Raw genomic sequence first — 57,671 nt, forward strand, 5'->3', positions numbered from 1 at the left:
CCAGGCCCCCGGACACAGCAGAGCGGCCCCGGTCCATGGACCGGGGCCGCTCTGCTGTGTCCGGGGGCCTGGAGGCCACGAGGGCGGCACGGTGGGGCTTGGCCGGCCCGGGTGGGGCTGCACGGCCGGCGGGGCCGCCAGGGGCCGGTGCGGCCGGTGCGGGGCCGTGCCGGTGCGGCTCCACCGCACCGGAGGCGCCTCTGCCTGCGCGGGCCCGCCCCTGCCGGGGCCGCCGCGCCCACCGGCGCCTGCGCGCCGGGCCGGACGGCCGGACCGCTCAGCGCCAACTGTGCGGCGGCCGGAAGCCCGACTCCCGCTCCAGGCGCCGCCAACCCGCCCGGGGACGGGCGTCGCGCACGGCCGGTGCGGGCTGGGCGGCCGCCCTGGCGAGCAGCACGGCGGTGATGGCGGCCAACTCCTCGGGTCCCGCCTGGCCGCGCTCCACGCGCAGGACGTCGCCGTAGGACGCGGCGGGGGCGGTGGGCTCGGAGTCGGGGTCGAAGGGACCGGGGGTCCGGTCGGTGGCGGTGATGGACATGTGGCGTCTCCGTGGGCGAGAGGGCCGCAGGGTCACTGCGGAGGGTTGCCGTGCTTGCGCGAGGGCAGGTCGGCGTGCTTGGTGCGCAGCATCGCGAGGGAGTGGACGAGCACCTCGCGGGTCCGGGCCGGGTCGATGACGTCGTCGACGAGGCCGCGCTCCGCCGCGTAGTACGGGTGCATCAGCTCGGCCTTGTACTCCTTGACCATGCGGGCGCGCATGGCGTCGGGGTCCGCCGCCTGGGCGATCTGGCGCCGGAAGATGACGTTGGCGGCGCCCTCCGCTCCCATGACCGCGATCTCGTTGGTCGGCCAGGCGTAGGTGAGGTCCGCGCCGATGGACTGGCTGTCCATGACGATGTAGGCGCCTCCGTACGCCTTGCGCAGGATCAGCGAGATCCGGGGCACGGTGGCGTTGCAGTACGCGTACAGCAGCTTCGCGCCGTGCCGGATGATCCCGCCGTGCTCCTGGTCCACACCCGGCAGGAAGCCGGGCACGTCGAGCAGGGTGATGATCGGAATATTGAAAGCGTCGCACATCTGGACAAAGCGCGCAGCTTTTTCCGAGGCTTCGATGTCCAGCACCCCGGCGAGCGTCTGGGGCTGGTTGGCGACGAGGCCCACCACCTGGCCGTCGAGCCGGGCCAGCGCGCAGATGATGTTGCGCGCCCAGCGCTCGTGGACCTCCAGGTACTCGCCGTCGTCGACCAGTTCCTCGATGACCTTGGTCATGTCGTAGGGCCGGTTGCCGTCCGCGGGCACCAGGTCGAGCAGGGCGTCACCGCGCCGGTCGGCCGGGTCCTCGCACTCGACGGCCGGCGGGTTCTCGCGGTTGTTCTGCGGCAGCAGCGAGAGCAGGTAGCGGACCTCGGCGAGGCAGGTCTCCTCGTCGTCGTAGGCGAAGTGCGCGACGCCGGAGGTCTCGGCGTGCACATCGGCGCCGCCGAGTCCGTTCTGCGTGATCTCCTCGCCCGTCACGGCCTTGACGACGTCCGGGCCCGTGATGAACATCTGGGAGGTGTCGCGGACCATGAAGACGAAGTCGGTCAGGGCCGGGCTGTAGGCCGCGCCGCCCGCGCAGGGGCCGAGCATCACGCTGATCTGCGGGATGACGCCGGACGCCCTGGTGTTCCGCTGGAAGATGCCGCCGTAGCCGGCCAGTGCGCTGACGCCCTCCTGGATCCGGGCGCCGGCGCCGTCGTTCAGGGACACCAGGGGCGCGCCGGCCGAGATGGCCATGTCCATGATCTTGTGGATCTTGGTGGCGTGCGCCTCGCCGAGTGCGCCGCCGAAGATCCTGAAGTCGTGCGCGTACACGAAGACCGTCCGGCCCTCGACCGTGCCCCAGCCGGTGATCACACCGTCCGTGTACGGCTTCTTCGCCTCCAGGCCGAAACCCGTCGCCCGGTGCCTGCGCAGTTGCTCGACCTCGTGGAACGAGTCCGGGTCGAGCAGCAGCTCGATCCGCTCGCGGGAGGTCAGCTTGCCCTTGGCGTGCTGCGCCTCGGTCGCCTTGTCGCCGGGGCCGCGGAGCGCCTCGGCACGGATCGCCTGCAGTTCCGCCACACGCCCGCGCGCGTCCGTGGGCTCGCCCCCCGAGGCGGCGGTCTCGTCCATAACGGTCATGTAGCGACCATACGAAGTGCGGACGGCAAAACGGGCCGTCGACTCTGTACAGTCTCCGGCCCGTTTTCCTGGTAGCCCCGAACAGAACCCTTTCGGGGGAGAGCCCTGTCGACTGCTCAGGGCGCCTCCGGCTTGTGGGGGTCGAACAACGGCCTCCCCACCCGGCCCGGCGCGGGACCTAGCAGCCGCAACTGTAGTAGGTGGCGTCCCAGTGGCTGCCCTCGTCCGCGTAGAGGTTGCCCGAGGCCGCTTCCCACTGCGGGTATCCGTCGCCCCGCAGCCCGATGTAGGTGAAGGCGCTCTTGATGTAGTTGGTGAGGCAGGTGCTCTTGCTGTAGTCGAGCTTGTAGCCGTTCCAGTGCGAGTAGGTGCCGCTCGCATGACCGGTTTCGGTGCCTCCGGTGATGTTGAGCGCGCAGCCTATCGCGCCCTTCAGGGTCACCGCGCCCTGTGCCGTTGCCTGGTTGAGCTGGTCGAAGGACGTGCAGGTGGGGTTGTTGCGGTCGGAACAGCCGCCGGAGGACGACCAGGTGATGCCGGCGGCCCGGAACATCGCGGTCGCCTGGGCGTGGGTGAGCTTGGTGACGGCGGTCGAGGCCGAGGCGTCCGCCGCCCCGGTGAGCACGCCGACACCGGGGGCGATGAGGGCACCGATGATCAGCGCCAGGGCGGTGAGCAGCGCACGGATCGATCTCTGCTTCATCTGAGGGGTTCCTCCCTGCATAGGGACCTGCCTCACGGTCGCGCCGCGGGCGGTCGTGGAAACGTCGTGCTGCCCCTCGGCATCCGGACGGCGTGGTGAGGGCCGTGGCGCGGCGGGCAGTTGGAACGGCGGTGCAGGTGGAGCAAGGAGATGGTGCCCGGTTCTACGCGCGTCCGCCAGAGGCCGGCGCAAGGCGTCGAAAAGTCGTCGGCACAACACACCCCGATGATGTTGAAGATTGAACGGAATACCCCTAGAGTGACACTTGTTTAAGATTCAACTGAAGCGGGTCCGCTCGGCGCCGACGCGCCGGACCCGGCCCGACCTGTCGGAAAAGGAGCATGGACATGGGCATTTTCGGACGTGGCAACAGCACGGAGGCGGCGGCTACCGCGCAGGCGGGCCTGGACACCGCGGCACTCTCCGGCGACTACACCATCGACGCCTCGCACACCACGATCGGCTTCGTGGCCCGGCACGCGATGGTGACGAACGTCAAGGGCAGCTTCCTGGACTTCGAGGGGAGCCTGCACCTGGACGCAGCGAACCCGGCGGCGTCCACCGCGTCCCTGGACATCAAGATGGACAGCATCAGCACCGGCTCGGACGACCGCGACGGGCACCTGCGCAGCTCGGACTTCTTCGACACCGAGACGTATCCGACGATGACGTTCCGCTCCACGTCGGCCGAGGCACTGGGTGACGGCTCCTACCGGATCACCGGTGACCTCTCGATCCTCGGCACCACCAAGCCGATCTCCATCGACCTGGAGTTCAACGGGCTCGCGAAGGACCCGTTCGGCAACGAGCGCGTCGGCTTCGAGGGCAGCTCCCAGTTGCTGCGCTCCGAGTACGGACTGACCTGGAACGCCGCACTGGAGACGGGCGGCGTGCTGGTCTCGGACCGGATCAAGCTGAACTTCGACATCTCCGCGATCAAGAACACCAAGGAGTGACGCCCGCGGCGGCCGGCCCACGGCCGGCGGCGGACCCGCGCCCTCCCCGTGCCCCTGCTGAACCCGGCAGGGCATGGGGAGCGGCGCCGACCGGGCCGGGGCCCGGTCAGAAGCCGCCCCCGCCGCCGAAGTCCCCGCCGCCCCCGAACCCCCCGCCGTCGCCGAACCCGCCGCCGCCGTCGCCGAACCCGCCACCGAAGTCGCCCTGGTCGAAGTCGCCGCCGGAGTAGTCGCCGCCGGAGCCGCCGTCGTAGCCCGGTCCGCCGAAGTCGCCGTACCCGCTGCCGTAGTCCGCGGCATAACCGGGCGTGGCCATCATGCTGCCCAGCAGGGTGCCGACGAGCAGCCCGGGGAGCAGCCCCCCGCCGAAGTAACCGCCGGCCCACGGTCCGTAGGCGGGTCCCGCCTCCCAGTAGGGACGCCTGCCCTGGGCCGTCTCGACCGTCCTGGCCGCCGGCTCCTCGTCCGCCAGCAGCCGCGTCTCGTCCGCCGCGCAGACCGGCACCTCCCGCTCCGTGCCACCCGGTGGCGACCAGCGGGCGTCCGTCACCGACGGGCCGTGCCGCGGGTCGAAGAAGCACGGCGGGCGGCGCTCGGGCAGCGGGCGCCGCGCCCTGCGGGCGTCCAGCCGGGTCAGCGAGAACCGGCCGTCCTCCAGTGCCTCGGTGACGCCCCGCACGTCCTGCGGGCGGCGTGCGGCGGCCATCCGCGTCTTGGCCCGGTCGTAGGCATCGAGCGCATGCTCGTAGTCGCCGCGCATGGCATCGTCCGCGCGGGGCTCCGCGGGGCTGAAGTCGAGCCGGTCCAGTTCCTCGCCGTATGCGGTGATGTCCTCGTCCACCACGACCCGCAGCTTCTCCAGGGCGGCGCGCTGCTCCTGGTCGTGCCTGCGGCGGTTGGCACGGACCACCGTGTACGCCGCGCCGCCGCCCACCACGATCAGGGCGCCCAGGCCGATCAGCGCCCCGGTGGGCGCCCCGCCCCCACCGCCGTCCCAGGAGGACGGGGCGGAGCCGTCGGCACCGCGGATGGCCTGGTCGGCGAACGAGTTGAGCTGGGTCGCCGCGCTCTGCCCCTGCACCGAACCGACCAGGTTGGCCACCGCACGGCCGGAGAGCACGCTGCCGTCGGCGCGCGCGTCGAAGGCGTTGCCGAGGCGGATGCCGTAGACGCCCGTGATGCCGGTCTCGGTGCGCAGGTCGCGGAAGAGGTTCTGGGTGGGGAACCCCGCGGGCAGCACCGCGAGGAAGACCGGCTTGTCGGCCTTCTTGATCTTGTCGGCGAGCGCCGCGGCATCGGAGCCGGAAAGCTGCGAGGCAGCCGCGGGATCGACGTACACCGGGCCCTTGCGCAGGGCGTCTGCGATACGGGAGACATCGGCGGCCGTGGGTGCCTGGCCGGTGGCGCGGGCGATGTCCCCGGCCGCCTGTGTGACGGAGGCGGTCGCGGTGGTGCCGCCGGCCTGGGAGCCGCCCTGGGAGCCCCCGGCCAGGCTCGGCAGGGCCAGCGCCAGCACCGACACCACGGCCACCACCAGCACGATCAGCAGTCGCAGTGCCCTACGGGGCGATGCGGGGCCGAGCACCGGCCGGATGGCGGGGCCCCAAGCGCCGAGAGCACCGGAGAGGCGTGCCTTCATACTGAGAAACTACCCGAAAACCATAGAATCAAGGCATCCACTGAGGATCTGGAAAAGTCCGGCGGCGCACCTCCGGTCGGAGGTGCGCCGCCGCCGTCAGGGGCCCTGCGCAGCAGCGCCCCGCCCGGTCAGGCCGCCTGGTAGGCCTGGGTGAGCTTGCCGATCGCGTCCCGGTAGTGGCCGGTCAGCAGCAGATGGTCGGCCTCGGCGAAGGGCTTGGCCACCGCGGCCGTGATGTGCTGCCCCACCTTCTGCTGGACCAGTTGCCGGGCCTGGCCGACCAGGGCGCCCCCCGCCTTCGCGGAGTGCAGGTGGTCGGCGGCCGCGGCCAGGGCCCGCAGCGCCTTGAGGGTGGCGGCGCCGCCGTGCACCGGGGCCGCGCCGGTGGTCAGGCCCCAGCCGAAGGGGTACTGCGGGTCGTAGCTGGCGTCGCCGACGTTGATGGGGAGCTGGTCCTGCGACTTCGGCCAGGTGAGCGGGAGCCGGCCGGTGAAGGGCCTGGTCCCGTAGAGCACGTCGGCGACCCCCTCGCCCTCGGTGCCCGGCAGCCAGGAGGCGACCAGGGCGTCGATCTCGCCGAGCTGGTCGCCGATGAGCTGCGGACGGCCCGCGACGATCAGCACCGCGCACTTCATCGCGCCGCAGACCCTGTCGACGGCGGCCTTGTCGGCCGGGCTGAGCGCGAGGTCGTTGCCGTTGCCGACGTCGCCCTTGCCCTCCGCGTACGGGGTCTCGCCGACGACGACCACACCGACGTCATAGCCGTCGGTCGGTGCCGAGGCGTCCTTGGAGTAGTCGATCTCGGCGTTCGGCGCGGCCTGCCGCATGCCCTGCAGGATCGTGGTGCCCTTGGTGATGTTGCCGGAGGAGCCCTGCCAGCTTATGGTCCAGCCGCCGACCTGGTTGCCGATGTCGTCGGCGTTGGAGCCCGCGACGTACACCTTCTGGCTCTTCTTCAGCGGCAGCACCGCGTGGCCGTCGGTGCCGTTCTTCAGCAGCACCTGCGATTCGGCCGCGGCCTGCCGGGCCACCGCGCGGTGCGCGGCCGAGCCGATGTCGCCCGCGCCGCTGGTGTCCGCGTACGGGTGCTCGAACAGGCCCAGCTTGAACTTCTCGGTGAGGATGCGCGTGACGGCGTCGTCGATGCGGTCCTCCGAGACGGTGCCGGCGTTCACCTGGCCGGTCAGCGCCGACTCGAACTCCTGGTACTTGTTCGGCACCATCACCATGTCGACGCCCGCGTTGACGGAGATGCGCACGTCCGCCGCGTAGTCCGGGGAGATCTGGTCGATGGCCGCGTAGTCGCTGATGACGAAGCCGTCGAAGCCCATGTCGTGCTTGAGGGTGCCGTTGATCAGGTCACCGTCGGCGTGCATCTTGACGGGCGTGTTGTCCTCGTCGGTGATCTGCATCGACGAGTAGGACGGCATCACCGTGCCGATACCGCGCCGCACGGCCTCCTGGTACGGCGGGAGGTGGATGTCCTCGAGCTGCTTCCTGGTCACCTTGGTGATGCCCTGGTCGAGGGTGTACGTGCCGTTGGTGGAGGAGCCGTACTCGGTGCCGCCGTCACCGACGTAGTGCTTGGCCGTCGCCAGCACCCGGTCGCGGCGGGCGAGTTGGGAGCCGTCCGCGGGGCCCTGCAGGCCCTGCACGATGGTCTCCATCGACACCACCAGCGCGGGGTCCTCGCCGAACGTCTCGTAGGTGCGGCCCCAGCGCTCGTCGCGGCCGACGCACACGCACGGCGCGAAGTCCCAGGGCACGCCGGTGGCCCGGGTCTCCGCCGCGGTCACCTCGCCGGTGCGCTCGACCAGGGCCGGGTCGCGAGTGGCGCCGAGGCCGATGTTGTGCGGCTGGACGGTGGCGCCGACCAGGTTGTTGTGTCCGTGCACCGCGTCCACGCCGTAGAGCATCGGGATCTGCAGCGGGGTCGCGAGGGCCTGGTCCTGGAAGCCGTTGATCATGTCGGCCCAGGCCTTGGGGGTGTTGGGCGTGGGCACGGAGCCGCCGCCGGACAGCAGCGAGCCGAGCCTGTAGGAGGTGATGTCGGCCGGGTTCTTGATCGCGGAACGCTCCGCCTGGGTCATCTGGCCGACCTTGTCGGCCAGCGACATCCGGGACAGCAGGTCGGAGACCCGGTCCTTGATCGGGAGGCGGGAGTCGAGGTAGGGCATGTTCTGGGCGCCGACGACGACCCTCGGCGACTGCTCCGGGGCCCGCGCCCCGGTGACGTCCAGCTTCAGCGGGACGGTCCGCGCCGTCCGCTCGCCGTGGGCGGCGCGGGTGGGCACCGCGACCGTGCGCGACGCGCCCGAGGCGGTGCCGGCCGGGAAGGTGACGGTGCCGGATACCGGCGTGTAGTCCTCCTTCGGGGCCGCGCTGCCGCCGCTCGTGGCGTACGCGACGGTGACGGGACGGGCGGTGGGGGCACCGCCTGCGGTGGTGAGCGAGACCGTGACCCGTGCGGTGTCCCCGCCCTTGACGGGGTACACCGCGGCGTCGGTGACCACGCTGGCGGAGTCATCGGCCCCGGCCGCCGTGGCGGCCGAGGCGAACGGGAGGAGGCCGGCGATCAGACCGGCCGAGACGAACAAGGCTCTCTTGCGCATCGCTGTCCCTTCGGGGGAACTTGCGGAGCTTGCGGGCATTCACCCGCCACCGCGCACTCACGACGGAGGCCCGTCCGGACGGTCTTCGCATCCCTCGAAGACCCACCGAACAGGCCTGGTTCACGGCGTGAGTTAAGTGCCTGGCCTGGCGGTCGTCAAGATGTCACACCGCTGCGGCAGCGTGACCCACACGTTTGGCGTCCGCACCGGGCGGTGCGTTCGCCTTCCGAACGCACCCGCCGGAGCGCGGCCTTCGCGGGCGGCGGTACGGGCCGAGGCGGGCCGGACGCGGGCAGATACGGCCCCGCCACCAGGGCCCGCGCCTTCGGAAGCCGAACGTCCACGGGGCCGCGCACGCCCCGGACCACCGCGCGGCCGCACTGCGTGGACGTGGACGCCGGTGGACGACACCGGTGGACGTCGGCGGTGGACGTCGGCGGTGGACGACACCGGTGGACGTCGCGGGTCACGTCAGTGCGGGGGTGTCACTCCGTGGGCTCGACTCCGGCGCGCAGCAGTCCGTAGGTGTAGGCGTCCTCGAGTGCCTGCCAGGACGCGGCGATCACGTTGTCGCCTACACCGACCGTGGACCACTCGCCGGTGCCGTCGGAGGTGGAGATCAGCACACGGGTGGTCGACTCGGTGCCGTGCCTGCCCTCCAGGATGCGGACCTTGTAGTCGACCAGCTCCAGCTTGGCGAGTTGGGGGTGCAGGCGCTCCAGGGCGACACGCAGGGTGCGGTCGAGCGCGTGCACCGGGCCGTTGCCCTCGGCGGTGGCGACGATCCGCTCGCCCTTGGCCCAGAGCTTGACCGTGGCCTCGTTGGCGTGGGTGCCGTCGGGGCGGTCCTCGACGATGGCGCGCCAGGACTCGGTGCGGAAGTAGCGCAGCGGGCGGCCTTCGGCCTCCTCGCGGAGCAGCAGCTCGAAGGACGCGTCGGCCGCCTCGTACGTGTAGCCCTTGAGTTCGCGCTCCTTGACCCGCTCGACGACCCGGCCGACCAGTTCGCGGTCGCCGCCGAGGTCGACTCCGAGTTCCTTGCCCTTGAGCTCGATGGAGGCCCGTCCAGCCATGTCGGACACCAGCATGCGCAGGCGGTTGCCGACGAGCTCCGGGTCGATGTGCTGGTAGAGGTCGGGGTCGACCTTGATGGCGGAGGCGTGCAGACCCGCCTTGTGCGCGAAGGCCGAGACGCCGACGTAGGGCTGGTGGGTGGAGGGCGCGAGGTTGACCACCTCGGCGATGGCGTGCGAGACCCGCGTCATCTCCTGGAGGCTCCCCTCCGGCAGCACCTGCCTGCCGTACTTGAGCTCCAGCGCCGCCACCACCGGGAAGAGGTTCGCGTTGCCCACCCGCTCCCCGTAGCCGTTGGCCGTGCACTGCACGTGGGTGGCGCCGGCGTCCACGGCGGCCAGGGTGTTGGCGACCGCGCAGCCGGTGTCGTCCTGGGCGTGGATGCCGATCCTGGCTCCGGTGTCGGCGAGCACGGTGGCGACGGTGGCCTGGATCTGGGCGGGCAGCATGCCGCCGTTGGTGTCGCACAGCACCACCACGTCCGCGCCCGCCTCGGCGGCGGCGCGCACCACCGAGGTGGCGTAGCCGGGGTTGGCACGGTAGCCGTCGAAGAAGTGCTCGCAGTCGACGAACACCCGGCGGCCCTGTTCACGCAGGTGGGAGACGGTGTCGCGGACCATCTCCAGGTTCTCCTCCAGCGTGGTGCGCAGGGCCAGCTCCACATGCCGGTCGTGCGCCTTGGCGACCAGCGTGATCACCTCGGCACCCGACTCCAGCAGCGCCCTGACCTGCGGATCCTCGGCGGCTTTCGAGCCGGCGCGGCGGGTGGCGCCGAAGGCGACCAGGCGGGCGTGCCGGAAGGCGATCTCCTCGCGGGCGCGGGCGAAGAACTCGGTGTCCCGGGGGTTGGCGCCGGGCCAGCCGCCCTCGATGAAGCCCACTCCGAAGTCGTCCAGATGCCGGGCGATGGCCAGCTTGTCGGCGACGGTCAGGTTGATGCCCTCACGCTGCGCGCCGTCCCGCAGCGTGGTGTCGAAGACATGGAACGCCTCGAACGCCTCGTACCTGTCGTCGGTGGCCTGACCGGTGCTGTTCATGCTCTCTGACTCCTGTCGGGTGAGTGGCCTAGGGAAGATCCTGGCTCCACCTGCCCCCATCGTCGCGTGCTCCCGTTCCCTTCCAGGGTGCGGTCCGGAAACGAAAAAACCCCTCGCGGGTGCGAGAGGTCTGCGCGCGGGTCTGGGGCACGGTGCCGCTGCCGCGAGGTCTACCACGGTGCAGCGGTCACTGCGGACCGGCGCGCCTGCTGCCGATAATCATGGCGAACGAGGGCACGGGGGCAGTCAACCACACGCCCGCCCCCGACGCCGGATCCGTCTCACCATGCGGTCCGGGGACCGCCCGGAAGGGGCACGGCCGGCCGAGGGGCGGCGGCCGGGCGGCGCGTCATAGTCCACACACGGACCGTCATCGTCCACGGCGTCCTCCCTAGCATCATTCGCACGCCGGGGACCGCGCGGCTCGGCGGACTTCCTTCCCGACCCCCATGAACCGGACGGAGATCCCCATGCGCAGGACGAGCGCACGGTCCCAGATGGGCAGGACCCTCGCGGTGGCCACGGCGGTGGCCGCCATCGCCGGGCTCACCGCGTGGCAGGGCGCGGCCGCCGAGCAGGCGCCCCCCGCACTCGCCGCCGGCAGCCCCGAGGGCTACGGCGCCGGCACCACGGGCGGCGCGGGCGGCCCCACGGTCACCGTGTCCGACGCCGACGCCTTCATCGACGCCGCCGCCAGCGACGGGCCGCTGCAGATCAGGGTGAGCGGCACCATCCAGCTCGACGACATGGAGAAGGTGACCTCCGACAAGACCATCGTCGGCACGGGCACCAGCGGCGCCATCACGGGCGGCGGCCTCAACGTCAGCAAGGCCGACAACGTGATCATCCAGAACCTGCGGTTCACCGGCGCGGACGACGACGCGATCAACGTCCAGTACTCCACCCACGTCTGGATCGACCACAACGACATATCCGACGCCTACGACGGCGCCTGCGACGTCAAACGGGCCTCCGACAGCGTCACGATCTCCTGGAACCACTTCCACGACCAGGACAAGAACGCGCTGCTGGGCCACAGCGACGACAACGGCTCGGAGGACCGCGGCAAGCTGCACGTCAGCTACCACCACAACTGGTTCGACGCCACCACCCAGCGCAACCCGCGGGTCCGCTTCGGCAACCCCGTGCACGTGTACAACAACTACTACAACGACAACAGCGGTTACGGCGTGGCGTCCACCGAGGACGCCGGCGTCCTGGTGGAGGGCAACTACTTCGAGAACGTCGAGGACCCCTACCACCTGGGCGAGGCCGACTCCGGGCCCGGCTCGCTGGTGGCCCGCAACAACCAGCTCGTCAACTCGGGCCCCGGCCAGACCGGCGGTTCGGTCAGCACCCCGTCCTACAGCTACAGGCTCGATTCGGCGGCGAACGTCAAGAGCATCGTGAGGGCCGGTGCGGGCGTGGGCCACATCTAGGCCACGACCGCTGTTCGACCCCTGGGACAAGGGCACCCGCGCCCTTGTCCCGTTCCGCCGCCGCCGCTATCGTCCTCGCACCGAACGCCAGGCGCTTGTCACGGACGAGGATGCTGCGATGGCGGAAGAGGAGCCTCCGCCCCGGCCCCGGCACCCGGGCGCCCCGCGCCGGCTTCGGGGACGCCCCACCATCGGCCTCGTCACGGCCAACATCCACCTCGGTGTGGCCGTCAGCCTCTTCTCGGGCGTGCTCCAGGCCGCGGAGCGCGGCGACGCCCACCTGATCTGCTTCCCCGGCGACGCCCTGAGCCCCGGGGACGCGCCCCGCAACGCGGCCTACGACCTGGTCGACGCCACAGTGCTGGACGGCGCGATCTGCTGGACGTCGACGCTGGGCCTGCCCGCCGCACCCGTCGCCCGGCACACCGCGGACACCGCCCGGCACCCCGCGCACCGGCTCGTCGAGCGCCTCACGGGACTGCCGGTGATCAGCCTCAACCGCGCCCTGGGCGACCACGAGACCCTGCTGCTCGACTCCTACGCCGGCATGCGCAAGGCGATCGGCCACCTGGTGCAGGAGCACGGCCGCAGCCGGCTGGCCTGCATCCGCGGGCCGCTCGCCCACCCGGTCTCCGTCAACCGGTTCCGTGCCTACACCGATGCGCTGACCCGGCACCGCCTGCCGTACGACCGCTCTCTGGTCGCCGCGTCCGTCGACTTCGCGGGCGGGGCGGGCGCGGCCGCGATGCGGGTGCTGCTGGACGTGCGCCAACTGAGACCGGGCCGGGACTTCGACGCGGTCGTGGCGTGCAGCGACGTGCTGGCCGCGGACGCGCTGCGGATCCTCGCGGAACGCGGTGTGCGGGTGCCGGAGGACGTCGCGCTGATCAGCTTCAACGACTCCACCGAGGCCCGGCTCAGCGATCCGCCGCTCACCTCGGTCGCGCTGCCGTTCGGCGAACTGGGCGCACTGGCCGTGGATACCCTGCTCGCCCGGCTGCGCGGAGTGCCGCCACCAAAGCGCCGGGTGGTCCCTGGCCAACTCGTCGTCCGCCGCTCCTGCGGCTGCCGTTCGCCGCTGGTCGCCCAGGGCGCACCGGATGCGGCCCAGGGGGCGGGAGCAGGGCAAGCGGGCGAGGCGGCGGGAGCGGGGGGCGGCGCCGGTGGGAGGCCCCCCGGCGCCGAGTGCCCCTCGCCCGTGCGCACCGGTGCGCTGGCCACCGCGTTGTCCGCCGACGCCCTCGGCGCCACGCCCGACGGCATGGACTTCCTGACGCTGGTGGAGCAGCGGCTGAGCGGGCGGATGCGCACCTTCCCCGCCGCCGCCTGGGACCGCGCCCTGCTGGAGCTGCGCGCGAAGGTCCTGCCCGCGCTGCCCGACGACACGGCACGCCGGCACGCCGAGCGCCTGATCGGCCAGGCCAGGCTGCTGGTCGCCGACAAGTCGCAGCGGCTGCTCGAGTACGAGCGCTGGTGCATCGAGCAGGAGTCCCGGCGGCTGCGTGCGCTGGGCACCACGCTCACCACGGCCGCGGACGCCGAGGAGATCTCCGCCGCGCTCGGCCGCCACCTGCCGGGCCTCGACGTGGCCGGCTGCACACTGCTCGCCCCGTCCTGCACGGCCGAGGCGATCCAGCCGCCCGCGGACCGGCGCAGCACCCTGGTCCTCGAACCGCTGTCGGTCGGCGGCGAGCACCTCGGCTTCGCCCTCTTCGACGCCGGACCGGCGGCGGTGGCCGCCCGGCAGGGCGCCCTCTTCCGGGCGCTCGGCGACCAGATCAGCGCGGCGCTGAAGGACGCCCGGCTCTTCGAGGAGGTGCGGCGGGCACGGGACCTGGCCGAGCAGGCCAACCGGTTCAAGACCAGCCTGCTGGACAACGCGGCGGACGAGCTGCGCACTCCGATCGAGGCGATCTGGCGGCTCACCCGGGACAGCGACGCGGTCACCGCCGGGCACGCCGACCGGCTGCTGCGCCTGGTCGACGACCTGCTGGTGCTCTCCAGGTCCGGCATCGAGACGCTCGACCTCGCCCGCCGGCTGCTCGATCCGCGCCCGGTACTCGCCGACGCCTTCGCCGCGGTGGCGGGCGCCGCGCCCGGGCGGGGCCGCTGGCGGCTCGCGCTGCCGCGCCGGCTGCCCGCGCTCCAGGCCGATGCCGCCCGCCTGCGGCAGATCGTCGTCAACCTGCTCACCGTGGCCGCGGGGCCGCGCACGGCCCTGACCGCGGAGGCGGGCCCCGCGACGCTGCGCGTCAGGGTCACCGTCGCCGACCAGGGGCTGCTGCTGGCCGCCGGGCCGCCGGAGAACGACGAGCACCTCTTCAGGCCGTTCGCGGCGCATATGCCGGGCAGCCGGCTCGATCTGGCCATGGCACGCAGGCTCGCGGCGCTGCACGGCGGCTCCGTGAGCCTGCTCCGTGCTCCCGAAGGGCCGGAGTTCCGGCTCGAACTGCCGTTGCCGACACCGGCCGGGCGTGCCGGGCCGCCGGGCCGGGCGCTGCTGGTCGCGGCCCCGTCCGGGCCGCCCGCGGAGGTGACCGCGCTGGCCCGGCGGCACGGCCTGCCGGTACGGCTGCTGCATTCCGACGACGAGATCGCCTCCCTGGTCGCGGAGCAGCCGCCGGCCGCGGTCGCCTGGGACGCCTGCCTGGTCAGGCCCCAGGAATGGGCCGTGGTCAACCGGCTCGGCGGCCATCCGGCGCTCAGGCACGTGCCGTTCCTGCTCTACGGCCCCGTCACCGGCGAGTCGCTGGGCGAGGCGCTGCGGGCGCTGCGCCCGTCGGGGCCGACCGAGCCCGCGATGGTGGCGGACGGCTCCGCGCCCTCCCGGGAGCGGCTGCGGCGGCTGGTCGGCGGTGTGCTCCCCGGCCGTACGGTGCGGGCCGCCGCCGACGGCACGACCGCCTGCGCGCTGTTCGCCGAGGAGGCCCCGGCGCTGCTCGTGGTCGACAAGTCGCTGCCCGACATGGACGGTTTCGAGCTGGTGGAACGGCTCCGGGAGACCACCGGGCAGGCGGCGGGCCAGGCGGGCGCGCCGGTGCTGATGCTCAGCTCGACCGGGTTCAGCCGGGCCGAGGCCCGGCGCGCGGTGCGCCATCCGGAGGTGGTGCTGCTGGGCCGCGGGGTGCTCAGCGACGAGGAGACGGCCCGGCTGCTGGCCCAGTTGCTTCAGCGCACGGACGCGGCCACGCAGCGCACCTACGCACCCGTGCGGTATGCGGTTGCCTATCTGGAGCAGCACTACCGGCACCGTTTCGCGCGCCGTCAGGTCGCCGAGGCGGCGGGCCTGAGCGAGGACCACCTGGGCCGGCTCTTCCACCGGGAGCTGGGGGTGACCCTGTGGGAGTACCTGACCCGGTTGCGCATCGAGCGGGCCAAGCAGCGCCTCGCGCTGAGCGAGGACAGCGTGGGCACGGTGGCCCGGTCGGTGGGCTTCCGCGACCGGGCGTACTTCAGCCGGGTCTTCCACCGGGTCGCGGGCATCGCCCCCCACGCGTACCGGGACTCCAGCAGGGCGCCCCTCCCGGTACGCCCCCTGCCACCGGCCGGTGGCAGCCGCACGGCGCAGGCGGCCGGCCCGGGCCGGTGACGGCACGGGGGACCGCCGTGCCCGGCGCGCGGTTCCCCGTGCCCGTCGACGTGCCCTGCGCAGTGCCGGGCCCGGGCCCGCGGCGCCGTGCGGCGCGGACCGCGCCCCGCGGCGGGGCGCGGCCTGCGGAGGTGGGCGGCCTGCGGGCGTGGGCAACCTGCGAGGGTGGGCGGCCAGCGGGGGTGGGCGGGTCAGCCCAGTTCGTGCATCCAGCCGTACGGGTCGGGCGCGGCACCGGTCTGGAGATCGAGGAGGGCCTTGCGGAGCCGGAGGGTCACCTCGCCGGGCTGCCCGTCGCCCTGCGTCCACTCCCCCGATCGGGACTTGACGGTGCCGACAGGGGTGATGACGGCGGCGGTGCCGCAGGCGAAGACCTCGGTGAGGGTGCCGTTGCCGGTGTCGCGGCGCCAGTCCTCGCTGGAGATCCGGCCCTCCTCGGCGGTGTAGCCGAGCTCACGGGCGAGGGTGAACAGCGAGTCGCGGGTCACTCCCGGCAGCAGCGAGCCGGTGAGTTCGGGGGTGACGATCCGGTCGCCGTAGACGAAGTACAGGTTCATCCCGCCCATCTCCTCGACCCAGCGGTGCTCGACGGCGTCCAGCCACACCACCTGGTCGCAGCCCTTGGCGTCGGCCTCCTTCTGGGCGACGAGCGAGGCCGCGTAGTTGCCGCCGGTCTTCACGGCGCCGATGCCGCCCTTGACGGCGCGGACGTAGTCCTCGGAGAGCCAGACCGAGACGGGCTTCACACCGCCCTTGAAATAGGCTCCGGCGGGCGAGGCGATCACCATGAACAGGTACTCGCCGGCCGGCCGCACACCGAGGCCGACCTCCGTCGCGAACATGAAGGGGCGCAGGTAGAGGGACTGCTCGCCGTGCTGCGGCACCCAGGCCATGTCCTGGGTGACGAGCGCGTCGCAGGCCTCGATGAACGTCTCGACGGGCAGCTCGGGCATGGCCAGCCGGCGGGCCGAGGCCTGGAACCGCTTGGCGTTGGCCTCCGGGCGGAAGGTGGCGACGCTCCCGTCGGGGCGGCGGTATGCCTTCAGGCCCTCGAAGATGCTCTGCGCGTAGTGCAGGGTCATGTTCGCCGGGTCGATCGACAGCGGGGCGTACGGGACGAGCTGCGCATCGTGCCAGCCGCGGCCCTCCGTCCAGCGCACCGTGACCATGTGGTCGGTGAAGTGCCTGCCGAACCCGGGGTCGGCCAGGATCGCCTCCCGCTCGGCGTCGGCCAGCGGGTGCGCGGAGGGCTTGAACTCGATGGTGGGCGTCGGCGTCGTCGACATGATGTGTTCGTCCTTCACTGTGATGATGACGGCCGCGCTCTCGTCCGTACGTCCGGCGGTCCGGCACTGCCGTACCCGCAGGGCGCCCGAGGGCGTCCGGGATACAGGGAGGTACCGGAGATAGTAGGACGTCCGAGTGTCCCTGCATACCGGGGCACCACGTTCGGTATCTCACGTGGTGCCCCTGATGCACGGAAATGACAGGTGCGGCCCGGGTCGATGGTGGCACCCCGGCCGCATGGAGAAGCCGCCGGGGGCCCTGGGCTCCGGCGGCTTCGGTGGTCCGCCGGTCAGGCGGATACTCGAGCGGCGAGCGCGTCACCGATCGCGTCGGTGCTGCGGGCTCCGTCGCGCTCCGCCAGGTCGGCGGAGACGGCGGCCTCGATGCGGGCGGCCTCGGCGGGGTGGCCGAGGTGGCGCAGCAGGAGGGCGACGGAGAGGACCGTCGCGGTGGGGTCGGCCTTGCCCTGGCCCGCGATGTCGGGCGCCGAGCCGTGCACCGGCTCGAACATCGAGGGGTGGGTCCCGGCCGGGTTGATGTTGCCGGAGGCGGCCAGACCGATGCCGCCGGCGATCGCCGCGGCGAGGTCGGTGATGATGTCGCCGAAGAGGTTGTCGGTGACGATGACGTCGAAGCGCTCCGGCTGGCTGACGAGGAAGATCGTCGCCGCGTCGACGTGCAGGTAGTCGGTGGTGACCTCGGGGTACTCCTCGGCGACCTTGTCGAAGGTGTTCTTCCACAGGTGGCCGGCGTACACGAGGACGTTGTTCTTGTGGACCAGGGTCAGCTTGCGGCGCGGGCGGGCCTGGGCACGCTCGAAGGCGTCGCGCACGACGCGCTCCACACCCAGGGCCGTGTTCACGCTGACCTCGGTGGCGACCTCGTCGGGGGTGCCGGTGCGCAGGCTGCCGCCGTTGCCCGTGTACGGGCCCTCGGTGCCCTCGCGGACCACGACGAAGTCGATGTCGGGGCGGCCCGCGAGCGGGGTCCGGGTGTTCGGGAAGAGCTTGGCGGGCCGGAGGTTGACGTAGTGCTCGAAGGCGAAGCGGAGCTTCAGCAGCAGGCCGCGCTCCAGGATCCCGGAGGGCACGGAGGGGTCGCCGACCGCGCCCAGCAGGATCGCGTCGTGCTGCCGCAGGGCTTCGAGCTCGGCGTCCGGCAGGGTCTCGCCGGTACGGTGCCACCGCTGGGCGCCGAGGTCGTACTCGGTGGTCTCCAGCTTCACGTCCTGAGGGAGGGCGGCGCGCAGCACCTTGAGGCCCTGGGCCACGACCTCCGGGCCGATACCGTCGCCGGGGATCACCGCGAGATTGATCGTGCGAGACATGGGGGCACCCTACTCTCCGTCCCATGGATTGACATTGCCGTCCACGATGTGGACTGCGGGACGCTCGTACATGTCGGGACGACGGCTACGGGTGCCCGCCCCGCGAGGTCGCTACCGCGGCGGGCGGCTCAGATGTCGTGGCCCCAGGCCCCGCCGTTGTCCCTGCGGTCCAGGGCGCGCTGGAGGGCGGCTGCGGCCTTCTCGCGCTCGGACTCGCTCGATCGGGTGCGGGCGCGGCGGACTCGGCGGACGGTCGTCTCGGCCATGCTGATCGACTCCTTGGCATCCGGGAGTGGCGGACGGAAGAGAACGGGAAAACGAGACCTGCCCACTGCACCGGGGCGGTGGGACCTTCCCCGGAAGGGCGGGGAGCCTGCGCCGCAGGGGTCACCTGCCTCGGCACCGCTCGCAACCGCATGCGCTGGATCCAGCGACACGTGGGGCTCTTCCAAACTAAGCGACGACCACTTGTGCTGTCTGCACAATTACTCGGACTTCCTACTATCTGAGACGGACTTCACCCGGAGGCCGGACCGCCGGGGCCTCCGCGGCCGTGCGGAGGCCCGCCCAGGGGTGCGCGGAGGGCGGGCGGGGGCCGCTGCCGGGAGGCGTGGGGCCGGCCCCTGACGCAGCCGGACCCCGGACGCGGCCCATCCGGCCGTCGACCGCCCGGCAGCACCCGGGCCGGCAGCCTGGAGACGGGACGACGGGGCGACGGGACGGGGGCGCGGAGATGCGGGGGCGCGGGGACCGCGCGCAGGGCGCCAGCACGACACGGCCGGCCGCCGGGTCGGACCGTGTGGTTCCGTACCCGGCGGCCGGCCGGTGGGGCTGGGCGCGCGGTCCCCCGCGCCCCTGCGGGCTGCCCGGGTGGGCCGGGGGCTCAGCCCATGTGGGGGTAGGTGTAGTCGGTGGGCGGGACCAGGGCCTCCTTGATGGCGCGGGTGAGGGTCCAGCGCATCAGGTTCTGCGGGGCGCCCGCCTTGTCGTCGGTGCCGGAGGCCCGGCCGCCGCCGAACGGCTGCTGGCCGACGACCGCACCGGTCGACTTGTCGTTGATGTAGAAGTTGCCCGCGGCGTAGCGGAGCGCCTCACGGGCGCGGGCCACCGCGGCGCGGTCGTTCGCGATCACCGACCCGGTCAGGGCGTAGTCGGTGACGGACTCCAACTGGGCAAGCACCGCGTCGAACGCGGCCTCGGGGTCGCCGGAGGTGTCGTCGTAGACGTGGACGGCGAGGATCGGGCCGAAGTACTCGGTGGTGAAGACCTCGTTCTCAGGGTCCGTGCAGGTGATGACGGTGGGCCGGACGAAGTAGCCGACCGAGTCGTCGTAGTCGCCGCCCGCGATCACGGTGCAGGCGGGATCGGCCTTGGCACGGTCGATGGCCGCCTTGCTCTTGGCGAAGGCTCGCTCGTCGATGAGGGCGCCGATGAAGTTCGACAGGTCGGTGACGTCGCCCATGGTGATGCCGTCGACCTCGGTCGCGAACTCCTCCTTGAAGCCGGTGTTCCACAGGGACGCCGGGAGGTACGCGCGGGAGGTCGCCGAGCACTTCTGGCCCTGGTACTCGAAGGCACCGCGGGTCAGCGCCGTCCTGAGCACCGCTCGGTCCGCGCTCGGGTGGGCCACCAGGAAGTCCTTGCCGCCGGTCTCCCCGACCAGCCGCGGGTACGTCCGGTACTTCTCGATGTTCTGGCCGACCGTCTTCCACAGGTGCTGGAAGGTCTTCGTCGAACCGGTGAAGTGGATGCCGGCGAGGTCGCGGTGTTCGAGGGCCACCTCGGAGACCGCGGTGCCGTCGCCGGTCAGCAGGTTGATCACACCCTTGGGCAGGCCCGCCTCCTCCAGCAGCCGCATCAGGAGCACGGCGGCCAGCGTCTGCGTGGGGGACGGCTTCCAGATCACCACGTTGCCCATCAGGGCGGGGGCCGTGGGGAGGTTGCCGGAGATCGCCGTGAAGTTGAACGGCGTGATCGCGTAGACGAAGCCCTCCAGCGGGCGGTGGTCGAGCTGGTTCCACACCCCGGGCGCGTTGGCCACGGGCTGCTCGGCGAGCAGGTCGCGGGCGTACTTCACGTTGAAGCGCCAGAAGTCGATCAGCTCGCACGGGGCGTCGATCTCGGCCTGCTGGACGGTCTTGGACTGACCGAGCATGGTCGCCGCGGCGATCGTCTCGCGCCACGGGCCGGCGAGCAGGTCGGCGGCGCGCAGGATGATCGCCGCCCGGTCGTCGAAGGACATGGCGCGCCAGCCGGGTGCGGCGGCCAGCGCGGCGTCGATGGCGTCCCTGGCGTCCTGCTGGGTGGCCTGGCGCCCGGTACCGAGCACCGCCTGGTGGTGGTGCGGCTGTACGACCCTGAACGGCTCGCCGCCACCGAGGCGACGGACGCCTCCGATGGTCATCGGCAGGTCGGTGGGGTTGTCCGCCAGCTCCTTGAGGGCCTTCTCCAGGCGGGTGCGCTCGGGGGAGCCGGGTGCGTAGCCCTGCGGCGGCTCGTTGACCGGCGCGGGGACCTGTGTCACAGCGTCCATGGGTGCCGAATCTCCTTACGGTGTGTGGTTGAACGACCGGTACGGGACCCGGGGGTCAGCCGCGGGTGGCCAGCGAGCGCAGGAAGAAGCCGAGGTTCGCCGGGCGCTCCGCGAGCCGGCGCATGAAGTACCCGTACCAGTCCGTGCCGAAGGCCAGGTAGACGCGCATCCGGTGGCCCTGGGCGGCGAGCCGGGCGTGTTCCGCGGACCGGATGCCGTAGAGCATCTGGAACTCGTAGCCGTCGCGGCCCCGGCCGGTGCGCCGTACGAGGTCCTGGGCGATGGCGACGATCCGCGGGTCGTGGGTCGCCACCATCGGGTAGCAGTCACCCGCCATCAGGATCTTCAGGCAGCGCACGTACGCCCTGTCGACCTCGGCCTTGTCCTGGTGCGCCACGGACGCGGGCTCCTTGTAGGCGCCCTTGACCAGTCTCACTCGTGAGCCTGCCCGCGCCAGCTCGCGGCAGTCGTCCTCGGTGCGGAACAGGTACGACTGGAGGACGGCACCGGTGCGCGGGAAGCGGCTGCGCAGCTCGGAGTGGACGGCGAGGGTGGAATCGGCCGTCGTGTGGTCCTCCATGTCCAAGGTCACGGTGGTGCCGATGCCCTCGGCGGCCTCGACGACCTCGGTGGCGTGCCGCAGCGCGAGGTCGTGGCCGCCGGGCAGCGCCTGTCCGAACGCGGACAGCTTCACCGACATCTCGGCGCGGTCCCCGAGCCCCAGGGGCCCGAGGGCGTCGACGAGCCGCAGGTAGGCGTCCCTGGCGCGCACCGCGTCGGCCGGGTCGGTGACGCCCTCGCCGAGCACGTCCAGGCTGACGTCAAGGCCGCGGTCGGCCATGTCCTTGACGACCGGCAGCGTCGCCCCGACCGTCTCGCCCGCGACGAACCGGCCCACGACGGGCCTGGTCATCGGGGTGGCGGTGAGGAAACGGCGGGTGCGGTCGCTGCGCGACGCGGCGAGTATCACGGGACCGAGCACGAGGCACCTCCACGGGAGTCGAACCAGCACCGTGTGTGACGGCACCACCGGAGGCGACCGGACGGTACCGGGCGTTATCCGGTGTTTCTGAATGGATCCGGAGCGTCGGGACGCAGTACGGACAACCACCGTGAAACCTAAGGATCTCTCCGTTCCTCCGCCATCGACAGCTGTCACGCATCCGTGGCCCGGATCTCAGACAAATGTCTGAGAGGGCCCTTGTCCCACCGGTCCCTGAGCCACCGGCACGGCACGACGGGGCGGCACGGCGGGGCCACGACGGGGGCGCCACGGCGGGGTGGTGCGCCCCGGTGCGCGGCGGCGGACACGGGCCCGGGCATGCCGGGGCCGGGGCCGTGCCCGGGCCCCCGGGACGGCTTCCCGCGGGGCCCGGGCACGGCTTGGAGCCCACTGGGGTACGGCTCCGACGCCGCTCGGGCGCGGCCCGGGCAGGCCGTCGACCCGGCGCCCTGGCGCGTGAGGGCACGGCGAGTGGTGAAGGGGGTGTAATTGGGGGCGTGAAAGGCGACTACCAGGATCTCGTCGATGAGATCTCCGCACTGCTCGGTACCCCCGCGACCCTGGAGGACCGTGGTTTCGGGCTGATCGCCTACGGGGCACAGGGCAGCGGCAGTGACTTCGACGCCTCGTCGCTCGACCCGGTGCGCACCCGGTCGATCCTGACCCGGCGCTCCACGGCGGCGGTGCGCGCCTGGTTCGAGGGCTTCGGCATCGCCCGCGCCACCGGCCCGGTGCGCATTCCCGCCGCTCCCGAGGCCGGCGTCAATCTGGGCCGCGTCTGCCTGCCGGTGCGCCACCGCGGCATCGTCCTCGGCTATGTCTGGCTGCTCGACGCGGGGGGTGCCGTCAGCCCCTCCGCCCAGCAGTTGTCCGCCGCGATGGAGGTGACGGCCAGGATCGGCGCGCTGCTCGCCGACGAGGCGCAGGCCGGTGCCGACCTGACCAGGGAGTTCCGTGCCGTGCTGAGCGCCGGCGGCGGGTCGCACGGTACCGCTGCCGGTGCCGTGGACCCCGCCGCCGTCGCCGCCGCGCTCACGGCGCTCCGCACCGAGCTGGGCGCCAACGCGGAGGGCCTGCACACCGTCGTCTGCGTGGCGCCCTGGCCCGCCGCAGGCGCGGACGACGCGCCCTCGCCGCACACGGTGCCCGGCGCGGCCGCGGTGTGCACGATGCCGTGGGGCGGCCCCGGGCAGAGCCTCGCGGTCCTGATGCGGCTGCGGGCGACGGACGTCCTCACTCCCGCCCTGGCGGCGGCCGACCGGTTGCGCGGGACGGCCGGAGACGGGCACGGGGAGGAGCGGGGGCGGGAAGCACGGGGGGCCGGGGCCGGCGCGGCGGCCGGGATCGCGGCACCGCGCAGGGGCCTGGAGCAGCTCGCCGACTCCTGGCAGGAGGCGTCGGCGGCGGCCCGCGCCGCACTCGCCGAGCGCCGCCTGGGGCCGGTCGCCCAGTGGTCCGCCATCGGACCGTACCGACTGCTCACCGCGCTGCCTCCGCGCGCCTCCAGGGACCCGGTGACGCAGGAGCTGCTGGCGCCACCGCACCGCGAACTGGCCCGCACCGCGGAGGCGTTCCTGGACTGCGCGGGCCAGGCGAGCCGCACCGCGGCACAGCTTGGCATCCACCGCCAGACCCTGTACTACCGCCTCTCCCGCGTCGAGCAACTCACCGGCCTCGACCTGGACGACGGGGAGGACCGGCTGCTGCTGCACATGACGCTGAAGGGCGCGCGGCTGTAGGACACGCGCTCGCCGCGTGCGCCGAGACGAACGGGTCCGGCCGCCTCCCGCCTGGTCGCCTTCGCTCCCGGCAGACCGGCCGGACACCGCCGCCGGGACCTGCGAACATGGCCGGATGACCGGTGACACCGCCGTACGCCGCCTCGACCTCGGCTACTTCGTCCGGCCCGCGGAAGAGACCGGGGGCGCAGCGCCGCGGGTCGAACCCGTCCTCGGCTACCTGGTGCGGCACCCGGAGGGGCTGCTCCTCTTCGACACCGGGATGGGCGTCGCCGACCCCGGCACGGAGGCGCACTACCGGCCACGCCGCCGGGACCTGGCGGCCGCGCTCGCGGCCGCGGGGACCGCGCTCGCGGACGTCTCCCTGGTCGTCAACTGCCACCTCCACTTCGACCACTGCGGAGGCAACGCGCTGCTGGCCCGCACCCCGATCCTGGTCCAGGACACGGAGCTGGCAGCCGCGCGCCGGGACGGCTACACCGTGCCGGAGCTCGTCGACTTCCCCGGCGCCGCCTACCGGGAGCTGTCGGGGGAGGCCGAGATCTGGCCGGGTGTCTGGGTCGTCCCCACGCCCGGCCACACCGACGGCCACCAGTCACTGGTGGTCCGCCAGGCCGACGGCACAGCCGTCCTCGCGGGCCAGTCCCATGACACGGCCTCCGGTTTCGCGGCGGACGAGCTGGCCCGCCGCGCCCGGCAGGACGGCGCGGCCGAGCCGCTGCCCCACCACAGGCCCTGGCTGGACCGCCTGTGCGCCTTCGACCCGCGGCGCGTGCTCTTCGCCCACGACTGCTCGGTCTGGGAACCGGCGGACGGCGCCTGAGCCGCACGGCACCTGACGCGACGGGTGATCAGGCGGGCCACCGGATCCGGGCGCGCCGGGCCCGGGCCCGGGCCACCGGCTCCTGCTCTGCTTCGCGGCACCGGCGGCCACCGCTCCGGTGCAGAGCGGCGTGCCGCGCGCCCGGGTCGTGGGCGCCGGCTTCGCCCTCGCCGCGGCAGGCTACGGCCTGCCGGCCCTGGCCGGTACGGATCCCTGTGGACGGTGCTCTCCGGTGCGGGCGTGCTCGCCTGCGGCATCGTGACCGTGCTGTCGCAGCTCACGGACCTGGCACTGGGTGCGGCGCCCGCGGCGCAGGCCGGATCCGTGTCCTCGCTGACGAAAGGCGGGACAGGAGTTCGGCGGTGCACTGGGCATGGCCGTCCTCGGCTCCATCGGCAGCGCCGTCTACCGCCACGGCATCCCCTCGACCGCACCCGCCGAGGCCCACGAGACCCTCGGCGGCGCGCCGGCCGCGGCGCGGGGCCACGCCGATCTCCTCGGCACGGCGCGGGCCGCGTCCACCCACGGGATGAACGCGGCGGTGCCGGCCGGGGGGGTGCTCCTGCTGGTGGCGGCGGGCCTTGCGGTCCCGGCCCTCCGCCGCAGCCGCTCATGACCCCGCGGCCGCGCCCCGGGCTTGGGGTCCGCACTCCCCCGGCTCCCGGCAGGCAGGGGCGAGGAGGAGTCCGGAGGTGCGACGCAGGGGCCGGGTCATGCCCCGAAGGTGCTGTCAGGCCAGGTTGACCGACCGGACCGAGGCGGTGCCGACCTCGGCGGCCACCTCGGACAGGACGTTCTGCGGGACCGTGTCGTCCACCGTCAGCACCGCGAGCGCCTCGCCGCCGGCCACCGCACGGGAGACCTGCATGCCGGCGATGTTGATACCGGCCTCGCCGAGCACCCGGCCGACCGTGCCGACGACGCCCGGCCGGTCCTCGTAGCGCAGCACGATCATGTGGTCGGCGAGCGCGAGGTCGACGGTGTACTCGCCGATGGCGACGATCTTCTGGTGGTGCTTGGGCCCGGCGAGCGTGCCGGAGACGGAGATCTCCTCGCCGTCGCCGAGGGTGCCGCGCACGGTGACGACGTTGCGGTGGTCGGGCGACTCGCTGCTGGTGGTCAGCCGTACCTCGACACCGCGCTCCTGCGCGAACAGCGGGGCGTTGACGTAGGAGACGGTCTCGTCGATGACGTCCTCGAAGACGCCCTTGAGGGCGGACAGCTCCAGGACCTTGACGTCGTGCTGGGTGATCTCGCCGTACACCTCGACGTCGAGCCGGACGGCGACCTCGCCCGCGAGGGCGGTGAAGATCCGGCCGAGCTTCTCGGCGAGCGGCAGGCCCGGCTTGACGTCCTCGGCGATGACACCGCCCTGGACGTTCACCGCGTCGGGCACCAGCTCGCCGGCGAGGGCGAGGCGCACCGACTTGGCGACGGCGATGCCGGCCTTCTCCTGCGCCTCGTCGGTGGAGGCACCGAGGTGCGGGGTGGCGACGACCTGGTCGAACTGGAAGAGCGGGGAGTCGGTGCACGGCTCCTTCGCGTACACGTCGAGTCCGGCGCCCGCGACCCGGCCCTCCTTGAGCGCCGAGTACAGCGCCTCCTCGTCCACGATGCCGCCGCGTGCGGCGTTGACGATGCGCACGGAGGGCTTGACCTTGTGCAGCGCCTCGTCGTCGATCAGGCCCAGCGTCTCGGGGGTCTTCGGGAGGTGCACGGTGATGAAGTCGGAGACCGCGAGCAGCTCGTCCAGCGAGAGCACCTTGACGCCCATCTGGGCGGCCCGCGCGGGCTGTACGTACGGGTCGTACGCGACGACCTTCATACCGAAGGCGGACATGCGCTGCGCCACCAGCGCGCCGATGCGGCCGAGGCCCACGACGCCGAGCGTCTTCTCGGCGAGCTCGACACCGGTGTACTTGGACCGCTTCCACTCGCCGTTCTTGAGCGCGGCGTTGGCCTGCGGGATGTTGCGCGCGGTGGAGATGAGCAGACCGCAGGCCAGCTCGGCGGCGGTGACGATGTTGGACGTCGGGGCGTTGACGACCATGACGCCGGCCTTGGTGGCGGCGGCCACGTCGACGTTGTCCAGGCCGACCCCGGCACGGGCGACGACCTTGAGCTGGTGCGCGGCTGCGACGGCCTCTGCGTCGACCTTGGTCGCGGAGCGGATCAGGATGGCGTCGACGTCGGCGATGGCGGGGAGCAGCTCGGCTCGGTCCGCGCCGTTGCAGTGCCGGATCTCGAAGTCGGGTCCCAACGCGTCGACCGTGGCCGGTGACAGCTCTTCAGCGATGAGTACGACTGGTTTCTGCGACGCAGTGCTCACGTGAGTCCTCACAAGTCCCTTGCGGGCGGCCGTCCCGGGGCCGCATGCGGTGGAGGGTGCTAGCCGCGTGGAAGACGCACGACGCTGTGGGCCCGACGCGTATGTGCTGAGCAAGTGTAGTGGCGGATGCGGGTGGCGTATTCCGGTCGGCGGAAGGATCACCCGTCCGTGGCGAACGGGCGGGACGGCACTGTCCTGGCGGTCCTGGTGGATCCTCCGGCCGGGGCCCGCGGAGAGGCGGTGGGCGCCCGGGCTGCGGAACCCGGGCGCCGAGCGACCACGGGGCCGCCCCCTGCGGGAGCGGCCCCGGTCCGCCGGGCTCAGTCCTCGTCGTCGACCCAGCTCATCAGCTTGCGCAGCTTCCTGCCCGTGGTCTCCAGGAGGTGCTCCTGGTCGGCCTTCTTGTACTCGTTGTACCTGGGCAGGCCGGACTCGTACTCCTTCATCCAGTTGTTGGCGAAGGAGCCGTCCTGGATCTCGCCGAGGATCTTCTTCATCTCGGCCTTGGTGCCGTCGTTGATGATGCGCGGGCCGGAGACGTAGTCGCCCCACTCGGCGGTCTCCGAGATCGACCAGCGCATCTTCTCCAGGCCGCCCTCGTACATGAGGTCCACGATCAGCTTCAGCTCGTGCAGGCACTCGAAGTAGGCGATCTCGGGCTGGTAGCCCGCCTCGACCAGCGTCTCGAAGCCGGCCTTCACCAGCGCGGCGGTACCGCCGCAGAGCACCGCCTGCTCACCGAACAGGTCGGTCTCGGTCTCCTCGGTGAAGGTGGTCTTGATGACGCCGGCGCGGGTGCCGCCGATGCCCTTGGCGTAGGAGAGCGCGAGCGCGAAGGCGTTGCCGGTGGCGTCCTGCTCCACGGCCGCGATGCACGGCACGCCGCGGCCCTCCTCGTACTGGCGGCGCACCAGGTGGCCGGGGCCCTTGGGGGCCACCATGCACACGTCGACGCCGGCCGGGGGCTTGACGAAGCCGTAGCGGATGTTCAGACCGTGCCCGAAGAAGATCGCGTCGCCGTCCTTCAGGTTCGCCGCGATGGACTCCTCGTACACGCGGCCCTGGATCGGGTCCGGCACCAGGATCATGATCACGTCCGCCTCGGCGGCGGCCTCGGCGGGGGTGACCACCCGCAGGCCCTCCTCCTCGGCCTTCGCCTTGGACTTCGAGCCCTCGTGCAGGCCGACACGGACATCGACGCCGGAGTCGCGCAGCGAGAGGGCATGCGCGTGGCCCTGGCTTCCGTAGCCGATGACCGCGACCTTGCGGTTCTGGATGATGGACAGGTCGGCGTCGTCGTCGTAGAACAGCTCGGCCACTGGATCTCCTTGTTTGTGCCGGTGGTGCTGGATCCCACCGTACGGCGGGAGGGACGGGGGAGGTTCCGCGATCTCGGATTCCGGGATCCGGCGCGCGGGGAACCCGGGGGCTCTCCATGGGGCGGGCCCGGAGCCGGGGCCGTGGTGGCCGGTCCCGGGCCCGTGCGGCCGCCGCCTAGGCGCTGCGGTCCAGCGCTCTGAGGCTGCGGTCGGTGATGGAGCGTGCACCGCGTCCGATCGCGATGGTGCCGGACTGGACCAGCTCCTTGATGCCGAACGGCTCCAGCATCTTCAGCATGGCCTCCAGTTTGTCACTGGATCCGGTGGCCTCGACGGTGACGGCCTCCGGGGAGACGTCGACGGTCTTGGCGCGGAAGAGCTGGACGATCTCCACGATCTGGGAGCGGGTCTCGTTGTCGGCGCGCACCTTCACGAGGACGAGTTCGCGCTGGACGGCGGCGCCCGGTTCCAGTTCGACGATCTTCAGGACGTTGACCAGCTTGTTGAGCTGTTTGGTGACCTGTTCGAGCGGGAGGTCCTCGACGGTGACCACGATGGTGATGCGGGAGATGTCGGGGTGCTCGGTGGTGCCGACGGCCAGCGAGTCGATGTTGAAGCCGCGGCGGGAGAACAGGGCGGCGATCCTGGCGAGGATGCCGGGGGTGTTCTCGACCAGGACGGAGAGCGTGTGCTTGGACATGTCTCTGCTTTCTCTTTCGCTCTGGCGTCTCGGCCGGTCAGCCTTCGTCGAGGTCGCCGAAGTCGGGGCGGACCCCCCGTGCGGCCATGACCTCGTCGTTCGAGGTGCCTGCGGCGACCATCGGCCACACCATGGCGTCCTCGTGGACGATGAAGTCGATCACCACGGGGCGGTCGTTGATGGCGTTGGCCTCTTCGATCACCTTGTCCAGCTCGTCCGGCGACTCGCAGCGCATCGCGACGCAGCCCATCGACTCGGCGAGCTTGACGAAGTCGGGGACGCGGGTGCCGCCGCTGGACTTGCCGTCCACCGCGATGCCGTCCTTGGGGCCGTTGTGCAGGACGGTGTGGGAGTAGCGCTGGTTGTAGAACAGCGTCTGCCACTGGCGGACCATGCCCAGGGCGCCGTTGTTGATGATCGCGACCTTGATGGGGATGTCGTTCAGGGCGCAGGTGGTCAGTTCCTGGTTGGTCATCTGGAAGCAGCCGTCGCCGTCGATCGCCCAGACGGTGCGGTCCGGGCGGCCCGCCTGGGCGCCCATCGCGGCCGGCACCGCATAGCCCATCGTGCCGGCACCGCCGGAGTTCAGCCAGGTCGCGGGCTTGTCGTGGTCGATGAAGTGCGCCGCCCACATCTGGTGCTGGCCGACGCCCGCCGCGAAGATCGTCCCTTCCGGGGCGAGCCGGCCGATCCGCTCGATGACCTGCTGCGGGGCGAGGCTGCCGTCCGCGGGCTGGTCGTAGCCGAGCGGGTAGGTCTCGCGCCAGCGGTTGAGGTCGCGCCACCAGGCGGCGTACTTCGAGCGGGCCGCCTCGCCGGTGCCGCCCTCGCTGTGCTCGCGCTGGACGGCCTGCACCAGGTCGGCGATCACCTCGCGGGCGTCCCCGACGATCGGCACGTCGGCGGCGCGGTTCTTGCCGATCTCCGCGGGGTCGACGTCCGCGTGGACGATCTTGGCACCCGGGGCGAAGCTGTCCAGCCTGCCGGTGACGCGGTCGTCGAACCTCGCGCCGAGCGCGACGAGCAGGTCCGCCTTCTGCAGGGCCGCGACGGCCGTGACCGAGCCGTGCATACCGGGCATGCCGACGTGCTGGGGGTGGCTGTCGGGGAAGGCGCCGAGGGCCATCAGGGTGGTGGTGACGGGCGCGCCGGTCAGCTCGGCGAGGACCTTCAGCTCCGCGGTGGCGCGGGCCTTGAGGACACCGCCGCCGACGTACAGGACGGGCCGCTTGGCCTGGGTGATCAGCCTGGCGGCCTCGCGGATCTGCTTGGCGTGCGGCTTGGTCACCGGGCGGTAGCCGGGCAGGTCGAGGGCGGGCGGCCAACTGAAGGTGGTCGGGGCCTGGAGGGCGTCCTTGGCGATGTCCACCAGGACCGGGCCCGGGCGGCCCGTGGCGGCGATGTGGAAGGCCTCCGCGATGGTCTTGGGGATGTCGTCCGCGTTCTTGACCAGGAAGTTGTGCTTGGTGATCGGCATGGAGATGCCGACGATGTCGGCTTCCTGGAAGCCGTCCGTGCCGATCAGGTGGGTGGCGACCTGGCCGGTGATCGCGACCAGCGGCACCGAGTCCAGGTGGGCGTCCGCGAGGGGGGTCACCAGGTTGGTGGCACCGGGGCCCGAGGTGGCCATGCACACGCCGACCTTGCCGGTGGCCTGCGCGTATCCGGTGGCCGCGTGGCCTGCGCCCTGTTCGTGTCTGACCAGCACGTGGCGCACCCGGGAGGAGTCCATGAGCGGGTCGTACGCGGGAAGGATCGCACCGCCGGGAATCCCGAATACCGTGTCGGCCCCGACCTCCTCGAGCGAGCGGATGAGGGCCTGCGCGCCCGTGACGTGCTCGACGGGGCTGGCGGGCTGCGCGGAGGAACGGGGCCGCGGCTGCGGATGATGGGCCCCGGGGGCCTGCTCGGTCATCGGCATTCTCTTCTCGATGCTGAGGTTCGGTGCGTGGGTCGTGCGGTGCGGGAGGGCTGGAGGGCGCCGGCGGTCGGCCCGGGCGGGCCGACGGGCGCCGGTGCAACAAAAAACCCCTCGTGCCGTGAGGCAAGCGAGGGGAGCGCGCCGGGTGGTGGTCGCTGGGTTCACAAGCGGCCCAGCTCAGCCGACGCGCTGTCCAAGTACGAGGATTCGGGTGCGCATGGCTCGACCTTCCCCCCGCCGCGCTCCGACTGTCAAGGTGGTGGGACGGGCGTCTCATTATGTGAGCGGCCGGCCGTGTGTCCTGTGTAGGTCCCCGCGGAGCCGCCGGTGAGCACGGCCTCCACGGGACCGCCCGGCACGGGGAAACGTCCCACACCCAGCGCCCTGCGCAGCCGGTACTCGTCGAGCGGGCCGGAGAAGACCAGACCCTGGCCATGGGTGCAGCCCATGGCACGCAGGGCGGCCGCCTGCTCGGGCCGGTCGACGCCGTCGGCCACGGAGTCCAGGCCGAGGTCGGTCGCGATCCTCAGCAGCCCGCTGGTGATCTTGTGCAGCCGGGCGGATTCGGCGACGCCCTCGACGAGCGCACGATCGAGTTTCAGCCAGTCTACGGGGAGCTTGCGGAGGCTGTTGAAGGCCGCGTATCCGCTGCCGAAGCCGTCCAGGGCGATGCGTACACCGTGTCTGCGCAGGGCGGCGAGGCGGCGTTCCAGATCCTCGAGCGGCGCGTGCGGGTCGCTGCCGGCCAGCTCGACGACGAGGGCGCCGGAGGGCAGCCCGTACCGGGAGAGCAGCGTCTCGATGGAGCCCACGGGCAGCGAGCGGTCCAGCAGGCGGCGGGCGCCGATCCTGACCACGACGGGCAGCGCGTGGCCGGCGCGGGCCCGCTCGGCCGCCTGCTCGACGGCCGCCTCTATCGTCCAGCGGCCCAGGTCGGCGGCGTGCTCGGCGTCGTCGGCGCCGCGCAGCAGCTCGGCGGGCGGGTACAGCGCGCCCTGGGAGGTGCGCCAGCGGGCGTGGGCGGCCACGGAGGCGATCCGGCCGCTGTTCAGGCAGACCACGGGCTGGTGCAGCAGCGCGAACTCGCCCTCGTGCAGGCTGGGGCGGCGGCGGCCGGTGGTGAACGGGGCGGTGCGCACCACGTCGGCGCGCATCTGGGCGTCGGCGCGCATGTGCGGGGCGTAGAGCTCGACGCGGCCCTTGCCGCCGGCCTTGGCGCGGTACATCGCAAGGTCCGCGTTGCGCAGCAGTTCGCCCGCGGTGAGGCCGGGCTCGGCGAAGGCGACGCCGATGGACGCGCCGACCCGGACGTCGTGGCCCTCGATGGTGTACGGGCGGGACAGGGCGGCCCGCAGCCGGTCGGCGAGCTCGTAGATGTGCTGCTCGCGTGCCGTGTGGCCGACGGCGCCGTCGCCGACGACCAGGGCGGCGAACTCGTCCCCGCCCAGCCGGGCGGCGGTGTCCGACTGGCGTACGGCGTCCTGGAGCCGGCGGGCCGCCTGGACGAGCAGTTCGTCGCCCGCCTGGTGCCCGATGGTGTCGTTGACGCCCTTGAAGCCGTCGAGGTCGATGAAGAGCACCGCGGTACCGCGGTCGGTGGTGCGCCGGCCGCCGAGCGCCAGGCCGACGCGGCGGGTGAACAGGACGCGGTTGGGCAGGTCGGTGAGCGGGTCGTGCTCCGCGTTGTGCTGCAACTGGGCCTGGAGGCGTACGCGCTCGGTGACGTCGCGGCTGTTGAGGATCAGACCGCCTTCGTGGCGGTTGATCGTCGACTCGACGTTGAGCCACTGGCCGTCGCCTGACCTGAAGCGGCACTCGATGCGGGTGGTGGGCTCCTGGGGCGGGCCGGCGGCGAGGAAGCGGCGCACCTCGTGCAGCACGCCGTTCAGGTCGTCGGGGTGGATCAGGGCGGACAGCTCGGAGCCGACGAGCTCGTCCGCGTCGCGGCCGTAGACGCCCGCCGCGGCGGGGCTGACGTAGCGGAGCACCCCGTCGGGCGCGGCGATCATGATGACGTCGCTGGACCCCTGGACGAGGGAGCGGAAGTGGTTCTCCTTCTGGGCCAGCTCCCGGGCGAGGGCGATGTTGTCGAGCAGCATGATGCCCTGCCGGACGATCAGGACCAGGACGACCGTACAGGCCGTGAAGAGCACCACGCGGTCGACGCTGCGGCCGTCGAGGACGTTGCACAGGATGCCCAGGGTGCACACGGCGGCCGCGAGGTAGGGCGTGAGTGCGGCGAGTGAGCCCACGGTCGGGCGGCTGACGGGGTAGCGCTCGTGGTCGATGACCGCCCGGGTCGGGGCGCCGTGCGCGGGTGCGGCACCGGCACCCTGGTCGGTGCCCTCCGCGGGGCGCGGCTGCCGGAACCCACTGGCCCAGGGGGCGTAGGCGAGGAGCAGGGAGCCCGCGAACCAGCCCGCGTCCAGCAACTGGCCCGAGCGGTAGCTGGCGTGCAGCAGCGGCGAGGTGAAGAGCGCGTCGGACAGCACGGTGATGGCGAGCGCGCCGATCGCCGTGTTCACCGCGGAGCGGTTGACGGAGGTGCGCCTGAAGTGGAGCACGAGCACCATGCTGATCAGCACGATGTCCAGCAGCGGATAGGCCAGCGAGAGCGCGACGTGCTCGACGCTCTGGCCGCCCACGCGTGCCGTACGGGCCAGGGCAAGGCTCCAGGAGAGCGTGAGCAGGGAGCCGCCGATGAGCCAGGCGTCCAGCGCGAGGCAGGCCCAGCCGGCCTTGGTGGTGGGCCGCTTGGCGAGCACCAGCAGGCCCACGATGGCGGGTGGCGCGAAGCACAGGAAGAACAGGTCCGCGCCGCTCGGGCTGGGCACGGGGCGGCGCAGCACGACCTCGTACCAGCCCCAGACACCGTTGCCGAGCGCCGCCATCAGGGAGGAGAGCGCGAACAGCAGCCAGGCGGGCCGCAGCCCGCGGCGGCCGATGCGCGCGTAGAGCAGGCACGAGACGGCCGCGAGGACGGCCGCGACGCTGAGCCCGAAGTCGCCCATGACGAGGGCGATCCACTTGGAACCCCAGCCCAGGGCGGCGCCGATGGCGTACCCCCCGCAGACCAGGACCAGGATGCACTGCGGAAACAGACCGCATCCGCCGGGCCACGGCCGCCGGGCGGAGAGCACGGGGGAGCTCACCGGTCCGCTCCCGCCCGAACGGCCCCGCGCTCGGCGCGGCCGGTGGTGCGCCGGGCCGGGAGGCCGGCGCATGGCTGCCCGCCCGGCCGCGCTCCGCGGTCGGCGCGCTGTGCGTGACTGCCCCGGGACGCGCCGCCCGGTATGCGCCTCACCGGTCGCCAGGGTCCCCGTCGGCGGCTTCGCCGCTGCGGATTGAGTGTCCATTGGCCGTGCATCGCCCGTCGCCCCCCTCGCAGGTCATGGGGCCTGTCCCCCGCGCCGTTCCCGCGCGGCGCAGCCCCCTGTCCGGGACGATACACCAGGTTCGTCACTCAGCGACATAGCCCATCTACCGAGCGTAATCGGCAGAGGCCATATGAACACGCCCCGTATTCATGGGAATACTCAGGTTTTACGGGCATGTCCCAAGTGTGTGATCTGAGTGGAGTGGGGGGCTCTCGGGGCTTCAGTCTCCAGTGGTCAGGATGTGGTTGTCGAGGGACTCGCCGGCTGCATATCGGGACAGTTGCGAAGCAATAAGGCGCTTGGCGCGCGGGTGGAAGGCCGAGGTGGGGCCGCCGACGTGCGGGCTGACGAGTACGCCGGGCGCGTGCCACAGCGGATGCCCCGGGGGCAGCGGTTCGGGATCCGTCACGTCGAGGGCGGCGGTGATCCGGCCGGTTTCCAACTCGGTCAGGAGCGCCTTGGTGTCGACGACGGCACCGCGGGCCACGTTCACCAGAAGGGCGCCGTCCTTCATCCTGCCGAGGAAGTCGGCGTCCACCAGGCCCCGGGTGGTGTCGTCGAGCGGGGTCGTGAGGACCACGACGTCGGCCTCGGGCAACAGGGCGGGGAGATCGGCGAGCTGATGCACGGGCCCGCGCTCGGTCGTGCGCGCGGAGCGCGCGATGCGCGCCACCCGTGCGACCTCAAAGGGCACAAGCCGGTCCTCGACCGCGGAGCCGATGGATCCGTAGCCCACGATCAGCACCGACTTGTCCGCGAGGGCCGGGCGGAATGCTGAACTCCAACGGCCCGCCTGCTGCGCCCTGACGAAGTCCGGGATGCCGCGCAGCGAGGCGAGGATCAGCGCGAGCGCCAGCTCGGCGGTACTGGCCTCGTGCACCCCGCGGGCGTTGCACAGCCGCACACCCGCGGGCACGGAGGCGATGTTGGCCAGAATGTCGTCCACTCCGGCGGTGAGCGTCTGGATCACCTCCAGGTGCGCCATGTGCGCGAGGGGAGCTGTCCGCACGGGAACGGGCTTCATGTAGGGCACCACGTACACCGCGCAGTCCGCCGGATCTGCGGGGAACTCCTGCGCCCCGTCGTCACCGCCGTCCCAGAACCGGTACGTCAGGTCGCCGGGGAGGCCGTCGATCTCCTGCGGGGGAAGGGGGAGCCACACGTCTGCAGTCATGCCCTGGAGGCTAGATCGTGCCCTCCGCGCCCCGGAGGGCGAGGTTCCCTTCCGCCCCCGCAGGCCGGTGGCACATGCGCGGCCGGTGGCACATGCCAGGCATCCGACGTTCCCCACGGATGAGGGCAGCAAATCGGACGGCGCGGGGGCCGGCCGCGACCGGAGGGCGCTCGATGGGCTCTCCGGCACCGGAACCTCCCCGTGCTCCCCCGCCCCTCGTCCGCACCCCGCGCCACCGCCCGACACTCCCCGACACTCCCCGACACTCCCCGGCGAGGATCGCCGGATGGGGAACCCGGGGGCCTTCGGCGGTGTAGGAACGTAGGACCCGCCGCGTCGAAGGGACCCCTCGTGCAACGCTCAGCCGTGACGGCCGCCTTGGCCGCCGCCGCGCTCCTGTTCACCGCCGCCTGCTCGTCGGGCGGCGCCCCGCACCCGCGGCAGTCGGGGAGCGCTTCGGCGAGCCCCCGGGTGCCGGGCCCCTCCTCGGCCCGTGCGGACACGGCGCCCCCGGCGAAGGGCTCGGTGAAGGTGGTGCGCACCCTCACCGAGGACCTGAAGTCCCCGTGGGGCCTCGCGGAGCTCCCGGACGGCGACCTGCTGGTGTCCTCCAGGGACGAGGGCACCATCACCCGGGTCGACTCGGACGGCGGCAGGAAGACGGAGATCGGCTCGGTGCCCGGTGTCTCCCCCGCCGGCGAGGGCGGCCTGCTCGGCATCGCCCTCTCCCCGTCCTTCGCCTCGGACCACATGGTCTACGCCTACTTCACGACCGCCTCCGACAACCGCGTCGTCCGCATGCTGTACGACGAGAAGCGGGAGCCCGGCGACCAGCTCGGCGCACCCAACACACTGCTGCGCGGCATCCCGAAGGGCGTGGTCCACAACGGCGGCCGGATCGCCTTCGGCCCCGACGGGATGCTGTACGCGGGCACCGGCGAGTCGGGCGAGCGGGGCCGTGCCCAGGTCAGGTCGGACCTGGGCGGCAAGATCCTGCGTATGACGCCGGACGGCCGTCCGGCCCCGGGCAACCCCTTCCGCGGCGCCCCCTACGTCTACTCGTACGGCCATCGGAACGTGCAGGGCCTGGCCTGGGACACCCACCAGCGGCTGTGGGCCTCGGAGTTCGGCCAGGACACCTGGGACGAACTCAATCTGATCGCGCCCGGGGACAACTACGGCTGGCCGGAAGTGGAGGGCAGAGCGGGCAGGAAGGGCTTCCACGATCCGGTGGCCCAGTGGCGGACGTCGGAGGCCTCGCCGAGCGGTGTCGCCTTCGCCGAGGGCAGCATCTGGGTGGCGGCACTGCGCGGCGAGCGGCTGTGGCGCGTCCCGCTGGACGGCACCCGCGTCTCTGCCGCCCCGCAGTCCTTCCTCAAGGGCACCTACGGCCGCCTGCGCACGGTCGCCCCGGCCGACGGCGACAGGCTCTGGCTCCTCACCAGTGAGACGGACACCCGCGGCACCCCTCGGAAGGGCGACGACCGCATCCTGGAGGTCCAGGTGAAGTAGGAGCGTGAGCGGAGGGGACCGGCCGCGGCCGGAGCCGGAACGTGCACGGCCCGGCAGCGCGCCGAAGGCCCGGCACGGTGAGGGGGCGCAGCCGGAACCCGGCGCCCGCACCGCATGGGGCGGGGCGGGGCGGCAGCCGCACGCCAGGGGCGCCGGGCGGGGCGAGGGGACGCCGTGGAGCCGGATCCGGCGGGAGCACCGGACAGCCGGGACCGGACAGCCGGGAGGGGAGCGTGGCGCCGTGGCGGGTTGGCCAGTTGATCCGACGTGTCGCGCTCCTCACCCGCCCGGGACCGACGTCCACGTCCTCTCGTGAGGAGCCGGCCGGCGCCCGGTCGCGGGCCGGGCAGCCGCGTTCCCGGCGGGGTCGGCGGGGTCGGCGGGGCCGGCGGGGTCGGCGGCCGGGCGCCCGTCCGCAGGGGACCGCGCCCCCGTGGGCCCTGGCAGGCAGTCCTCTTGATCGGACGTGTCGCGCTCCTCACCCGCCCGGGACCGATGTCCACGTTCTCTCGTGAGGAGCCGGCCGGGGCCCGGTCGCGGGCCGGGCAGCCGCGTTCCCGGCGGGGTCGGCGGCCGGGCGCCTGTCCGCAGGGGACCGCGCCCCCGGGGGCCCCGGCAGGCAGTCCTCGGACGGGCAGGCGACAGAACCTAGACCCCGCCCTGCCCGGGTTTGCGGACCACGACCCGGCCCGAGTCGAGGTCTATGGGGCCGCGCCCGGGGTCTCCGTCATGGAGGTCCACCCGGGTCAGCTCAAGGCGCTTGCGCTCCTCGTCGGTGTGCTTGCGGCCGGGTGCGAAGAGTTCCTCAATCAGGTTGAACACGCCGCCTCCCAGGGCCGAGTCCTGACTTCAGCGTAAGCGAGCCGGACCCCGATGGCCGTGTCTCACCGGTCACATCGGGCCCGCCGGCGTACCGCGCGGTCGCGGGTTCTCTGCCGCGGGCGCACGGCCGCGACGAGTGCTACGCGCCGCGGGCGACGGTCCGCTCGGGCGGGAAGAGCTGTCTGCGGTGGGCCAGGGCCGCGGCCTCTCCGCGGCCGGAAACCCCCAGCTTGGACAGGATGTTGGAGACGTGCACGCTGGCGGTCTTCGGGGAGATGAAGAGCTCCTCCGCGATCTGGCGGTTGGTGCGGCCCGCGGCGACCAGCCGCAGCACATCGCGCTCACGGCTGGTGAGACCCAGCGCCTCGACCGGATCGGCGGGCCCCGGGGCCGGGGTCCTGGTCAGGGCCAGCCGGCCGCGCTGGGCGAGCGCCGCCACGGCCTCGGCGAGCGGCCGGGCGCCCAGGTGCCCGGCCACCGCACCGGCCTGGCGGAGCAGTTCGGCGGCGCGGTCGCGGTCGTCGTCGCAGGCTCCGGCCGCGAGCAGGGACTCCGCCAGCCGGTAGCGGACGCGGGCCACGTCGAAGGGCCGCTCCAGGGGGCCGAACGCGGCGAGCACGTCCAGCCAGACGCCGGAGGTGGCCAGGCCCTCGGCTCGCAGCAGTTCCGCGCGCACCCACCGGGCGTGGGCCTCCCAGACCGGCACACCGGTGGCGAGGGACTTGGCCGCGGCCCTGATCCGGTCGAGGGCCTCCGCGCGGCCCGGTTCCGCGACGGGCAGGGCGCGGGCGTCGGCCTCCGTGGACGCGGCGGCGAGCAGCAGGGGCCAGGCGTAGCGCTGGGTGCCGGGCGGGAAGCCGGCGCCGACGGCGCCGGCCAGTTCGGTGCGGGCGTCGAGGATGCGGCCCTGGCCCGCGGCGACGCCCACCGCGATACGGGCGAGCGGTACCGACTGCTGCGGCATGGGGTCGTGGGTGCCGTAGTGCGCGCGGGCCGCCGTGAGCCGGCGGGCGGCCTCGGTCAGGTCGCCGCGGGCCAGGGCGAGATGGGCGAGACGGGCGGCGGCGGCGCCGCGGGGCTTGGCGCTGTGCCCGATCCGCTCGGCCCGTGCGGCCGCCTCGGCGGCCCGGTCCCACCGGCCGAGGGAGTACAGCGACTCGGAGAGGTTGCCCCACATCCAGGCCTCGGAGTCGCGCAGGCCGTATTTCCGGCTGAGCTCGATGCCCTCTTCGAGGATGCCGACGGCCTCGCGGGAGCGGCCGACGCCCTCCAGCACCGAGGGGAGGTTCACATGGCTGCGGCCCACGCAGCCGGCGATGCCGAGTTCGGTGACCCGGGCCGCCACGTCGTACATCTCGGCGAGGCCGGCCTCCACCTGGCCCGCGTCGACCATCAGGCCGCCCAGGGTGATGCGGGCGTGCATCTCGATGTCGCGGGCGCCGACCATGTGGGCGTACTCCACGGCCCGCTCGGCTGCGGCCAGGCTCTCGTGGCCGGGTTCGTGGAGCATCGACCAGTTGGCGACGTAGGCCAGCACCTCGGCGTGCACCGGCGACGGCGGCAGGCCGCGCACCAGGTCCTGGGCGGTGCCGAGCTCGCGCCAGCCGTCGCCGTGGGCCAGGCTCTGCACCAGCCGGGAGCGCTGCACCCAGAACCACGCGGCACGCAGCGGGTCCTGGCCGTCCGAGTCGTCCTCCAGGAGCCGCAGCGCACGCTTGGTGATCTTCAGCGCGCGGAGCCGCTCCCCGCAGAGCCGGCCGGCCACCGCGGCCTCGGCGAGCAGATCGAGGAAGCGCAGCGGGGCGGCGGTCGGATCGCAGCCGCAGGGCAGGTAGGACTCCGCGTAGTCGACGGGCCGCAGTTCGGCGCGGACGGATTCGGGGGCGGCGTCCCACAGCTCCGTGGCGCGCTCCAGCAGCCGCAGTTGCTCCGAGTACGCGTGCCGGCGGCGCGCCGCGACGGAGGCGCGGAGCACGGCGGGCAGGGCCTTGGCGGCGTCGTGCGCGTGGTACCAGTAGCTGGCGAGGCGGGTGGCGCGCTCGTCGGAGGGGACGACGGCCGGGTCGGCTTCGAGTGCCTCGGCGTAACGGCGGTTGAGGCGGGAGCGCTCGCCGGGCAGCAGGTCGTCGCTGACGGCCTCGCGCACCAGGGAGTGGCGGAAGCGGTAGCCGTCGCCGTCGGGGGTGGCGAGGAGGATGTGGGCGCCCACGGCGGCTCTGAGGGCCTCGATCAGATCGTCCTCCGTGAGTCCCGCGACGGCGGCGAGCAGCGGGTACTCGACGGTGGAGCCGCCCTCGGCGGCGATCCGCACGGCCCGCTGCGCGTGCGGCGGCAGTTTCTCGACCCGGACCAGCAGGAGGTCGCGGAGGGAGTCCGTGAGGCCGGTGCAGCCGCACTCGTGCGCGGCGACGGCCAGTTCCTCGACGAAGAACGCATTGCCGTCGGAACGCTCGAAGATCTCGTCGACCAGCGCGGCATCGGGCTCGGAGGCGAGGATTCCGGCGAGCTGTCGGGCGACTTCGGCGCGGCTGAACCGGCCCAGTTCGAGCCGGCGCACGGTGCGCAGCCGGTCGAGCTCGGCGAGCAGGGGGCGCAGCGGATGGCGGCGGTGGATGTCGTCGGCGCGGAAGGTGGCGAGGACCAGGACGCGGGGCGTGCGCAGGGTGCGCAGCAGGAAGGCGAGCAGGTGCCGGGTGGAGGCGTCGGCCCAGTGCAGGTCCTCCAGGGCGATGACCAGGGTGCGGTCCACGGCCAGCCGCTCCAGGAGGCGGGCGGTCAGCTCGAAGAGACGGGCCATGTCCTCCTCGTCGTGCAGCCCTCGGGGGGCCTCGCCGAGCTCCGGGAGCAGCCGGGCCAGCTCTGCCTCCTGGCCGGCGGCAGCGGCGGCCATCTCATCGGGGAGCTGTCTGCGCAGCGCCCGCAGCGCCGCGGAGAACGGTGCGAAGGGCAGGCCCTCGGCACCGATCTCTATGCAGCCGCCGACCGCCACCACCGCCCCCCGGCTGCGGGCGAGGGCGGCGAACTCCTCCACGAGGCGGGTCTTGCCGACCCCCGCCTCGCCGCCGAGCAGCAGCGCGCGCGGCTCGGCAGTGGGGCCCGGCTCCGCGGCGGACGGCTCCTCGGCGGGTCCGCCGGCGGCACGGGCGAGCATGTCGCGCAGCACCTGAAGCTCGTCGTCGCGTCCGACGAACACCGGGCTGACGGATCTGGTCTCCACATCGCCGAGCATGGCACAGGGGTACGACGGTACGGGACTGCTTATCGAGCCCCCGCCGGCCACCACGGCCCCGGGCGGTGCCGGGACCGTCGCCTCTTGCGCACGCACCGGGGCCCGGGACGCCGCGGCCCCCCGCGCCGCGGCGTCCCGGGCCCCGGTGCCCCCCGCGGCACCGCCCGGTGCCCGGCGGGCGGGCCGGCCGGACGCCGGGGGCCGCGGGTCGCTGCCGGCCCCCGCCCCCGCGACGCCGGCCGAACCGCGGGCAGCCGTCGAACCGGAACCGGCCGCCGGGCCGGTGGTCATACGCTGCGGGCGCGGGGCGAGCCGGCGCAGGTCGTACTGCGCGCCCCGCCCTCCGGTTCACGACCGGCAGTGCGGCGGGCCCGGCGGTCCGCCCTGCCCGCCCTGCCCGCCTCACTTGCCCCGCCCGCCCTGCTCTCCCTGCGCGCCTCGCGGGCCGCACGGAGCAGCCGGCGCCGCTCGGCGGCCCGTATCAGGTCGGCCTCCCGTGTCCGGTACACGCTGAACTGGAACATCTGGAACATGGCGGAACCCCCTGGGCGAGTCGGTCGGTCCCGCACCGCCTGCCGGGCGGTGCGATGCCGCAAGACTCGTCTGCCAGGGGGTTCCGGCGCATCGGGAGAGTTCCGCATCCTGTGTGCGGGGGGTGCCTTAGCGGGGCCTCACGGCATGCTCAGAGGGCCGCTGCCCCGGGCCGGCGCGGGGTCCGGGGGCCTAAGGCACCCGTCCCGGCGGCCGTCCGGGGACTAAGGCGCCTCACGTCCGGGCCCGGCCGGGTCAGGAGGACACCGAGGGCAGGGCCAGGATGGCGTCGGAGTACTTCAGTACCGCGAGCAGCAGGCCGACCGCGCCCAGGCAGACGCCGGCCCAGGCGACCGACTTGATCCAGGGGGCCTGGGGTACGCCCGGCGCGCCGAACGCGGGCCTGGCGAGCACCACGACTGCGACGATCAGTGCGGCCAGCGCGAAGATGCCGCTGACCAGCGCGGTGACGTGCCACTGGTCGCCGTAGACCTCCTGGATCTGCTGCGAGACGCTGGCGCCCTGCGACGTCTGGAGCTGCCCGATCAGCGATTCGCGGGCGCCCGCCACCGTGCCGAGCCAGCTACCGGTGAGCGAGACGAAACCGAGTCCCGCGGCCACCACGGCGCCGGCGCCCTGGGCGACCGCCGACGAGGAGGGGGTGCCGCCGTCCTCCGCGGCGGCGGGGAAGGCGTCGTAGTCGGCGCCGGAGTCCGCGCCCTCGCCGGAGTCCGCGCCGGAGTCCGCGCCCGCTGCTCCTGCGGAGCCCGCGTCCGTACTGCCGCTGCCGCCCGCGGCGGCTGCCGCGCCCTCGCCGGGAGCGTGCTGCGCCCCCGGTGCCGCGTCCCCCGGGGCGGCCGGCGGTTGCTGCGGTGCCTGCGCGGCCCGCTCGGCGTCGGCGGCCTCCGCGGCCTTGTCCGTGGGCTCGCCGCCCTTGTCTGCGGGCCCGTCCGGCCTGTCCATGACCTGTCCCTTTTCGTTGTGCTGTCCGTCGTCCTGGATGCCCTCGGCCCCTTCCTTCGCGGCCTCGTCCGTCGTGGCCATGCGGCCCGTGGAACGGGACTCCGCGGCTGCGTCAGTTGTCTTGGATGCCATGCCGCGCACCGTACGAACGGATTCTGAGAGCTGTCTTAATGATCGCCGGGCCCCGCAAGCAGCCGGGTCCAACGCGCACAGAGCGTAGGTGGGCCCGGGTGACGGCCCGTTGAAGCGCAGCCGCACACCAGGCGAAGAGTCCCACCGCGCCTTCCGCGTCTTAGGCGTTCGCGCGCGCCAGCATACGCAACGGGGCAGCACCCCCGTCGGCCCCCCGACCCCTCGGCGCTCCGGCCCCGCGCCCCCGGGGGGCCCGGCACCGGCGTCCGGCACCGCCTGCCCGGCGGCAGCCCCCCGCGCCGCACCCGGCGCAGTCGCAGGTCCAGGGCACCGGCTACGCGGTGTCACTCCTCCCCCGCCGCCGAGGCGGCCGGAGCGGCGGAGGCCGCCGGGGCCGTGGGCGGCCTGGTCAGACGGCCGACGGCCAGGACTATCGCATGGCGGCGCAGCGCGATCTCCTCGGGCGGGTCCTGGCCCTCCCCCAGCGCTTCGGGGCTGCCCGGGCTCCAGGTGCCCGCGAGCGACAGGATCAGCGAGAGCAGTGCCTGCGGCGGCAGGCCGGCGTCCACCCGGCCCTGTGCCTGCGCACCGGCGACGGCCCGCACCTTGGCGGAGTTCGCAGCGATCACCACCGGAAGCAGCTCCGCCGCGCCGGGCCGCTCCAGGCTGTGCCAGCGGGCGAGCCGCATCAGCCGCGGATGGGCCAGGTAGAAGTCGTAGAGCGCGCCGGCGTAGCCGGGAAGGTCGTCGGGAGTGATCGGGACGGCGTTCAACAGCTCTTCCGCGGCCCGTGCGAAGACCGCGTCGAAGAGCGCCTCCTTGCTGCCGAAGTGCACGTAGATCAGGTTCTTGTTGTAGCCCGCCGCCGCGGCGATCCGGTCCACGCGCGCACCTGCGATCCCGTACGCGGCGAACTCCTCGCTCGCCGCCTCCAGGAACCGGGCCTTGGTCGCTTGGGAGTCTCTGGGCATTCCTTCACTCTAACTGTCCGGATCCCGTAATGACTAACCGGATGGTCACCCACTCTCATCCCCCTCACTTCCCGGCCCACCAGCCCTCCCTCAGGTTTGCATCCTTCAGGACCAGGGCGTACCGTCCGAGTAACTGTATGGTCAGTTACTTACTTCGACGGTTAATTCGCACCTTCTTGATCCACAGGAGCCCTCCATGGCACCCACCACCCCCGCCACTCCCGATTCCCTGGTCTGGTTCGTCACCGGCAGCTCCCGTGGGCTCGGCCGGGCGGTCGTCGAGGCCGTGCTCGCCGCGGGGCACCGCGTGACGGCCACGGCGCGCACCCCCGCGCGGCTGGACGACCTGGTCGAGCGGTACGGCCCCGACCGGATCCGGGCCGTACCGCTCGACGTCGCGGACGGTGCCGCGGCGCGCACGGCGGTGGCCGAGGCGGCGGAGGCGTTCGGCCGGCTCGACGCCGTGGTCAACAACGCCGGCTACGGCGACGTCGCCGCCATCGAGGACGTCTCGGACGAGGCGTTCCGTGCCCAGATCGACACCAACTTCTACGGCGTCTACCACGTGACCAAGGCGGCGCTGCCGATCCTGCGGGCGCAGGGCTCGGGGCACGTCATCCAGATCTCCTCCAGCGGCGGCCGGATCACCACACCCGGGCTCGGCGCGTACCAGAGCGCCAAGTGGGCCGTGGGCGGCTTCTCCGAGGTGCTGGCCAAGGAGGTGCGCCCGCTGGGGATCAACGTCACGATCGTCGAGCCGGGCGGCCTGCGCACGGACTGGGCGGGGTCGTCGATGCGGATCCCGCCGGTCAGCGAGCCCTACCGGCAGACCGTGGGCGTCCACGCCGACCTGGTACGGGGCATGGACGGCCGGCAGAACGGCGACCCGCACAAGGCCGCCGAGGTGATCCTCCAGCTTCCGGGGCTGGCGGAGCCCCCGTTGCACCTGCTGCTGGGGTCCGACGCGTACCGGCTGGTCACCGAGGCGGACCGGCGCAGGGCCGCGGCGGACGAGACATGGCGCTCGCTGTCCGAGTCGATCGACTACGAGAGCGGCGCCCCCGTTCCCCAGGTGCACTAGCCGGCCGCTTCCGGCGCGCCCCGCGGGGGCCCGCCGGAAGCGCTGGAGGGGGCAGGGGCCCACGCCCCCTCCGGGGCCTCAGCCCTCCTCGCCGCCGCGCTGCCTGCGGGTGGCGCCGTCCGCAGGACGGCGGGCCGACCACGGGTCCTCGGTGGCACCGGGGGCATGGTCGGCGGCACCGTCCCGGCCGGCGCGCTCGGACAGCCTGATCCGTTTCACCGCGATCATGGCCATGTCGTCGTTCAGCGACTGGCCCGTGTACTCCATCAGGTCACTGGTGAGGTACTCGACCAGCATCTCGGGACCGCCGTCCGCCCAGACGACGACCCGGCCCGCGGTGGCCGCACGGTCGGCCAGCGGATAGAAGACACCGTCCCTGTCCCGGGCCTCCGAGACACCGTCCGTGTACAGCAGCACGTGCCCGCCCACCGGAAAGGGGAAGGTCTGCGGGGCGTAGGCGCTGGTGGCGAGGCCGCCGAGGCCGAGCGGAGGCGCGGGGTGACCGACCACCAGCGGTGTGGCGGCACCGTTGCGCAGCAGCAGCGGGGGCGGATGGCCGCAGCTCACCAGCCGGATGACGGGCTCGTCATCGGGGATGTCCGCCACCACCGCCGTCACGAACCGCTCCCCGACGTCGGCCTCCACCCCGGCCAGCTCGGACAGCCCCCAGTGCACGCTGCCCTCCAGGTAGGCGACCAACTCGGGCAGCGGTGACTGGCGGTGCGCCGCGGCCCGGAAGGCGCCGAGCATGATCGACGTGTCGGTGATGGAGTCCAGGCCCTTGCCTCGTACGTCCCCGATCAGCAGCCGCGTGGAGTCGGCGGTTCTCGCGAGGGCGAACAGATCACCGCCGATGCGCGTGTCGGTCTCGGCGGTGCGGTACTCCGTGGCGATGCCCAGCGGTCCCGAACGCTCCGGCAGCGGTCGCAGCACGGCACGCTGGGCCGTCTCGGAGATCAGTCTCACCCGTCGCAACTGCGAGCGGTGCGTCTCCCTGACGTAGGTGAAGAGGGTCAGCAGCGCCGAGAGCAGCACCAGGGCCACGATCTCCGTGAGGACCTGTTCCGACCCCAGCGTGTGCCGCTCGGCGCCGGCGACCACCTGGGCGAGCACCGCGAGGACGCTCATCAGCGCGGTGGCCCAGGTCCCGGCGATCGCGGCGGTGAAGGCCGGCACCACCGAGAGCAGCGGCGCGATGTGGACGTTCGGATCCAGGAAGTGGTCCGTGACCGGAATGGCCACGACCAGTACCAGCGGTGCGAGGATCAGCGGCCAGCCGGTTGTCGTCGGGTCGCCGAAGACCGCGCCCGGGATCCGGATGCTCATGCTTCCTGGATACACCCTCGGCAGCCGCGACGACCTTTCCCGGCATACCGGTCTCACGATGCCCCCTGGCGGGCCCCATCCTCCTGCCCGGAGCCCGGGCGGGCGGCGAGGTGGGCGAGGAGCCGGAGGCGCTCGTACGACGTGGAGCCGGGCTCGGCGTGGTACGTGATCAGCATCTGACCGGGAGCGCCGGGCAGCGCCAGCTTCTCGTACCGCAGGTCCATGGTGCCCACCTGCGGGTGCAGCAGCCGACTGGTCCCGCTCGTCTTCCGGCGGACGTCCTGGCGAGCCCAGAGTGTCCGAAAACGATCGCTGCGCAGGCTCAGTTCACCGACCAGCTCCACCATCCGCGGGTCGTCGACGGCGGCTCCTGCGACCGAGCGCAGATACGCCACGGCCTTCGCCGTCATCCCGTCCCAGTCGCGGTAGAACTCCCGCATCTCCGGTTCCAGGAAGGCAGCGCGCAGCGTGTGCACACCGGGGGCGAAGAACGGGCTGAGCGCGACGGCCATCGCGTTCGCCGCCAGGGTGGCCATCGAGCGGCCGTGCACGAGGGCGGCTGTGGTGTCCACTCCTCGATCAGGGTCCGCACGCCCTCGCCGACCCGCTCGGGCCGCACCGGCGCGTGCCGCACGGTGCGCACCGGACGGGCCAGCTCGTGCAGGTAGCGCTCGGCGTCCGTGTCGAGCCGGAGGGCGCGCGCCGGGCTGTCCAGCACCTGGTCGGAAGGCCGCTGGTCACGGCCCTGCTCCAGGCGCAGGTAGTACTCCACGCTGATGCCGGCGAGCAGGGCGACCTCCTCGCGGCGCGGCCCCGGCACCCGCCGCCTGGTCCCCGGAGGCAGGCCGGCCTCCTCGGGGCGCAGGGCAAAGTCGCCCCCTACGCGCTGGATCCGGAGGGTGCGGCGCGGCTGTGGACGGCGGCGGCGGAGATGGTGCGGGCCGGCTGACGGGGGCGGTGGGCCTCCGTCGGCCAGGGGGCGCGGCTCCCCGCCGGAGCGCCGCGGGAGGGCGGCTCCCCGCCGGGGAGACGCGGGAGGGCGGCACACCCCACGGGTGTGCCGCCCTCCCCCACGTGCAACGCCGCCGCGGAGCGACCGTCAGGACTCGCCGACGCCCAGCTTCTGCAGGATCAGCTCCTTGACGCGGGCCGCGTCGGCCTGGCCCCTGGTCGCCTTCATGACCGCGCCGACCAGCGCGCCGGCGGCCGCCACCTTGCCGCCGCGGATCTTGTCGGCGATCGCGGCGTTGCCCGCGATCGCCTCCTCCACGGCCGCGGCGAGCGCGCCCTCGTCCGAGACGACCTTCAGGCCGCGCTTCTCCACGACCTCGTCGGGGCCGCCCTCACCGGCGAGCACCCCCTCGATGACCTGGCGGGCCAGCTTGTCGTTGAGCGAGCCCTCCTTGACGAGTACGGCGACCCTGGCGACCTGCTCGGGGCTGATCGGCAGGGCGCCGGGCTCGACACCCGCCTCGTTGGCGTGCCTGGCCAGCTCGCCCATCCACCACTTGCGGGCGGCGGCGGAGTCGGCGCCGGCCTCGATGGTGGCGACGATCGGCTCGATCGCCCCGGCGTTCAGTATCGACTGCATGTCGTGGGCCGACACGCCCCACTGCTCGCGCAGCCGGTTGCGGCGCTGCAACGGCAGCTCGGGAAGGCTTCCGCGCAGCTCGTCGACCCATGCGCGGGACGGGGCCACCGGCACCAGGTCGGGCTCCGGGAAGTACCGGTAGTCCTCGGCCTCCTCCTTGACCCGGCCCGAGGTGGTGCTGCCGTCGTCCTCGTGGAAGTGACGGGTCTCCTGGACCACGGTGGCGCCGGAGCGGAGCACGGCCGCGTGGCGCTGGATCTCGAACCGCGCCGCGCGTTCGACGCTGCGCAGGGAGTTGACGTTCTTCGTCTCGCTGCGGGTGCCGAACTTGTCGCCGCCCTTGGGCATCAGCGAGAGGTTCACGTCGCAGCGCATCTGGCCCATCTCCATACGGGCCTCGGAGACACCCAGCGCCCTGATCAGCTCGCGCAGCTCGGCGACGTAGGCGCGGGCCACCTCGGGGGCGCGCTCACCCGCCCCGACGATGGGCTTGGTGACGATCTCGATGAGCGGGATGCCGGCGCGGTTGTAGTCGAGCAGGGAGTGCGAGGCGCCGTGGATCCGGCCCGTGGCGCCGCCCACGTGGGTGGACTTTCCGGTGTCCTCCTCCATGTGGGCGCGTTCGATCTCCACACGGAAGGTGGTGCCGTCCTCCAGTTGGACGTCCAGGTAGCCGTTGAAGGCGATCGGCTCGTCGTACTGGGAGGTCTGGAAGTTCTTCGGCATGTCCGGATAGAAGTAGTTCTTCCGGGCGAAACGGCACCACTCGGCGATCTCGCAGTGCAGCGCGAGGCCGATCCTGATGGCGGACTCGACGCCGGTCGCGTTCATCACGGGCAGCGCGCCGGGCAGGCCGAGGCAGGTCGGGCAGGTCTGCGAGTTGGGCGGTGCGCCCAACTCGGTCGAGCACCCGCAGAACATCTTGGTCCTGGTGCCCAGCTCGACATGGACCTCAAGGCCCATGACGGGGTCGTACGACGCGAGAGCTTCCTCGTACGGCACCAGGTCGGTCGTGGCAGTCACGGTGAAAACTTCCCTCTCAGCCCAGCAGGACGTCTTCGTCGCCCAGGCGCTTCAGCTCGCGGTAGAGGATGGCGAGGCCGGTGACGATGGCCGCGGCGGAGACCGCCGCGTCGACCAGCCGGAGCGTGTCGTTGTCCTGCCGGGCCAGCTTGGCCTGCTTGGCCACGCTGATGGCCCCGAAGGCGGTGGTGCCGATCGACATCCACAGGCCGGTCTTGGACTTCTTGAAGTTCTGGGCCTTCTTGGTCATTGCGCTCACAGCGACGGTGCCTCCTCCAGAAGCGGGTGCCCCCAGCGTTCCACGAAAGCGGCCTCGACGGCGGCACCGACCTTGTACAGCCGCTCGTCGCGCATGGCGGGCGCGATGATCTGCAGGCCCACCGGGAGGCCGTCCTCCGGGGCCAGACCGCACGGCAGCGACATGGCCGCGTTGCCCGCAAGGTTCGCCGGGATGGTGCACAGGTCCGCGAGGTACATCGCCATCGGGTCGTCGGCGCGCTCGCCGATCGCGAAGGCGGTGGTCGGGGTGGTCGGCGAGACCAGTACGTCGGCCTGCTCGAAGACCCGCTCGAAGTCGCGGGCGATCAGGGTGCGCACCTTCTGGGCGCTGCCGTAGTACGCGTCGTAGTAGCCGGAGCTGAGCGCGTAGGTGCCGAGCATGACGCGGCGCTTGACCTCGTCGCCGAAACCGGCCGCCCGGGTGAGTGCGGTCACCTCCTCGGCGGACCTCGTGCCGTCGTCGCCGACCCTGAGGCCGTAGCGCATGGCGTCGAAGCGGGCCAGGTTGGAGGAGCACTCGGACGGCGCGATCAGGTAGTACGCCGACAGGGCGAGGTCGAAGGAGGGGCAGTCGACCTCGACGACCTCGGCACCGAGCTCCCTGAGCAGCTCGACCGACTCGTCGAAGCGCTGCACGACCCCGGCCTGGTAGCCCTCGCCGCGGAACTGCTTCACGACGCCGACCCGCATGCCCTCGACGCTGCCGCTGCGCGCCGCCTCCACCACCGGCGGCACCGGGGCGTCGATCGAGGTGGAGTCCAGCGGGTCGTGACCGCCGATGGCCTCGTGCAGGAGGGCGGCGTCCAGGACCGTACGGGCACAGGGGCCGCCCTGGTCCAGGGAGCTGGAGAACGCCACCATGCCGTACCGCGAGACACCGCCGTAGGTGGGCTTGACGCCGACCGTGCCGGTGACGGCGGCGGGCTGGCGGATCGAGCCACCGGTGTCCGTGCCCATGGCCAGCGGCGCCTGGTAGGAGGCGATGGCGGCGCTGGAGCCGCCGCCGGAGCCGCCGGGCACCCGGGTGAGGTCCCAGGGGTTGCCGGTCGGTCCGTACGCGCTGTTCTCGGTCGACGAGCCCATGGCGAACTCGTCCATGTTGGTCTTGCCGAGCACCACCAGGCCGGCCTCCTTGAGCCGCCTGGTGACGGTGGCGTCGTACGGCGGGATCCAGCCTTCGAGGATCTTGGAGCCGACCGTGGTGGGGATGCCCTCGGTCGTGAACAGGTCCTTGAGCGCGATCGGCACGCCGGCCAGCGGGCCCAGCGGCTCGCCGCGCTCCCGCTTGGCGTCGACGGCGCGGGCCTGCTCCAGGGCGCCCTCCCGGTCGACGTGCAGGAAGGCGTGGACCTTCTCGTCCACGGCCTCGATCCGGGCCAGGTGGGCCTCGGCGACCTGGACGGCGGTCAGCTCGCCGGTGGCGATCTTCGCGGCGGTGTCGGCCGCGGTGAGCCTGATGATGTCCGTCATGTCGGTCATTCCTCCCCCAGGATCTGCGGCACCTTGAAACGCTGCTGCTCCTCGGCGGGGGCGCCGGAGAGCGCCTGCTGCGGGGTGAGCGACGGACGGACCTCGTCCGGGCGCATCACGTTCGTCAGCGGCAGCGGGTGGGAGGTCGGTGGTACGTCTTGGTCGGCGACGTCGGAGACGCGGGCGACCGCGTTGATGATGTCGTCGAGCTGGCCTGCGAAGTGGTCTAGCTCTTCGGGCTTCAGTTCCAGACGTGCCAGACGGGCGAGGTGGGCGACCTCCTCGCGCGTGATGCCAGGCATGCGGGGATCCTCAGGGTGGGCGATTGTGGTGAGCCCAATCCTATGGGCCACGGTCCCCTGCCCGTGAATTTCCCCCTCCGGGCGGGGACTCCCCCGCCCGGAGGCACGCGGGCCGCCCCCGCCGGACGGGGGCGGGCGGGGGCGGGCGGGCCTTCCCCGCGCCCGCTCCACCGGCGCGGCCGAGGTGCACCGTTCTCCGCCGGCGCGGCCGGGGGCACCGCCGGCCGGAGCCCTCGCGGCCCCGGCGCCCGGCCGAGGGGCGGGCGGCGAGCCCTACCCCTTGGTGCTGGGCCCCACGGAGGACTCGCGTTCGCGGGCCCTCAGCCACGAGGTGGCCTTCTCCGCGGGCATCGCCGCGGCCACCAGCCACCCCTGCACGGCGTCACACCCGAGATCCCGCAACCGCTCCCACGTCTCGTCGTCCTCCACGCCCTCGGCCACCACCACCAGCCCCAGCGAATGCGCGAGGTCCACCGTGCACCGCACGATCTCCGCGTCCTCCGCGTCCACCGCGAGCCGGGCCACGAACGACCGGTCGATCTTCAGTTCGCTGACCGGCAGACGCCGCAGGTGCACCAGCGAGGAGTACCCGGTGCCGAAGTCGTCCAGCGACATCTTCACCCCGTGCGCGGTGAGCCCCGCCAGTGTGTCCGCGGCGCGCTGCGGGTCCTCGAGCAGCACATGCTCGGTGATCTCCAGTTGCAGCGCGCCCGGCGGCACCCCGTGCCGGGCCAGCCGCGCCGCCACGGATCCCGCGAAGCCGGGCGTGTGCACATCACGCGGGGAGACGTTCACCGCGACGGGCACCCGCAGCCCCTGCTCGCGCCACCGCGCGACCTGGGCGAGCGCGGTCTCCAGCACGTACTCGGTCAGGTGCGGCATCAGCCCGGACGACTCGGCGATCGCGATGAACTCGTCGGGCGGCACCTTGCCCCGCTCGGGATGCACCCACCGCACCAGTGCCTCCAGGCCCGCCACCTCGCCGTCGAAGCGGACCTTCGGCTGGTAGTGCAGTTCCACCTCGTGCGCGTCCAGCGCACGCCGCAGGTCGCCCAGCAGGCCGAGCCGGTCGGGGGTGTTGGAGTCCCGCTTGGACTCGTACACCTCCACTCCGGTGCGGTCCCGCTTCGCCTGGTACATGGCCACGTCCGCGCGCCGCAGAAGCCCTTCCGCGTCGAGCGCGTGGTCCGGGAAGACCGCGAGGCCGGCGCTGGCCTCAAGGACCAGCGTCAGGCCGTCCAGGTCGAGTGGCGAGCCGAGTTCGGCGACGAGGGCCCGGGCCACCCGGCTCGCGGAGGTCGTGGAGTCGGCGACGGGCAGCAGCACGGCGAACTCGTCGCCGCCGAGCCGGGCCGCCTCCGCCCCGCGGGGCAGCGCGAGGCGCAGCCGGTCGGCGATCTGGAGCAGCAGCCGGTCTCCGGCGAGGTGCCCGAGCGTGTCGTTCACGGACCGGAAGCGGTCGAGGTCGATCAGCATCAGTGCGGACCGCGCCCCGAGGCGCTCGGCCTCGTCCAGCGCGGCCCAGGTGCGCTCCAGCAGCCACTGCCGGTTGGGCAGCCCGGTGAGCGGGTCGCGCAACTGCTCCTCGGCGCGGGCGCGGGCGATCCACAGGCTGGAGTCGAGGGCGATGAGCGGCACCGCGAAGAGCGGCAGCAGCACCGGACGTGCGACGGCCACCACGCAGATCAGCGGTGCGATGCCGAGCAGGGCCGCGCCGACCAGGCCCTGCCGCACCAGGGCGGTGCGCACGACCGTCGGCAGGCCGGTGCGCGGGGTGTGCACGTACCAGATCAGCAGGCGGGTGACGGTCACATAGGTGGCCGCGACGAGCACTGCCTCCGGCGCCGTCAGCAGGTCCCAGGTCTCGGGTTTCCAGGGGGCCTCGACGGAGGGCACGCGGCCGAAGGCCCACAGCACCAGCGCGCCCGCGCCGATGCCGAGGACGTCGGCGGAGCCGTGCAGCACGCCCTGCCGCCAGCCGTGCCTGCGCGCCACGCCGACCAGGACGATGACGACCAGGCTGACCATGCCCGCGGGCACCCACCCGTACAGCAGCAGCACGGCCAGGGTGAGGGCCGAGCCGGAGCCGGTGCCGCCCCACCGGCGGTCGCGGCCGAGCGCGACCAGGTGGCCCACTATCAGGCCGGAGAGCACGGCCAGGGACCAGCCGGTGACACCGGCCGGGAAGAGGGCGCGGTGGCCGTCCAGGGCGCGGTAGACACCGGCACCGAGCACGACCAGGGCCAGCAGGACGACGGCGGCGGGCAGCGCGATCTGCGGGACCGGTCGGACGGCCCCGTCGTCCATGTTCGTGGCGCTCGCGGCGGGGCCGCGCCCGAGCACTCTGGCGCCGAGGCCGGCGATCCGCCCGCGCGGGCGCCGCGCGGTGCCCGGTCCCGACGCGGCGCGTGCCGCGCCGCCGGAGCCCTCCGGCACACCGGCGGTCCGCGTGGGTCCGGCCGTCACCGGGCCGCGGGGCGCGCCGGCTCCCACGACGGGTCCCGCAGGGCCGCGGCCGTGCGCGCCGGGGCCCGTCACGTCCCGTCCTGCGGCTCCCGGCGCCATTGCCGCACGTCCTCCCGCGCTCTCACCATGTCCCCCCGGACCTTGCCCCACGTCACCCTGCCCCCTGGGGCCGCGCTCTGCCAATTGCTGCCCCCCAGAACCATGCCCGCCGGAGTCCCGCACCGCCAAATGCGCCCCGGTCGGGCCCTCTTGGGCACCGGCGTGCGTCCCGCCGGGGTCCGGCCGGCCGGCCGCCTCCGCGGCGGCCCCCCGCCACTCCCCCGCGCCGTCCCCGCCTGTGCCGTCCCCGCGGGCGGCGTCCCCGGCGGGGCGCTGCGCGGCAGGATCGCTCCGTGCCTCCTCGGGGTGCTCCGCGGCCGGTTCCGCCGGGCCCCCGTCCTCGGCGGGCGGGCCGTGCTCCGCCGACTCCCGTCTGACCGGGTCCTGTTCCGCCGGCTCCCGCCCGGGTGGCCCCTGGCCGGTCGGCCGGCGCTCCGCGCCGCCCCGCCGCGGGGAACCGTCCACCGGCGGTCCCGCCCCGCGCCGCCCGGCACCTCCGGCCGGCGGGCCCTGCCCGGGCCTTGGATCCGGGACACCGCCCGGCGGCCTCGGTCCTGACGCGGTGTCCGAGATCGCGCCCGTACCGTCCGGCGAGGTGGCGATCCCGGACCGGGCGGGGACCGCACGCGCGGCCGCGGTGGCCTCCGGCGGATCTGACGTCCCGGCAGCATCCGCTGCCGGCGCACCGGCCTCGCCGGTACCGTGCACCGCCGGCGCACCGGCACGGGCGCCGGCACCCGCGCCGGCACCGTCGGCACCGGCGCCGACCGCCTCGGTACCGCGCACCGCGCGCACACCGGCACCCGACGCCTCGTCACGGCCCGCCGCCCGGCGGGCCTCCACCGGCCGCGCGCCCCCGGCGGCGCCGGCACCTCCGGAAGCCCTTGGCTGCGCGGAGGCGCCGGCAGTCCCCGAAGCGCCGGCCGCCCCGGAGCGCGAGGTACCGGCGGCTGCGGCACCGCGTCCGGCGCCGGCCGCCGGGGCCACGGCGCCGGTCACCGGGGTTGCGTCCACGGCTGGGCCGGGCGCCGTGCCGGGGCCCGGCCCCTTCCCGAGCCGCCGCACCACTCCGCTGCGCCCCTGGGGGGCGTCGGCGGCCGGAGCCACGGCACCGGTGTACCGCTCCGGGTCGGTGCGCTGCCGCACGGCCGAAGCCGCGCGGCGACCGTTCAGCCAGCGGCCCCGGCCCCGGCGCAGCCGGGCATCGGGGGCGGCGCTCTCGGTCGGTTCCATACCCGTCCCTCTCACAGCCGGCGGTGCCCACGCCCCGCGGCGCGGTTACCGAGCACAACGACATGGCGCCTTCAGTGGCGCCGTCGTCGGTATCCGCGTCCTCGAACCCACCACGCTGCTGGGCACGGCAGGTGCACCCCTCAACAGTAGGCCGCGGAAGGCTTCCAGGGGCAGCGGTCGACAGTGGTCGCCCGAATGCGCCCCGGCCACCCATATGCATCTGATATGCGCCGAACGAGTGGCGTTCAATCGCTACTCATCGGTCGGCAGTGCGATTTCCGCCGCCGCTTCGGGTCCCTGTTCGAGCAGTACGGCGAAGCCGGCCTCGTCCAGGACGGGCACCTTCAACTGCACCGCCTTGTCGTGCTTGGAGCCCGGGTTTTCGCCCACCACGACGAAAGAGGTCTTCTTGGAGACCGAGCCGGAGACCTTGGCGCCCTGGTTCTGCAGCGCCTCCTTGGCCGCGTCCCTGGTGTGGTGCTGAAGGGTGCCGGTGACGACCACGGTGAGGCCCGCCAACGGGCGCGGGCCCTCCTCCTCGTCGGAGCCCTCCGTCTCCATACGGACCCCGGCCGCACGCCATTTCCGCAGGATCTCGCGGTGCCAGTCCTCCTCGAACCACTGCTTGAGCGAGGCGGCGATGATGCCGCCCACCCCGTCGACGGCGGCCAGCTCCTCCTCGTCGGCCTGCTCGATCCGGTCGATGGAACGGAATTCGCGGGCCAGGGCGCGGGCCGCGACCGGGCCGACATGGCGGATGGACAGACCGGTGATGACGCGCTCCAGCGGGCGCTGTTTGGCGGCGGCGATATTGTCCAGCATCGCCAGCGTGTTCTTCTTGGGCTCGCCCTGCTGGTTGGCGAAGACCGTGGCGATTTTCGCCTCGCCGGTATGGGGGTCGCGCTTGGGCAGTCCGCTGTCCTGGTCGAGAACGTACGACTTGATGGGCAGCAGCTTTTCCAGGGTGAGGTCGAAGAGGTCGCCCTCGTCCTCCAGCGGGGGCTCGGCGGGCTCAAGGGGCCTGGTCAACGCTGTCGCGACGACATAGCCGAAGCTCTCGATGTCGAGGGACTTGCGGCCGGCCAGGTAGAACAGCCGCTCCCTGAGCTGGGCGGGGCAACGGCGGGCGTTGGGGCACCGCAGGTCCACGTCGCCCTCTTTCATGGGGCGCAGCGGGGTGCCGCACTCGGGGCAATCGGTGGGCATCACGAATTCCCGCTCGGTGCCGTCCCGCAGGTCGGCGACGGGGCCGAGGATCTCCGGGATGACGTCACCGGCCTTGCGCAGCACGACGGTGTCCCCGATGAGGACGCCCTTGGCCTTCACCACGTCCTGGTTGTGCAGGGTGGCGAACTCGACCTCGGAGCCCGCGACCGTGACCGGTTCGACCTGCGCGTAGGGAGTGACCCGGCCGGTGCGGCCGACGCCGACCCGGATGTTCACCAGCTTGGTGTTGACCTCCTCGGGCGCGTACTTCCATGCGATGGCCCAGCGCGGGGCGCGCGAGGTCGAGCCCAGGCGGCCCTGGAGCGGGATCTCGTCGAGCTTGACGACGACGCCGTCGATCTCGTGCTCCACGGAGTGGCGGTGCTCGCCGTAGTGGGCGATGAACTCCCGCACGCCGTCGATGGAGTCGACCACCTTGCCGTACGGCGTGGTGGGCAGGCCCCATTCGCGCAGCAGCTCGTAGGCGCCCGAGAGGCGGTCGATGTCGAAGCCCTCGCGGGCGCCGATGCCGTGCACGACCATGCGCAGCGGGAGGGTCGCGGTGACCTTGGGGTCCTTCTGGCGCAGCGAACCCGACGCCGAGTTGCGGGGGTTGGCGTACGGCTTCTCGCCGGCGGCCACCCGGCGGGCGTTCAGCTCCTGGAAGTCCTCCATGGGGAAGAAGACCTCGCCGCGCACCTCGACGAGCGCCGGCACCCGCTCGCCCCGCAGCCGGTCGGGGATCTCCTCGATGGTGCGGATGTTGGGGGTGATGTCCTCCCCGGTGCGGCCGTCCCCGCGGGTGGCGGCGCGGGTGAGGCGGCCGTGCTCGTAGGTGAGGTTGACGGCGAGGCCGTCGATCTTGAGCTCGCACAGGAAGTGGTAGTCGCTGGTGCCGACCTCCTTGGCGATGCGGTCCGCCCAGGCGCCCAGCTCCGCGTCGTCGAAGGCGTTGTCGAGGGAGAGCATGCGCTCGCGGTGCTCGACCTCGGCGAGGTCCGTCCGGTAGGCGCCCGACACCTTCTGCGTCGGCGATTCGGGCGTGCGCAGCGAGGTGTGCTCGTCCTCCAGGGCCTGGAGCGCGCGCAGGAGCCTGTCGAACTCCGCGTCGCTGATGATCGGCTGGTCCTTCACGTAGTACCGGAAGCGGTGCTCCTCGATCTGCTCGGCGAGCTGCTTGTGCCTCTCCCGTGCTTCGGCGGGTACCGCTGCGGGCTGTGCTTGCTCTTCGCCGGCCACCGTCTGTCCTCCCGTCACTCAGGGTTGTCCGCGAGGGACCTCGCCGCCTGGACGCAATGGGCGAGCGCGCGCCGCGCGTAGTCCGGGGAGGCGCCCGCGAGGCCGCAGGCCGGAGTGATCACCACGGCCTGGGCGAGCAGCCCCGGTCGCAGCCCCAGCCTGCGCCACAACGTCCTGACACCCTCGACGCTACCGGCAGGGTCTGACAACGGGCCTTCCGTGCCTGACACGACACCGGCGAAGAGCCTGGTGCCGTTCTCCACCGCCTCGCCGATCACATCGTCGTCACGCTCGGTGAGCAGGCGGGCGTCGAAGGAGACCGCGTCCGCCCCGGCCCTGCGGAGCAGCGCGAAGGGCACGTCCGCGGCGCAACTGTGCACGATGACGGCGCCGCCGGCGCCCTGCTGCACCGCCATGACGTCCCGCAGGGTGCCCTCGACGACGGCCCTGTCCACGGCGCCGTGCCTGCGGTAGCCGCTCGCCGAGCGCACCTGGCCGCGCAGCACGTCCGTCAGCGAGGGTTCGTCGAGTTGGAGCACGATACGGGCGCCGGGCACCCGCCGCCGCACCTCCGCGAGGTGGGCGCCGAGCCCCTCGGCGAGTGAGCCCGCGAGGTCGCGGCAGGCGCCCGGGTCGGAGAGCGCCACCTCGCCGCCGCGCAGTTCCAGGGCCGCCGCGAGCGTCCAGGGGCCCACTGCCTGCACCTTCAGCAGGCCCTCGTAGCCCTGGGTGTACTCCTCCAGCGCGTCCAGGTCCTCGCCGAGCCAGGACCTGGCGCGACGCGTGTCCCGGCCCGGCCGGTCGCCGATGCGCCAGCCGCTCGGCTCCACGCGCGCGTACAGCTCGACGAGCATGCCGGCGGTCCTGCCGATCATGTCGGCTCCGGGGCCGCGCGCGGGCAGCTCCGGCAGATACGGCAGTCCCTGGCCGGCCTGGCCGGCTTCGAACGTCCCGGTCACGGTCTTCACGGCCTCGCGGACGTCCGTGCCGGGCATCGACCCGACCCCCGAGGCGCCCTGGGGCCTGAACTCACTGTTGTCGCTCACCCCGGCAGCCTACGGAATCGGCGCCGCGGTGCCGTCGGCGGTGGACCGGCGACCGGCCCCGGGGCGGTCAGCGTCCTGGGCGCACCGTCACGTCGTTGACCTCGGCGTCGCGCGGCAGGTCGAGCGCCATGAGGGCGGCGGTGGCGACGGAGTCCGGGGCGATCCAGCGGTCGGGGTCGTACTCCTTGCCCTCCTGGCGGTGCACCTCGGCCTGCATGGCGGTGCTGGTGCGCCCCGGGTAGACGGAGGTGACCCGGACACCTCCGGCGTGCTCCTCGCCCCGCAGGGCGTCCGCCAGGGCCTTCAGACCGTGCTTGGAGGCGGCGTAGGCGCCCCACTCGGGGCCGGCGGACAGGCCGGCGCCGGAGTTGACGAACACCACGTGCCCGCGGGCGGCCCTGAGCGC

General features: G+C 73.1%; 41 protein-coding genes (1 of these 41 running past the window's edge). 9 read left to right on the top strand and 32 right to left on the bottom strand.

The features are described 5' to 3' along the window. Positions 1-277: 277 nt before the first annotated feature. The 3 genes from IE313_RS17365 to IE313_RS17375 form a co-directional block, all read right to left on the bottom strand. Positions 278-538: an acyl-CoA carboxylase subunit epsilon gene (locus IE313_RS17365; protein WP_189933162.1), complete on the bottom strand. Its 261-nt coding sequence runs from the start codon at positions 536-538 to the stop codon at positions 278-280. Positions 539-570: 32 nt separating this feature from the next. After that, the gene (locus IE313_RS17370; RefSeq protein WP_189933163.1) at positions 571-2,163 is read right to left on the bottom strand and encodes an acyl-CoA carboxylase subunit beta; all 1,593 of its coding nucleotides are present in this window, start codon (positions 2,161-2,163) and stop codon (positions 571-573) included. Between the two features lie 178 nt (positions 2,164-2,341). Next, a complete protein-coding gene (locus IE313_RS17375) occupies positions 2,342-2,887 on the bottom strand; it encodes a hypothetical protein (RefSeq protein WP_189933165.1) in 546 nt (181 codons plus the stop codon). A 326-nt stretch (positions 2,888-3,213) separates the two neighbouring features. Between IE313_RS17375 and IE313_RS17380 the strand changes: the two genes are divergently transcribed. Beyond that, complete coding sequence (locus tag IE313_RS17380; RefSeq protein WP_189933167.1) at positions 3,214-3,822, top strand: YceI family protein; 609 nt, start codon at positions 3,214-3,216, stop codon at positions 3,820-3,822. Between the two features lie 106 nt (positions 3,823-3,928). Here the strand turns inward: IE313_RS17380 and IE313_RS17385 are convergent, their stop codons facing one another. From IE313_RS17385 to cimA, 3 genes are all read right to left on the bottom strand, one after another. Next, on the bottom strand, positions 3,929-5,461 hold the full coding sequence (locus tag IE313_RS17385; protein ID WP_229924720.1) for a hypothetical protein: 1,533 nt from the start codon (positions 5,459-5,461) through the stop codon (positions 3,929-3,931). Between the two features lie 128 nt (positions 5,462-5,589). Continuing rightward, a complete protein-coding gene (locus IE313_RS17390; protein WP_308439186.1) occupies positions 5,590-8,073 on the bottom strand; it encodes a glycoside hydrolase family 3 N-terminal domain-containing protein in 2,484 nt (827 codons plus the stop codon). A 485-nt stretch (positions 8,074-8,558) separates the two neighbouring features. Then, positions 8,559-10,184 carry a citramalate synthase gene (gene cimA, locus IE313_RS17395; RefSeq protein ID WP_189933171.1) on the bottom strand — a complete coding sequence of 542 codons (1,626 nt, stop codon included), beginning with the start codon at positions 10,182-10,184 and terminating at the stop codon, positions 8,559-8,561. 470 nt (positions 10,185-10,654) lie between these two features. On the opposite strand from cimA, the gene IE313_RS17400 reads away from it, so the two are divergent. Beyond that, positions 10,655-11,623 (top strand): pectate lyase family protein, encoded by a 969-nt coding sequence (locus tag IE313_RS17400; protein ID WP_189933173.1) that lies wholly within the window; start codon positions 10,655-10,657, stop codon positions 11,621-11,623. 118 nt (positions 11,624-11,741) lie between these two features. Beyond that, positions 11,742-15,212 carry a substrate-binding domain-containing protein gene (locus IE313_RS17405; protein ID WP_189933175.1) on the top strand — a complete coding sequence of 1,157 codons (3,471 nt, stop codon included), beginning with the start codon at positions 11,742-11,744 and terminating at the stop codon, positions 15,210-15,212. Positions 15,213-15,403: 191 nt separating this feature from the next. Here the strand turns inward: IE313_RS17405 and IE313_RS17410 are convergent, their stop codons facing one another. The 5 genes from IE313_RS17410 to IE313_RS17430 form a co-directional block, all read right to left on the bottom strand. Next, positions 15,404-16,498, bottom strand: coding sequence for a branched-chain amino acid aminotransferase (locus IE313_RS17410; protein WP_189933177.1), 1,095 nt, complete (start codon positions 16,496-16,498; stop codon positions 15,404-15,406). A gap of 290 nt (positions 16,499-16,788) precedes the next feature. Then, on the bottom strand, positions 16,789-17,826 hold the full coding sequence (locus tag IE313_RS17415; RefSeq protein ID WP_189933179.1) for a 3-isopropylmalate dehydrogenase: 1,038 nt from the start codon (positions 17,824-17,826) through the stop codon (positions 16,789-16,791). 128 nt (positions 17,827-17,954) lie between these two features. Beyond that, positions 17,955-18,092, bottom strand: coding sequence for a hypothetical protein (locus IE313_RS17420; protein ID WP_189933181.1), 138 nt, complete (start codon positions 18,090-18,092; stop codon positions 17,955-17,957). A 617-nt stretch (positions 18,093-18,709) separates the two neighbouring features. Then, positions 18,710-20,359 carry an L-glutamate gamma-semialdehyde dehydrogenase gene (gene pruA / locus IE313_RS17425; RefSeq protein ID WP_189933183.1) on the bottom strand — a complete coding sequence of 550 codons (1,650 nt, stop codon included), beginning with the start codon at positions 20,357-20,359 and terminating at the stop codon, positions 18,710-18,712. Positions 20,360-20,414: 55 nt separating this feature from the next. Next, the gene (locus IE313_RS17430) at positions 20,415-21,341 is read right to left on the bottom strand and encodes a proline dehydrogenase family protein (RefSeq protein WP_189933185.1); all 927 of its coding nucleotides are present in this window, start codon (positions 21,339-21,341) and stop codon (positions 20,415-20,417) included. Between the two features lie 518 nt (positions 21,342-21,859). On the opposite strand from IE313_RS17430, the gene IE313_RS17435 reads away from it, so the two are divergent. The 3 genes from IE313_RS17435 (at position 21,860) to IE313_RS36420 (ending at position 24,540) form a co-directional block, all read left to right on the top strand. Next, positions 21,860-23,101, top strand: a complete 1,242-nt coding sequence (locus IE313_RS17435) for a PucR family transcriptional regulator (RefSeq protein ID WP_229924721.1) — start codon at positions 21,860-21,862, stop codon at positions 23,099-23,101. 115 nt (positions 23,102-23,216) lie between these two features. Further along, complete coding sequence (locus IE313_RS17440; RefSeq protein ID WP_189933186.1) at positions 23,217-23,924, top strand: MBL fold metallo-hydrolase; 708 nt, start codon at positions 23,217-23,219, stop codon at positions 23,922-23,924. Positions 23,925-24,297: 373 nt separating this feature from the next. Continuing rightward, on the top strand, positions 24,298-24,540 hold the full coding sequence (locus IE313_RS36420) for a hypothetical protein (protein WP_189933188.1): 243 nt from the start codon (positions 24,298-24,300) through the stop codon (positions 24,538-24,540). A gap of 114 nt (positions 24,541-24,654) precedes the next feature. Here IE313_RS36420 and serA read toward each other — a convergent pair whose 3' ends face one another. From serA to IE313_RS17475, 6 genes are all read right to left on the bottom strand, one after another. Next, complete coding sequence (gene serA, locus IE313_RS17450; RefSeq protein WP_189933190.1) at positions 24,655-26,253, bottom strand: phosphoglycerate dehydrogenase; 1,599 nt, start codon at positions 26,251-26,253, stop codon at positions 24,655-24,657. A gap of 320 nt (positions 26,254-26,573) precedes the next feature. Further along, positions 26,574-27,572 carry a ketol-acid reductoisomerase gene (gene ilvC, locus IE313_RS17455; protein WP_189933192.1) on the bottom strand — a complete coding sequence of 333 codons (999 nt, stop codon included), beginning with the start codon at positions 27,570-27,572 and terminating at the stop codon, positions 26,574-26,576. 175 nt (positions 27,573-27,747) lie between these two features. Beyond that, positions 27,748-28,272, bottom strand: a complete 525-nt coding sequence (ilvN, locus tag IE313_RS17460) for an acetolactate synthase small subunit (RefSeq protein WP_189933194.1) — start codon at positions 28,270-28,272, stop codon at positions 27,748-27,750. A 37-nt stretch (positions 28,273-28,309) separates the two neighbouring features. Next, positions 28,310-30,193: an acetolactate synthase large subunit gene (locus tag IE313_RS17465; protein ID WP_189933197.1), complete on the bottom strand. Its 1,884-nt coding sequence runs from the start codon at positions 30,191-30,193 to the stop codon at positions 28,310-28,312. A gap of 251 nt (positions 30,194-30,444) precedes the next feature. Then, positions 30,445-33,417 (bottom strand): putative bifunctional diguanylate cyclase/phosphodiesterase, encoded by a 2,973-nt coding sequence (locus IE313_RS17470; protein ID WP_373317013.1) that lies wholly within the window; start codon positions 33,415-33,417, stop codon positions 30,445-30,447. Between the two features lie 373 nt (positions 33,418-33,790). Then, positions 33,791-34,744 carry a 2-hydroxyacid dehydrogenase gene (locus tag IE313_RS17475; RefSeq protein ID WP_189933201.1) on the bottom strand — a complete coding sequence of 318 codons (954 nt, stop codon included), beginning with the start codon at positions 34,742-34,744 and terminating at the stop codon, positions 33,791-33,793. A gap of 351 nt (positions 34,745-35,095) precedes the next feature. Between IE313_RS17475 and IE313_RS17480 the strand changes: the two genes are divergently transcribed. Beyond that, complete coding sequence (locus IE313_RS17480) at positions 35,096-36,256, top strand: PQQ-dependent sugar dehydrogenase (RefSeq protein WP_229924722.1); 1,161 nt, start codon at positions 35,096-35,098, stop codon at positions 36,254-36,256. Positions 36,257-36,904: 648 nt separating this feature from the next. On the opposite strand, the gene IE313_RS17485 is transcribed toward IE313_RS17480, so the two are convergent. From IE313_RS17485 to IE313_RS17505, 5 genes are all read right to left on the bottom strand, one after another. Beyond that, positions 36,905-37,078 (bottom strand): DUF6191 domain-containing protein, encoded by a 174-nt coding sequence (locus IE313_RS17485; RefSeq protein ID WP_189933202.1) that lies wholly within the window; start codon positions 37,076-37,078, stop codon positions 36,905-36,907. 139 nt (positions 37,079-37,217) lie between these two features. After that, positions 37,218-40,307 (bottom strand): helix-turn-helix transcriptional regulator, encoded by a 3,090-nt coding sequence (locus IE313_RS17490; RefSeq protein WP_189933204.1) that lies wholly within the window; start codon positions 40,305-40,307, stop codon positions 37,218-37,220. 287 nt (positions 40,308-40,594) lie between these two features. Next, entirely contained in the window at positions 40,595-40,840 is a 246-nt protein-coding gene (locus tag IE313_RS17495) for a hypothetical protein (protein ID WP_189933206.1), read from the bottom strand. A gap of 253 nt (positions 40,841-41,093) precedes the next feature. Then, positions 41,094-41,801 (bottom strand): hypothetical protein, encoded by a 708-nt coding sequence (locus IE313_RS17500; protein ID WP_189933545.1) that lies wholly within the window; start codon positions 41,799-41,801, stop codon positions 41,094-41,096. A 476-nt stretch (positions 41,802-42,277) separates the two neighbouring features. After that, positions 42,278-42,904 (bottom strand): TetR/AcrR family transcriptional regulator, encoded by a 627-nt coding sequence (locus IE313_RS17505; protein ID WP_189933208.1) that lies wholly within the window; start codon positions 42,902-42,904, stop codon positions 42,278-42,280. Positions 42,905-43,100: 196 nt separating this feature from the next. Here IE313_RS17505 and IE313_RS17510 point away from each other — a divergent pair, with 196 nt between their 5' ends. Beyond that, positions 43,101-43,985 carry an SDR family NAD(P)-dependent oxidoreductase gene (locus tag IE313_RS17510; RefSeq protein WP_189933210.1) on the top strand — a complete coding sequence of 295 codons (885 nt, stop codon included), beginning with the start codon at positions 43,101-43,103 and terminating at the stop codon, positions 43,983-43,985. 78 nt (positions 43,986-44,063) lie between these two features. Here IE313_RS17510 and IE313_RS17515 read toward each other — a convergent pair whose 3' ends face one another. Both IE313_RS17515 and IE313_RS35255 read right to left on the bottom strand, forming a co-directional pair. Continuing rightward, on the bottom strand, positions 44,064-45,311 hold the full coding sequence (locus tag IE313_RS17515) for a PP2C family protein-serine/threonine phosphatase (protein WP_189933212.1): 1,248 nt from the start codon (positions 45,309-45,311) through the stop codon (positions 44,064-44,066). A 53-nt stretch (positions 45,312-45,364) separates the two neighbouring features. Next, on the bottom strand, positions 45,365-45,883 hold the full coding sequence (locus tag IE313_RS35255; RefSeq protein ID WP_229924723.1) for an MmyB family transcriptional regulator: 519 nt from the start codon (positions 45,881-45,883) through the stop codon (positions 45,365-45,367). Positions 45,884-45,969: 86 nt separating this feature from the next. Between IE313_RS35255 and IE313_RS36425 the strand changes: the two genes are divergently transcribed. Beyond that, positions 45,970-46,260 carry a hypothetical protein gene (locus IE313_RS36425; protein WP_373317014.1) on the top strand — a complete coding sequence of 97 codons (291 nt, stop codon included), beginning with the start codon at positions 45,970-45,972 and terminating at the stop codon, positions 46,258-46,260. Between the two features lie 150 nt (positions 46,261-46,410). On the opposite strand, the gene gatB is transcribed toward IE313_RS36425, so the two are convergent. The 8 genes from gatB to IE313_RS17560 all read right to left on the bottom strand — a co-directional run. Further along, on the bottom strand, positions 46,411-47,925 hold the full coding sequence (gatB, locus tag IE313_RS17525) for an Asp-tRNA(Asn)/Glu-tRNA(Gln) amidotransferase subunit GatB (protein WP_189933214.1): 1,515 nt from the start codon (positions 47,923-47,925) through the stop codon (positions 46,411-46,413). A 16-nt stretch (positions 47,926-47,941) separates the two neighbouring features. Next, a complete protein-coding gene (locus IE313_RS17530) occupies positions 47,942-48,175 on the bottom strand; it encodes a hypothetical protein (protein ID WP_189933547.1) in 234 nt (77 codons plus the stop codon). A gap of 5 nt (positions 48,176-48,180) precedes the next feature. After that, positions 48,181-49,683 (bottom strand): Asp-tRNA(Asn)/Glu-tRNA(Gln) amidotransferase subunit GatA, encoded by a 1,503-nt coding sequence (gene gatA / locus IE313_RS17535; protein WP_189933216.1) that lies wholly within the window; start codon positions 49,681-49,683, stop codon positions 48,181-48,183. Further along, positions 49,680-49,976: an Asp-tRNA(Asn)/Glu-tRNA(Gln) amidotransferase subunit GatC gene (gatC, locus tag IE313_RS17540; RefSeq protein WP_189933218.1), complete on the bottom strand. Its 297-nt coding sequence runs from the start codon at positions 49,974-49,976 to the stop codon at positions 49,680-49,682. Before gatC ends, gatA begins: the two co-directional genes overlap by 4 nt. Positions 49,977-50,249: 273 nt before the next feature. Beyond that, positions 50,250-52,283: a putative bifunctional diguanylate cyclase/phosphodiesterase gene (locus IE313_RS17545; RefSeq protein ID WP_373317016.1), complete on the bottom strand. Its 2,034-nt coding sequence runs from the start codon at positions 52,281-52,283 to the stop codon at positions 50,250-50,252. 1,743 nt (positions 52,284-54,026) lie between these two features. After that, on the bottom strand, positions 54,027-56,219 hold the full coding sequence (ligA, locus tag IE313_RS17550) for an NAD-dependent DNA ligase LigA (RefSeq protein WP_189933221.1): 2,193 nt from the start codon (positions 56,217-56,219) through the stop codon (positions 54,027-54,029). 14 nt (positions 56,220-56,233) lie between these two features. Continuing rightward, a complete protein-coding gene (locus IE313_RS17555; protein ID WP_189933223.1) occupies positions 56,234-57,265 on the bottom strand; it encodes a methionine synthase in 1,032 nt (343 codons plus the stop codon). A 67-nt stretch (positions 57,266-57,332) separates the two neighbouring features. After that, positions 57,333-57,671 carry the 3' portion of an SDR family oxidoreductase gene (locus IE313_RS17560; protein WP_189933225.1) on the bottom strand. The gene runs 360 nt beyond the window's last position, so only the last 339 of its 699 coding nucleotides appear in the window; the start codon falls outside the window, past its right edge; it ends in the stop codon at positions 57,333-57,335.

It is taken from the genome of Streptomyces sulfonofaciens, from assembly GCF_014656295.1.
Classification (GTDB): Bacteria; Actinomycetota; Actinomycetes; order Streptomycetales; family Streptomycetaceae; genus Streptomyces; species Streptomyces sulfonofaciens.

Bases quoted from the DNA above. Each gene is read 5' to 3' on its own strand.
- IE313_RS17365 (WP_189933162.1), bottom strand. From the start codon at position 538: ATGTCCATCACCGCCACCGACCGGACCCCCGGTCCCTTCGACCCCGAC.
- IE313_RS17370 (WP_189933163.1), bottom strand. From the start codon at position 2,163: ATGACCGTTATGGACGAGACCGCCGCCTCGGGGGGCGAGCCCACGGAC.
- IE313_RS17375 (WP_189933165.1), bottom strand. From the start codon at position 2,887: ATGCAGGGAGGAACCCCTCAGATGAAGCAGAGATCGATCCGTGCGCTG.
- IE313_RS17380 (WP_189933167.1), top strand. From the start codon at position 3,214: ATGGGCATTTTCGGACGTGGCAACAGCACGGAGGCGGCGGCTACCGCG.
- IE313_RS17385 (WP_229924720.1), bottom strand. From the start codon at position 5,461: ATGAAGGCACGCCTCTCCGGTGCTCTCGGCGCTTGGGGCCCCGCCATC.
- IE313_RS17390 (WP_308439186.1), bottom strand. From the start codon at position 8,073: ATGCGCAAGAGAGCCTTGTTCGTCTCGGCCGGTCTGATCGCCGGCCTC.
- cimA (WP_189933171.1), bottom strand. From the start codon at position 10,184: ATGAACAGCACCGGTCAGGCCACCGACGACAGGTACGAGGCGTTCGAG.
- IE313_RS17400 (WP_189933173.1), top strand. From the start codon at position 10,655: ATGCGCAGGACGAGCGCACGGTCCCAGATGGGCAGGACCCTCGCGGTG.
- IE313_RS17405 (WP_189933175.1), top strand. From the start codon at position 11,742: ATGGCGGAAGAGGAGCCTCCGCCCCGGCCCCGGCACCCGGGCGCCCCG.
- IE313_RS17410 (WP_189933177.1), bottom strand. From the start codon at position 16,498: ATGTCGACGACGCCGACGCCCACCATCGAGTTCAAGCCCTCCGCGCAC.
- IE313_RS17415 (WP_189933179.1), bottom strand. From the start codon at position 17,826: ATGTCTCGCACGATCAATCTCGCGGTGATCCCCGGCGACGGTATCGGC.
- IE313_RS17420 (WP_189933181.1), bottom strand. From the start codon at position 18,092: ATGGCCGAGACGACCGTCCGCCGAGTCCGCCGCGCCCGCACCCGATCG.
- pruA (WP_189933183.1), bottom strand. From the start codon at position 20,359: ATGGACGCTGTGACACAGGTCCCCGCGCCGGTCAACGAGCCGCCGCAG.
- IE313_RS17440 (WP_189933186.1), top strand. From the start codon at position 23,217: ATGACCGGTGACACCGCCGTACGCCGCCTCGACCTCGGCTACTTCGTC.
- IE313_RS36420 (WP_189933188.1), top strand. From the start codon at position 24,298: ATGGCCGTCCTCGGCTCCATCGGCAGCGCCGTCTACCGCCACGGCATC.
- ilvN (WP_189933194.1), bottom strand. From the start codon at position 28,272: ATGTCCAAGCACACGCTCTCCGTCCTGGTCGAGAACACCCCCGGCATC.
- IE313_RS17465 (WP_189933197.1), bottom strand. From the start codon at position 30,193: ATGCCGATGACCGAGCAGGCCCCCGGGGCCCATCATCCGCAGCCGCGG.
- IE313_RS17470 (WP_373317013.1), bottom strand. From the start codon at position 33,417: ATGCGCCGGCCTCCCGGCCCGGCGCACCACCGGCCGCGCCGAGCGCGG.
- IE313_RS17475 (WP_189933201.1), bottom strand. From the start codon at position 34,744: ATGACTGCAGACGTGTGGCTCCCCCTTCCCCCGCAGGAGATCGACGGC.
- IE313_RS17490 (WP_189933204.1), bottom strand. From the start codon at position 40,307: ATGCTCGGCGATGTGGAGACCAGATCCGTCAGCCCGGTGTTCGTCGGA.
- IE313_RS17495 (WP_189933206.1), bottom strand. From the start codon at position 40,840: ATGTTCCAGATGTTCCAGTTCAGCGTGTACCGGACACGGGAGGCCGAC.
- IE313_RS17500 (WP_189933545.1), bottom strand. From the start codon at position 41,801: ATGGACAGGCCGGACGGGCCCGCAGACAAGGGCGGCGAGCCCACGGAC.
- IE313_RS17505 (WP_189933208.1), bottom strand. From the start codon at position 42,904: ATGCCCAGAGACTCCCAAGCGACCAAGGCCCGGTTCCTGGAGGCGGCG.
- IE313_RS17510 (WP_189933210.1), top strand. From the start codon at position 43,101: ATGGCACCCACCACCCCCGCCACTCCCGATTCCCTGGTCTGGTTCGTC.
- IE313_RS17515 (WP_189933212.1), bottom strand. From the start codon at position 45,311: ATGAGCATCCGGATCCCGGGCGCGGTCTTCGGCGACCCGACGACAACC.
- IE313_RS17530 (WP_189933547.1), bottom strand. From the start codon at position 48,175: ATGACCAAGAAGGCCCAGAACTTCAAGAAGTCCAAGACCGGCCTGTGG.
- gatA (WP_189933216.1), bottom strand. From the start codon at position 49,683: ATGACCGACATGACGGACATCATCAGGCTCACCGCGGCCGACACCGCC.
- gatC (WP_189933218.1), bottom strand. From the start codon at position 49,976: ATGCCTGGCATCACGCGCGAGGAGGTCGCCCACCTCGCCCGTCTGGCA.
- IE313_RS17545 (WP_373317016.1), bottom strand. From the start codon at position 52,283: ATGGACGACGGGGCCGTCCGACCGGTCCCGCAGATCGCGCTGCCCGCC.